Here is a 50,793-nt window from a genome sequence, read left to right on the forward strand (position 1 = left end):
CTGGGGATCAGTGAGGAAAACCGCTATTGGGCCCTGGGGCTGGTCCTGGGGGTCTTTGCCATCACCGGCCATGCCTTGGGCAATTTCATTTTCTACAATCTGCCCCTGAGCATCCTGGCGGGGATCTTTCTGGCGCAGGCGTGGCGTCTGTACCACCGGCAGGGGGATACGGCGCCCCTGCTACCGCGCCTTGGTATCAATCATCCCAAGATTGTGCAGGGAGCCATGGTGCTGGTGGTATTGCTGGCGAGCTGGTTTCTGGCCCTGGATGCGGCAGTTTATGGGCTGTTCAGTGACAATGCTTGGCTGAATTCGCTGATTGTCAATCCCAACGCGCGGGCGGTCTTTTTGATGAAGGCGGCACGCTTTCTGGAGGTGGCCCGGCCCCAGGCCACCCAGCCTTGGGTCTATATGGGCAATGCCTACCTCAACCTCGCCAGCCGGGATAGCGCCATGCCCACGGCCCAGCGGCGGGTCTTGGTGGAGGCCGCCCTGCAGCAGTACCACGCTTCGCTGATAGGGATTCCGCGGCAGGCGGGGGTCTATAACGCCATCGGTTCCGTGTATCGGCAGTACGGCAGTACCTTGTTGGGGATGACGCCGCAGGCGGCGCAGGACCGCGCGGTACTGGCCTGGCGCAAGGGCCTGGCCCTGACTCCGGAGAGTGTTAACCTACGCAGCGAAATTACCACCACGGCCTTCTTTGACCATGGCAAGGTGCAGGAGGGCATCCGCTTTTTACAGGCGGGGCTGCAGCGGCCCCTCTTTCCCGAGCCGCGGGCGTTGCTGGAGTGGGTCATCGCCCGTAATCAGTGGCAGTTGGCGCACGACCCCAAGGCGGCGGAAGAGACCTTGATCGTGAGCCTCAAGGCCTCTCCCGATTTTGCGCCGAGCATCGAACTGCTGCGACAGATTGCCCAGGCGGAGCGCTCGTAGATACGGCGTTTACGTTGCGGCCAAGCAGAAAACGGCCTACAGTATTTGTTGAACTTTTCAACAAAGGTGTCCCTGCATGGCTACAGTGAATTTTAGCGTTCCCGATGATGTAAAAGTTGCTTTCAATGCAACTTTCCGTAAGGAAAACAAAAGCGCCATCATTGCTGCCTTGATGCGGGAGGCGGTGGATCGTGCGCAGCGTAAGGATCGCGCGCGGCAAGCGGCTGCCCGCATTTTGGAGCGTCGCGAATCCGCGCCGATGCTGAGTACGGCCGAGTGCCGGGCAGTGAGGGAAAGTGACCGTCCGTGAACTGGGTCATCGATGCCAGTGTCGCACTGAAGTGGTTTTTGCGTTTTCGGGCGGAGGAAGACCACGTCTCTCAGGCCATAGCCTTGTTGGAGCAGACGCTTTCCGGTGCTGGGGAAGTGATTCAACCGCCGCACTTTACTGCGGAAATGGCCGCGGTCCTGGCGCGGGTCAAACCCGATACGGCCATCATCTTTTTGACACCCTGTACCATGCGCTGGCTTTGCTGCATCCCGAAGCGATGCTGGTAACTGCCGACCGACGATATTTTATGAAGGCGCAAAGAGAAGGAAGCATAATGTTATTGGAGAACTTCACCGCGTAATGAAAATTCCCACGCTCTCCTCACCCACGCGAATCCTTTGGCTGCCGCTCCTTGGCCTGAATTCCCCCGTAATCAGTGGCAGTTGGCGCACGACCCCAAGGCGGCGGAAGAGACCTTGATCGCGAGCCTCAAGGCTTCGCCCGACTTTGCGCCGAGCATCGAACTGCTGCGACAGATTGCCCAGGCGGAGCGCTCTTGAGCGGTTACTTCATCTCTTTGCGATAGACGGCCTTGCGGTTACCGATGCGTACAACGAGGATGCGGCGGGCGAACTGCTGGTCGAGCTTGTCCAGCTCGCGCTCGGCGGCAGGATCGAGCTCAATCCCCCAGGCCATAGCGTTTCATCACTTCTTCGAGCGATACGGTTTGGGTTTTGCCTGCGCGAATATCCATCAAGCGTTGCTCCGCTAGGTATAAATCTTCGAGCTCATCTAGATGCTCAAGGATGGCTTCGCGGGCATAGAATGTCTTGGTGCGCCCGGTGGCCTTCGCCAGCGCTTCCAATCGGCTTTCTACTTCGGCGGGCAGTCGGATAGCAAGCATGTTTTGGCTCCTGTTCTGAAAGCGATATACAAGTATATCAAGACTGGCACGGAACGACAGCGATACATGAGCCGTTAGAACTTTGGTTCCAGTTTGCGCCATGTTGATTTTCCTTTCGGAATGTGTTCCGTGGAGCTTACCTATTGATGATAACTGATTGATTCTTAATCTTAGAGATTGATATTGAATTGGTCAATTTTGCCTATAGAATGGATACCACGGCGATTCTCCGCAAGGGCAGGGGCGTACACTGACCGTCAGCTACCAGCGCTGGCCTTTCTGCTGCTCCCAGGTCCAGGCGTGGGCGATGATGGTATCGAGATCGGCATATTGCGGTTGCCAGCCAAGGAGCTGGCGTGCCTGGGTGCTGTCGGCCACCAGGATGGCCGGGTCGCCGGGTCGGCGCGCCTGTTCCTGGACGCGGATTTCTTTGCCGGTGACCCGCCGTGCGCTGTCGATGACCTCTTGCACCGAGAAGCCCTGGCCGTTGCCCAGGTTGAGGGCGAGGCTTTCGCCATCCTGTAGCAGATGCTCCAGAGCCAGGAGATGGGCACTGCACAGGTCCCAGACGTGGATGTAATCGCGGATGCAGGTGCCATCGCGGGTCTGGTAGTCGTTGCCGAAGACGGAAATCTGCGTCCGCCGGCTACTGGCGGCCTGGAGTACCAGGGGAATCAGATGACTTTCGGGGTCGTGGCGCTCGCCCAGTTCGCCGCTGGGATCGGCACCGGCGGCATTGAAGTAGCGCAGGCAAACCGAACGCAGCCCGTAGCTGTGCCCGAGATCGGCCAGCATCTCTTCCACCATGCGCTTGGAGCGCCCGTAGGGATTGATGGGCTGGGCGGGATGCCGTTCATCGATGGGGATGTATTGCGGTTCACCAAAAATGGCCGCAGTAGACGAGAAAATGAACTTGTCTACCCCATGGCGACGCATGGCATCGAGCAGGTTGAGGGTGTTGACGACGTTGTTACGGTAGTAGCGGTCGGGGACCTGTACGGACTCGCCAACCTGACTGAGGGCGGCAAAATGGAGTACGGCAGCGAAGGCGTGTTTGGCAAAGAGGCGGTCGAGCAGGGCGCTGTCCGCCAGGTCACCCGTGACCAGATCGCCATAGCGGGCGGCGTCGGCAAAGCCGGTGCTGAGGTTGTCGAGCACGGTGACAGGATACCCGGCTTCCGCGAGCAGCTTGACCATGTGCGAGCCGATATAGCCGGCACCGCCGACGACGAGCATGGGGGGCTTCATATAATGACTGAGCTTTCAGCAGCGCGTGGAACCTGCAGGCAAACTGGCGTCCCCAGGGGGGTTCGAACCCCCGTTACCGCCGTGAAAGGGCGGTGTCCTAGGCCGCTAGACGATGGGGACCAGGAGCGCGAACTTTACCCGGAATGGGCGGGCAGTGCAATAGCCTTTGTGAATGCTGAGCAATCATCCCCGTCTTGCATACCGACCGATCGGTCAGTAGACTTGTGAAGATCTGGGGAGGGCCCATGAGCGAATCCGAGAACACTTCCGTGGTGGCCATTACGGTGGCGGTGATGTTGGCGGTGGTCATGCAGGTGCTCGATCTGACCATCGTCAACGTGGCCCTTACGTATATGCGCGGCTCCCTGCAGGCCAACAGCGATCAGATTACCTGGGTGCTCACCAGCTACATGATCGCTAACGTCATCCTCTTGCCCCTTACCGGCCTGCTGGTGGAGCGCTATGGGCAGCGCACCGTGATGCTGTGGAGCGTGGCTGGCTTTGTGGTCGCCTCGGCGCTCTGCGGGCAAGCGCACAGCCTGCCGGAAATCGTGCTGTGGCGCTTGTTGCAGGGTACCTTTGGCGCGTCGCTGGCGCCGGTGGGGCAGACGATCATGCTGCATACCTACCCCGCGCGAAAACGCGGTCAGGCCATGGCCATCCTCGGCATGGGCATCATGCTGGGTCCGATTCTGGGGCCGACCCTGGGCGGCTGGCTCACCGATACCTTGAGCTGGCGCTGGGTCTTTTACGTCAACATCCCCTTCGGCATTCTCGCATTTTTACTGCTCCAGACGGTGCCGAACATCGGGCGTAGCGATCATCCACGTCCGGTGGACTGGCTGGGTTTTGCGCTCATGGCCATCGGTTTTGGGGCGTTGCAAGGTGTGCTCAGCCTGGGTAACGAAGACGACTGGTTCAGTTCGCACACCATCATCATCCTGAGTCTGGTTTCCGCCCTGGGATTACTGTTCTTCGTGTGGCGCTCGCTGTCGGTGGAGCATCCGGTGGTGAACTTGCGCCTGTTGAAGGACGCCAATCTGTCGCTGGGCAGCGCGGGCATCGGAATTTTTGGCCTGGCCTTGTTTGGGGCGATGGTCATCCTGCCGATCATGCTCGAGGATTTCCTGCATTATGAGGCCTTCACCACCGGTCTCGTCATGGCGCCACAGGGAATTGGTGCTATGCTGGCGATGGTCGTCGCCGGGCGCCTTCTGGCGCGCAATGTGAATCCGCGTGACATTGTTCTTGTCGGCATCTTCTTCGGTGCCATCGGCAGTTGGTTTACCACCAAGTACAATCTCGACATCAGCATGGGCTGGGTGATTTGGCCATCATTCGTTCGTGGCTTGGGCCTGGGCCTGGTCAGTATTCCCCTCTTTACCCTGGCCTTTTCGACGATCGACAGAAAGGATCAGGCCGAGGGCTCGGGTATCTTCAATCTGATGCGCACCCTGGGCGGCAGTATTGGCATCGCCATTGTGTCGACGGTAATGACCCAAGGCAAGCAGATAGGATGGAATCAGATGGCTGGGCATATCAACCCTTTCAACCCGGCATTTCATCGCTTCATTGCGGCGATGGGTATGGGCGAAAGTCCGCGTGCGTGGCAGGTGCTGGGGAATGTGGTGGTGTTGCCGCAGGCAGGGATGCGCGGCGTGCTGGATGCATTCATTCTGACCTTTTATAGCTTTCTCGTCTTGATTCCGCTGGTGCTCCTATTGCGCCGCCCGCCCGAGCCGGTCGATCCGGGCGAGAGCGGCGAGGCTTTAGGTCACTGAGTCATTGCTCTTCGGCAGTGTTTTCGAGACCAGCGGCTTGCGGCAGCCAGAGGGTGCGGGCGAAACCCCAATCCAACAGCTTGAGCCCCGCCCAGGAGGCCTTCCAGAAGCCACGGCTTTCATCGGTAAAGGAGGGGACGCCAAGGACGACGGCAATCAGGGTCATGTTTCCCTGGGTGCCCGTCACTACCAGGCAATGACCGGCGGCATCGGTGTAGCCGCTCTTCATGCCGGTAACGAAGGGTACGCGCCCCACCAGTAGGTTGGGATTGGGACTGGTGATGCCGGCGTAGGTGAAGTTTTTATGGCCGAAAAAGGGCAGGTATTGCGGGAAGCGCTGCAGGATGTTGCGGGTGAGGACGGCCTGGTCGTAGGCGCTGGAGAAATTGTTGGGGTGGGGCAGACCGTCGGGATTGTTGTAGGTGGTGGAGAGCATGCCGAGCTTCTGCGCGCTGCGGTTCATCTGTTGCACAAAAGTGGGCACGTTCCCGCCGACCAGGACGGCGGCCTCCACCGCGGCATCGTTGCCCGAGGGTACCGTCATGCCGAGGATGAGCTGGGCCAGACTGAAGGGCAGGCCAGCGCGGAGAAACATCGACGAGCCACCGGTTTGCAACGCCGCTGGGCAGGGAGTGTATTGGCCGTGTAGGTGTAGGTGTCCCGAATCGATGTCCTGAAACAGTAAATACAGGGTCATCAACTTGCTCAGGCTGGCGATGGCGTAGGGCTTGTACGCGTTTTTGGCGGCGAGGATTTGCCCCGTTTCGGCATTCATGAGGATGTAGGAACGCGCATCGATGGGCGGCAGGGCGGAGATTCCCTCGGCCCGTGCGCTATTGCCAAGGCTGAGCCAGCAGAACATGGCAAAAAGCAAAAAATACAAATGGTTGCGAATCTGTTTCTGTACCGGGACCATGGTGGTACCACTCCATGCTAAAGTTATGGTTTAGAGTTTAGGCGTTTTTCTCTATTTTTCAATAGGTTTTTTAGGAGACGGATATGCAGGTTCTGGTCGGCGCTGCGGCCGCCGTCAGTTTGGCTGCCAGCAGTCTATGGGGACACCCAGGCCTTTGGGCCATTGCTGGCGCGATTGTCTTTGTCGCGTTCTACGTGCGCGCGGTGATCGGCTTTGGTTCCGGTCTGATTTCCGTGGCGTTGCTGACCCTGTTCTTTCCGATCAAGGAAGTCGTGCCGGTGGTGCTGCTGCTTGATCTCTTGGGTTCGGTGCTGTTGGGTGCCTATGACTTTCGCGAAATTCGCTGGCCGGAACTGGGCTGGCTGGTGCCAGGGAGCCTGCTGGGGCTTCTCGTGGGCGCCTTCATTCTGGCCGACAGCGACGCCCAGGATCTGACGCGCTTTCTGGGAGTCTTCATTCTGGGCTATGTGGCCTATGCGACGCTGCTCAAACCGGAACGACTGCCGCGTTTGTCCTTACCCTGGGGCGTGCCGCTGGGTACCTTTGGCGGGATCATCGGCAGCCTTTATGGTGGCGGTGGACCGCCCATCGTTGCCTATCTGCAGATGCGCCACCTCGACAAGCGCGCCTTTCGCGCGACCTTTCAGGGTATTGCCCTGACGGACAATATCGTGCGGGGCCTCATGTATTTTTTCCTGGCTCTGCTCACCGGGCCGCTGGCCTTGGGGTTTCTGGCCCTAGCGCCAGCAACTCTGCTTGGGCTCTGGGCCGGGAATCATCTGCACTTTAGAATTAATCAAAAGCTGTTTTTGCGGGCGACGCTGGTTGTATTGGCCATCGTCGGCATCAAATATCTTGTGTGATCGAAAAAGGAGCGAGCCATGATTTCAGCGGAAGAGCTGCGCCGCCGCGCGCAGGGGGCGATGTCTCTGCATATTGCCTTCATTGGGGTGGTGAATGGATTGTTTTCTGCCTTGCATAGCTTGCAGAGGGCAACGCCGGCAGAGTTGGCCCAGGCAACGAACTTGGACGTGGGATATTTGCAGCGCTGGTGCGATGCGGCGTATGCCTTTTCCTGGCTGGAGCGGGAGGGCGACGGCTTCCGTTTGAGCGAGGATGGCGACAGTATGCGCCCTGAGCGACCGGATAGCCGAATGGCGGCCGCCGTGGGAGCGGTTCTGGGTGCCCATATGGCTGAGCGGGCAGCGGGTTTGATGCGCACCGGTGAGCGTCCTGGCGAGAAGGTGCTCGCCGAGCGCGAAACGATTCTGCCGTGGTTTGGAAGTATGTTGGAGCACAATTTCCGGCGCACTTTTGAAGAAAAAATCGTGTCCAGCGTTCCGATATTTGCGGAAATGAATGCGCGCCAGGGGCTCGCGGTGGACCTGGGCTGCGGAAATGGCTGGTATCTGCGGGCCTTACTGGGTAAATGTGCGCAGCTGCGCGGTCTGGGGCTCGATGGCTTTGCCGAAAATGTGCGTCAGGCGACTGCCCTGGCTGCTGCAGAGGGGTTGGGCGAGCGTCTTCGCTTTGCGGAAGGCGATATTCATCAGTTTCAACTTCCCGAGCCCGCGGATCTCATCGCCATGAATCGGGCGCTGCACCATGTCTGGGAAGAGCGGGGTGAACTGTTCGCACGTTTGCATGAAGAATTGCGGCCAGGGGGGGCAGTGGTGATCTGGGAGCCGGCCTGGCCTGACGATAGCCTGCTCCTGCGCGAACCGGCGTACCGCGGCATGGCCTTCCAGAATCTGACCGAGCACATACAAGGGAATCACTTCCTGCGGCCGGACGAGATCTCGCAAGCCCTTTCTGCCGCAGGTCTTGCCGCCAGCATCCAGCCGGTGGGCAGTGATGTCGTCGTGGTGGGGCGGCGGCCCTGATCGCATTGCATTTGCGCAGCGCAGCGGCTATCATTCGCCTTAATCGTTGGGGCGGTAGCTCAGCTGGGAGAGCGTCGCGTTCGCAATGCGAAGGTCGGGAGTTCGATCCTCCTCCGCTCCACCAAAATTCAGCGCCCAACTGGTCTCAGTTGGGCGTTTTTATTGCTAGGCGGTGCGATGAGATCGAACCATTTTTGGGTTTGACATGACGATGGACTTCGGCAGCATCGATGTCCTGCGCAGTCACCACCCTGCCTGGCGGCTGCTGCGCTCTGACCATGCGCCGCTGGTGGCGAGCTTTCTGCACCGCGTATTCGTGGCGCCCAATGTGCGGGTGATGGCCGCCGCCGACCTGTCCGAGGCGCTGGAAGACGAGTTGTACGCCTTGCGTCTGCAACTCGGCGAAACCGCCTTTCCCAAGCCCGCACTCGACTATCTGAACGACTGGGCGTCGCCGGACAAGGGCTGGCTGCGCAAGTTTTACAAGTCTGGTACGGACGAGGCGCAGTTCGACCTCACGCCTGCGACCGAAAAGGCTATCGCATGGCTGGAGCAGCTTTCTGAGCGGCAGTTCGTTGGCACCGAATCGCGTCTGCTCACGTTATTCGACCTGCTGAAGCAGATGAGCGAGGGCTCCGAAGCCGATCCAGCCAAGCGCCTTGCTGACCTGCACAAAAAGCGCGATGAGATCGACGCCGAGATCGCACGGGTCATGGCGGGAGATGTACCGCTGTTGGACGATACGGCGTTGAAGGATCGCTTTCAGCAGTTCATGCAGGGCGCGCGCGAGTTGCTCACGGATTTTCGCGAGGTGGAGTACAACTTCCGCCAGCTAGACCGGCGCGTGCGTGAGCGCATCGCGCTATGGGAAGGCAGCAAGGGTGCGCTGCTCGAAGAAATTATGGGAGAGCGCGATGCGATTGCCGACTCCGATCAGGGCAAGAGCTTCCGCGCCTTTTGGGAGTTCCTGCTCTCTAGCCACCGCCAAGAGGAGTTGACCGTCTGCTGGAACGGGTGCTTCAGCTTCCTGCAGTGGCGGCCGTGCAGCCCGATGCCCGTACCCGCCGTGTGCATTATGACTGGCTGGAGGCCGGCGAACACACCCAACGCACGGTGGCGGCCTTGTCGCAACAGTTGCGTCGCTTTCTGGACGATCAAGCCTGGTTAGAGAATCGCCGCATCATGGATATTCTGCACGGCATCGAGAGCAAGACCCTGGCGCTACGAGATGCGCCGCCGACAGGCAACGTGATGGAAGTAGCCGAGGCGCAGGCCGACATTGAACTGACAATGGAGCGCCCCTTGTTCACGCCGACCGTGAAGCCGGTAATCACCAACCTGGTCTTGGAGGCCGGAGACGAGGGCATCGACCCATCAGCATTGTTCGAACAGGTAGTGGTGGACAAGGCGAGGCTGACTCGTCATATCCGCCATGCCTTGCAGGATAGGGCACAGATCAGCCTGCGCGAACTGGTGGCCGACCAGCCCCTGCAGCACGGCTTGGCCGAGCTGGTGGCCTATTTGCAACTGGGTAGCGATGCCTTCAACGCAGTGGTGGACGAGGACGCGCCGGAAGCCATTCAGTGGCAGGCAGAGGATGACCGTGGCGCACCCGTGCGTCGTGCGGCTCGCCTGCCGCGGGTGATTTTCCTGCGCTAACGGAGAACGAAGCAGGGTATTCAATGGAAATAGAACAAGACTTCACCAGTGCCCCGGCCGCGCCTGAGATGGATTTGTCGACCTTGCTGATCGGACTGTTGAAAGGCGTGCAGTACCGCGAGCAGTCAGAACGCCAGTGGACGGCACTGCTGCACCTGCAGGCTCGCGTGCGGGATTACGTGGCGGTGCTCAATCTGGAACTGGTGCTGGATGAGGCCGAGGGGTACGCCTTTTTGAAAAGCCGTCCGGAATCAGCGGCGGATGATCCGACGCCACGTTTGCCGCGTCTTGTCGCGCGTCGCCCCTTATCGTTTCCGGTGAGTCTGTTGCTGGCTCTGTTGCGTAAGAAGCTAGCCGAATTCGATGCCGGCGGCGGTGACACACGTCTGGTGCTGTCGCGTGACGAGATCGTTGAGCTGGTACGGGTTTTCCTACCGGATGGACCCAACGAGGCCAAGCTGATCGACCAGATCGAAAGCACCATCAACAAGGTGGTGGAACTGGGCTTTTTGCGCAAGCTCAAACCGGCCAGTGGGAGCTTGGCAGGACAAGGCAATTACGAGGTCCGGCGCATCTTGAAGGCCTTTGTGGACGCCCAGTGGCTGGCCGAGTTTGATGCCCGCTTGGCAATCTATCAATCTGCCCTGTTGGGTGCGGCATCGGCACCGGAGGCGCACGATGATTGAGCAGCAGAGCATGGAGCTGGGCCTGGTGGCAGACGATGCGCTGTCGGGCTTTCGCCTCTCCCGGCTAGAGGTTTTCAACTGGGGTACCTTCGACGGCCGGGTTTGGACGCTGCAACTGGACGGCAAGAACGGGCTGCTCACCGGCGATATCGGTTCCGGCAAGTCAACGCTGGTCGATGCCATCACCACCCTGCTGGTGCCGGCTCATCGCATCGCCTACAACAAGGCGGCCGGCGCGGACAGCCGGGAACGGACTCTGCGATCCTATGTGTTGGGACATTATAAATCCGAACGCAATGAGGTCACCGGAGTGTCCAGGCCAGTCTCCCTGCGCGACCATAGCAGCTACTCTGTCATTCTTGGCGTATTTCACAACGCGGGTTACGACCAGACAGTGAGTCTGGCGCAGGTGTTCTGGATGAAGGAGGCGCAAGGGCAGCCCGCCCGCTTCTTCCTCGGAGCTGAGCGTGATCTGTCGATTGCGGAGGATTTCGCCAACTTCGGTACCGACATCGCGGCGCTGCGCAAGCGACTGCGCGGCAATGGTGCCGAACTGCACGACAGCTTTCCGCCCTATGCCGCGTGGTTCAGGCGCCGCTTTGGTATCGAGAATGATCAGGCGCTGGAGTTGTTCCACCAGACAGTGTCGATGAAGTCGGTTGGCAACCTGACCGACTTTGTCCGCAATCATATGCTGGAGCCGTTCGAGGTGGCATCGCGCATCCAGGCGCTGATCGCACACTTTGACGATCTCAACCGCGCCCATCAGGCCGTGCTCAAGGCACAACAACAGGTGGAATTGTTGACGCCGCTGGTGGCCGACTGCAAACGGCATGGCGAACTGGTGAGCGAGGTGGATCATCTGCGGCATTGTCGCGACGGACTGCGTGCGTACTTCGCCAGCCTCAAACTGGGGTTGCTGGACAAGCGCCTGGGTCTGCTGGATGAAGAATGGAACAAGTTCGATGGGCAGTTGCGACGCCTGGACGGCACGCGCGAGGAGCAGGGGCGACAGGTCGATGAATTAAAGCAGGCCATCAATGATAACGGTGGCGATCGTCTGGAGCGGCTCGCTGCTGAGATCCGCCAGAAAGAACGCCTACGCGATGCACGCCAAGCCAAGTATGGGCGTTTTCGCGAACTGGCAGCCGTTTTGGGGGAGTCAGCCCCCCGCGACGAGGCCGGCTTTGCCGCGCAGCGGGCGCAATTCAATGCGTGGCGGGAAGAGGTCCAAAACCGCGATGCCGACTTCCAGAACGCGCTGACCGAGCATAGTGTGAGTTTGCGCCAGGGGAAGCTTGAGCACGACCAACTGACAGTAGAAATCGCCAGTCTCAAACGCCGGCGCAGTAACATCGACGACCAGCAGATTCAGGTCCGCTCCGCCCTGTGCACCGCACTGGGTCTAGATGTGGACGGCATGCCCTTCGCCGGGGAGTTGATTCAGGTCCGCGAAGAGGAGCGCGACTGGGAGGGTGCGGCGGAAAGACTGCTGCACGGCTTCGGCCTGTCGCTGTTGGTGCCGGATACCCACTACAAGGCGGTGGCGGAGTGGGTGGACAGTAGCCATCTGCGCGGGCGCCTGGTCTATTTCCACGTTCGACCCCGTAAAGCCTCCGAGTTGCCGGAACTACACCGTGAATCATTGGTGCGGAAACTCGCCATCAAGCCTGATTCGCCGTACTACGACTGGCTCGAGCGCGAGCTCGCCCATCGCTTTGACGTGGCTTGTTGCGCCACGCAGGAACAGTTCCGCCGGGAAACGCGGGCCATCACCCGTGCCGGGCAGATCAAAGACCCGACTGGTCGGCACGAGAAGGACGACAGGCACCGCATCGGTGATCGCAGCCGCTATGTGCTTGGCTGGAGCAACAGCGCTAAGATTGCCGCGTTGGAAGCCAAGCGTGGCCAGCTCGAAACCCATCTTGGCGAGCTGGGCAGCCAGATCAGTAAGATCGATGCTGAGCGCAAGGTACTACGGACCCGGCTTGATGCCCTGACCCGCCTGGAAGAGTTCACGAGCTTCGAAGAACTCGACTGGGCCAGCGTGGCGACGGACATCGCCGCACTCGAAGATGAGCGCCAGAAACTGGAGCAGGCATCGGATGTCCTCAAGCAATTGCATGAGCGTCTGCGGGAACTGCAGCAGGCGTTCAAGGGCACCGAAGAGGCATTGCAATCCGTGCGCGACCGCCGCGCCAAGATAGAGCAGCGCCGCTCGGACGCCCAGGAACAGCGTCAGCAGACGGCCTTGCTGATGCAGAACGCTGCCGTTGCTGCTGAGTTGTCGAATGCCCTTGAGGCCATGCGAGCCGAAGCCCTGGGCGAACATCAGCTGACCGTAGAATCCTGCGACAACCGCGAGCAGGAGCTGCGCGCCTGGTTGCAAGCGCGGATCGATGCCGAGGATGGCAAGGTAAAACGCCTCGCCGAGAAGATCATCAAGGCGATGGCGTCGTTCAAGGAGACCTTCAAGCTGGAAACGGCCGATATGGATGCTAGCCTGGAAGCCGCCTTCGAGTTCGAGAACCTGTTGACGCAGCTCAATCGTGATGACTTACCGCGTTTCGTGCATCGTTTCAAGGAGTTGCTGAACGTCAACACCATCAATGAGATTGCCAACTTCAATGCCCAGTTGGCACGCGAGCGTGAGACCATCAAGGATCGCATTGCCCAGATCAATAAGTCGCTCTCGGAAATTGACTACAATCCTGGGCGTTACATCGTGTTGGAGTCGCAGGCCAGCCCGGATGCCGAGATCCGCGATTTTCAGCAGGATCTGCGCGCCTGTACCGAGGGTGCGGTTACCGGGTCCGACAACACCCAATATTCCGAAGTTAAGTTCCTTCAGGTCAAAGCCATCATCGACCGATTCCGTGGCCGGGATGGATTGTCGGATCAGGATCGGCGCTGGACCGCGAAGGTCACGGACGTGCGCAATTGGTTTCTGTTTGCAGCGAGCGAGCGCTGGCGCGAAGACAACACAGAACACGAGCACTATTCGGACTCAGGTGGTAAATCGGGCGGCCAGAAGGAGAAACTGGCTTACACCATTCTCGCCGCCAGTCTGGCCTACCAGTTTGGGTTGGAATGGGGGGCAGTGCGTTCGCGCTCCTTCCGCTTTGTGGTCATCGACGAGGCGTTCGGGCGTGGCTCGGACGAATCGGCTCAGTACGGCTTGAAACTGTTCCGGCAACTTAACCTGCAACTGCTGATCGTCACGCCCCTGCAGAAGATCCACATCATCGAGCCCTTTGTGGCTAGCGTGGGATTCGTGCACAACGAGGGTGGCCGGGCCTCCAAGTTGCGCAACCTGTCCATCGAGGAGTATCGGACGCAGAAGGCCAAGGGTGCTGCGACGATAGCTGCAGCGGTGCCGCAGACCGCGTAGGAGATTTCGCCGTGACGTGGACGACGCCAAAGGAATTGAAAGCGCAGTTGGCGCGGCTCTGGGATCGCGGCGAACTGCTGCGGGATGTCGTGACGGGCAGCACCCGTTTCCCCTTGCGCCTGACCATCAAGGGTCCCGCGTCAGCCGAGATCACCGAGCGCTTTGATGCCGTGCGCAGCTGGGCGGCGGAATTGGCCAGCATCAGTCCATTGCGTTTGGAGTGGCGTGAGATTCGCCATCGGGTGCAGGGCTTGCAGAGCCTCCCGTCGCGGGTCTGGATTTACTCGCTGGAGGATGCGCTGGGTTGGCTCGGCAAGCACCGCGAGTGGGAGCGGTTTTCCGCCCTGCTGGCGATGACCCGGCTGCAAAATCCTTCCTTGCTGCCCTGGCTGGAAAAGCGGCCCTTGCAGGCCCTCGAACTGGCGGATGAATGGCCTCGTTTGCTGGCCGTGGTGGGTTGGGTCGGTAAGCATCCACGGCCGGCGGTCTATCTGCGCCAAGTGGACTTGCCCGGCGTGCATAGCAAGTTCATCGAGACGCACCGTGCCGTATTGGCCGAGATGCTCGACTTGGCCTTGCCGGCGGATAGCGTGGATAGCACCAAGACCGGTGTTGCGCAGTTTGCCGCCCGCTACGGCTTTCTGGATAAACCCCTGCGGCTACGCTTCCGCATCCTCGATCCCGGGATTCACGCGGTCGCCGGTACGACATGCCCTGACATCACGCTCGACGCCGACAGTTTCAGCCAACTGGCCATCGCGGTGCGACGGGTATTCATCACCGAGAATGAAACCAACTTCCTCGCCTTCCCAAACATACCAGGAGCGATCGTCATCTTTGGTTCCGGATACGGTTGGGACGCACTCGGGGAGGCCCGGTGGCTGGGGCGCTGTGCCATCCATTACTGGGGCGATATCGACACCCACGGCTTCGCCATCCTTGATCAACTGCGGAGTCACTTCAGCCACGTCGATTCGTTCCTCATGGATCGCGCCACCCTCGATGCCCACGTTTCCTTCTGGGGACGGGAGGACAAGCCATTCCGCTGCGATTTGCAGCGGCTGACACTCGAGGAGTCTAGCCTGTACGACGACCTACGCGACAACCGTATCCGTGAAGGACTGCGGCTGGAACAGGAACATCTGAACTTTGGCTGGGTGCGCGAGCGGATGGATCAGTTGCTGCGACAGGACTGAGTAAAGACTGTATTGCGTTATAGTCCATCAAGGAGCCAGATGATGCAGTACTCATCACAAGTCAAACCAAGACGCAGGAAACCTTGACGCTGCTGAAGAATTCTCGCGCTGGGCAATGCGGAAATCGATCTTGGCAAGGCAAGCCATCAGCCAAGCAAAGGGTTACATCTATGTGATTGGCAACGCGCGGCGGGATATGCAGGGGGCGTTGGCGCATCGCCTGTTTGGGACTTGACGACTGAAGGCACGCAGGTAAGCGCAGCGGTGCTCATTGGCCCCGCCGTAGCTCGTGTTACTGTCTGGCTTCGGATTCCAGACTGCGCAAGCTTTCTTCCGTTCCCGCTGCAGCGGTGAGGTCGGCGACATTTTCCTTGGTAAAAAATCCCTCGAAGCCGTGAAAGCGCTGCACATACTCGATGATGAGAGAGGTGTGCGTCGAGGCACGAGAAAAAATCTGCTTCAGGCCCTCCTGCTCGGAGCCGATCACCTGCAGCAGGAATTCCTGCCCGCACTCCGCCAGGCTGGATACCACGTAATCGATGTTGGTCTTGCCTTGGGTTTTGCCATCCCGCACGGCAACGGCAATATGATGCAAACGCGGGCCAAAATTGCGCACAAAAGATTCCGTAGGAGAGGGAATTTGCAATAGGTGATTACAAAAATAGGGATGATTGGCAGCCGTGAAGACCTTTGCCGGTGTATGCAGAACGTCATCATAATGCAGGCTTTTGGTGACGTTGGTGGATGAGTTTTGATCTGGAATATCGTAGGATCCCCAATAGTAGTAACTGGATAATCCAAGGTACTCGAGAATAGCAACTTCTCGATTCTGGCTATATATGCGGGTAGCCAAATGATCGATTGGCAAGAGGAGTTCGCTGATTTTTACCCGTTCCCGCAACTCTTGTGCTTGCTCAAACGCCGCCTGCATGTCCGGATCGATGCGCGAATTTCCTAGGGCGTAGACGCGAATATCGTTGTCCGGGCGCTCCCAATACCCGATGATATTGTGGGTGTAGGGCGAAGGCTTGACAATCGCCATGTTTCCCGGGAGCTCCATCTGCCGAATTTGCTCCTGGTTGAAAAAACGGATTTCACGACTCTTTTGAATTTCGACTACTTCATGCAAATTTTCCACCTGAAAAATCTCTCCCATATAGCGCGCATTTGGTTTCTTCGCGCCAATGGGATACACCTCGTTCAGGCTGCGAAAGATGCCGCGCAAATCGGGGTCCTTGACCTCTCGCACCAATACATCTGGATAATTCATGTCGATGCGCAGGATGTGGGTCAGATGCTGGTCGGTGTCGAGCGTGACCAGATAGTTGTAGGGCGTCATCAAACAGAGTTCGCGGATGTACGCAGCGGAATGTCCGGGCTCGAGGGTCATCATCAACGCATCGATGCGACGGATGTTTTCGGTCAGTCCGAGCCTGTCTCGCTCTTCCAGGAGGCGTGGCAGCCATTCTTCAAAGAAAGGAGAGTTGGCTTTGTCGCCCTGTCGAGGATGCGCAGTATAACTGTTCACGATTTGCTCCTTGGATTGACTCCGTTTCTTCACCGTGCGCGACCCGAGGGAAACGAACCCCCACTTTAGAAGTTAGAGGGTCAAAAACAGGCATTTGTTCCCTTTTTCGCGCCATGGCTTACAGAAATAAGCGGATAACTAACAATGAGGTATGCCATATTTCTAAAACGCCGTTCCCTAATAGGGCTGTTCGTTCCCGACATCAGTATGGCACCAGGGTGGCGCGGGGATCAACGGCTTAGATCCTCCAGGTGCTGACGTCAGGCGCGCTTACGACCCGGCAATCGTTTCCGCAAGAGAAAACCCTAAGCCATTGTTTTATCTGGCGCGCCCAGAGGGAATCGAACCCCCAACCTACGGCTTAGAAGGCCGTTGCTCTATCCGGTTGAGCTATGGGCGCCTACCCTTATTGTAAGCTAGGTAAGGCGCATCTCGCTAGGCATTTTCGTCCTTCCTTTGCTACCATCCGCCCGGAGGGGAGGCGCCTCATTTCTGGGGCCGCGCCGGAATTGAGAGGGATGGGCATTGCGTGTTATGAAACCTTACATCTGGGCGCGTCTGCTGCTTGGCGCTGCGATTCTTTCCGTGACCTCGTGCGCGCAGTCGATTCCCCAGACACCTGCGCCCCAGCCCGTGGTGCCAGCGCCTCCCGCTACCTCAGCGACCAAGGCCACGGTCTCGCCCAGCGATCGCTATCTGGATCGTATGGCGATCATCGATGCCCGCAAGGATTTTCGCCAAAGCCCGAATCCTGGTTATGTGCTCGACGCCCACTCGGTCATCCGTTTTCCCAGCCTGGGCCCCACTGGTGTGATTATCATTGGGGATAGCATCCTGACTGGGTGGTCCGGCTATTTTGCGCATGTATTTCCCAATGCTTTTCTCGATGGCCGGGTCGGCCGACAATTTTCCTCGGCCATACCCATCTGGCGAACGCTACAGGAAAATGGGATGACCCACAAAGTGGGTTATGTGGTGGTCGAATTGGGGACCAACGGCGAGGTTTTGCCGCAGGACATGCAGACCTTTTTGCAGCTGGTTGGCGACCGTCAGGTGTTGCTCGTTATGCCGGAAATGCCCCGACCATGGGAGCACGAGGTGCAAGACCTTTACCTCCAGACCGCGGCTACCCACTCTAATGTCCATCTGGTGCGCTGGGACTTGCTCAGTCGCAACCATCCCAGCTACTTCTGGACTGATCGGGTACACCCAACCTGGATGGGTATCCAGGTGATGGTGCACGCCATCGCCACCGATCTGCAACAGGTGATCGCTACCAAGCACAACTGAATTTTTCTTTCTGGGAAACAAGCGTGCTGCTATATATTGATTATCTCAAATTTCTGGCCATTTTTGCGGTCATCGCCTTCCATATTCATGACACCATCAGTTTTAACTATCCCTGGTTCTCCGGTGGTTATCTGGGAGTTGATGTTTTCCTTCTGTTATCAGGGTTTCTGATCGAAAAATCCCTTGGCCGTGGGCGCCAGAGTTCATTGGCGCAGCGTAGCAAGGATTTCTTTGCGCGACGGTTTTCCCGTATTCTCGTTCCTATGCTGGTGGTGACCGCCATCCTGGCGGTACTGCTTTGGTCGACCCATCTGCTCACCGGATGGGCGCCTGTCTGGTACTCGGCGATCCTCGGCTACAACTTTTATCTGGTCCTCCATCATATCCCCTATTTTCAGGTGTACAGTTACCCTCATCCGTTTTTGGGGATGTGGTTCATTTCTCTATTGGGTCAGTTATATCTGCTGCACTTTTTATTGCGTACTTCATTGCTAGGGAAGTGGTGGTACCGGACCGTTCTGGCGTTACTATTTTGTATAAGTTTGGGCTCTGCCTGGTGGCTGATGAGCCAGGGTAGTCTGAATGCCGCCTATGTGCTTCCCAGCCATGCTTTTCCCTATCTTGCCGGCGCGTTATTGACCGAACTGGGCTGGGCCCGGCCCCGGGAGACAGGAAGGAGCAGCTTCGATGGCTTGGGTATCCTCGCCATCCTGCTGCTGCTGGCGCTTTTTGTTTTGGCCCCCTACGAAAATTTTGTGTATTTTTCCCTTGCTACAACCGCCCTTGGCGTGGTCTTCCTGCTGGCCGCCGCGCGCGCGGCCTGGTTGCCACGACTGCAACTGCTGGTCTTGGGTAAACTCGGGGAGATGTCCTATTCTCTGTACCTGTGGAATGTTCCGGTCGTTGCTTTGGTCCACTACTACTTCCCACAGACTTCCATCGCCAGTCAGGCGTTGTTTTCGCTTTCTCTGCTGCTGTTGCTGTCGGTGCTGTCCTACCTGCTGCTGGAACTGCCATTGCAGGCGGCCTTTCAAAAGCAGGTGCGACATGAAGTAGGCAGCCGAGCTTTCGTGTCGGTGCTCGTCTTGCTGGCGCTGGCCAGTGTGGGCTGGTGGCAGGCCAGTCGACTGGGACAGGAGGCGGTACGTCTGCAAGCGCAAGCGCAGCACGATGCTCTCTATCGGCAATATCTGGAGAAACGGGTGGCCAGTATGGGACGGGATCTGCAAGCACTGACGGGCGCCAAGACCCTCTCGGCTGCCGAGGCCAAAGCACACGCAGATTCCCGGGCCAACAAGGTCCTGGAAAGCAATACCGATCTGATGCAGTGGCAGCCTCATCCCGGTCTGGGCTTTCTGTATAATGGGCAAGAACTGCGCAGTAATCCGGCCTATCCCGAAAAGCAGGTATTGTTCATAACCGACTCTATTCTGTTGGGTTGGTCTGGGTATGTGATTCACATGGTTCCAAACGGGATTCTAGATGGTCAGGTGGGCCGCTCGTTTTTCCGGGCACAGCCGGTGCTACAGAAAATGTTTCAGGACCCAGCCTATGCCAAGGTTGCCTATGTTGTAGTAGAGCTGGGCAGCAATGGCTATGTTCAGTGGTCTGATCTGGAAAATTTCGTGCAGGCAGTGGGGAATCGTAAGATCCTGTTGATTGTCCCGTCCGTACCGCGCCCGTGGGAAAACGAGGTGCGCAGTATGTACGATCGCGCTGCTGCCAAGTATCCGAATATCACCTTGCTGCATTGGGACCGTATCAGTGACGGTCATCCAGGCTATTTTGTGGCCGATCAGGTCCATCTCGATTGGGATGGTGCGCAGGCCCTGATGCAGGCGGTGCTCCGCACCCTCTATCAAATGGGGTATCGCAATCCGCCGCCGCCAAAAGCGATCTTCGCCAACGCCGTGCCAGCCAGCAAGCCAGCGCCCAGCGCGAAACCGTCTGCTGCGACCGCGCCGACCCCGGTTTCCGCTGCGGCCATTTCTGCTGTGACGGAGGGTGCCTCTGCCAACGCTACGCTGGGTGCTGCTGGATTGTCGGCTACAGGCCCGGTTGCCGAAGCATTACGAAAACAGACTGCGGTACAGATGGGCGAACCCTTTGGTAAAACGACCAGCGGACAGAACCATTGGGAAGAGAATCAGCAATGGCAGGGAGCTCAGGAGAGCGGCGCTGAGATACTGCAGAATCCCGGCCAAACAGAAAGTAATGCCTCTCGGCAGCAGGTTGGGGAAGAGGACGCTGGCAAACAGCGCCGGCAATTCCCCACCGATCAGGCCCAGAGTCCCGACGTTGGGGGACAATAGCAAAAGATTGCCATATCGAGTTCTGCACATGACCTTTGCCAGGCCTGACAGATTGTGGCGGGCGGCGCGCCGCAGGCCCCATTTTTTGACGTGCAGTATGACTCCGCGGTACACTCCGCGCGTCGGAGAGATGGCCGAGAGGCTGAAGGCGCTCCCCTGCTAAGGGAGTATGGGGCTAAACACTCCATCGAGGGTTCGAATCCCTCTCTCTCCGCCACTTCCCCACCCTAAAAATTCCTGAAAATCGGCCACTTTCTTCCTGCTGCCCAGCTTGAAGCTCGTTATCCCCGTGCTTCCCAAGATTGGCTGGGGCTCGCCTTACCGTGCTTAAAGATGCTTCTGAATCAAGCGTTTTCTCTTGTCCGACGTGGGCGTTTTAAGCCCTGTAGTCAGTCATGCGCAAGTGTCGCTTAGGCCAGGCTAAGCGGTTTGTGTTTTGGAATGATTCTTAGTGATCATTATTCGCATTCTCTGACACAGTTGCTGAATTGATATTGTCAGCAAAGCGACAGGACACGAACACGGCAACTAGGGCGACCAAATCCAAGGAACCAGTAACGGCCGCTGCGGTTGGTGCTCCGTACAGGCTAAGAAGAGCGTACAGGCGAGCCCAGCCAAACCAATCAGGAATCCGAATAGTTGGCCAAGCGTAAGGAGTCGCCGACCCGAATCCAATCTGAAGAGATCGCTTCTGCGGATGACGCGGGTTCCTGATAAAAGCGGCTACGCATGGGCTGGTTCTGGGTTGGGTAAAGCTGAAGAACCGTCGCAACTCCTTCAAAAAAGGCGTGCAATTTTTTCTGCTTCATGATCCCATCTCCCCGGTAAATAAGCCTACACTACTTTTATCACTATAGCGCATCTGCAGCTCTGGAAATCCCCTAGGGCAGTTCCATACTTCACCAAATGCCAGCAGGGTTTCCGGGTGCGCGCAACCTGCCTTCTTTGCGCCCTTAAGGCTCTTACGAAAAGTTCCCAATCGCTCTCCGTAAGAGGTCGATGTGTTACGGCGTTCTCGCTCTCGCACTCTGTTGTGACACGAGTTGGCGAGGGCTGCAAATCCGTGTACCTCACGCTTCCACCAAGCGCCGCACCTTTGGGGGATTCTGCCGGATTTGCCAAAGATCATATTGTGCTTGCTGGTTCAGCCAGGATTCGGCACTCCCGCCGAAGGCCGCAGATAGACGGAAGGCCATTGCAGGGCTAATGCCGGTGTGCCCGTTCAACAATTCAGACAGCGCCTTGCGGGTAACGCCCAACGCCTCGGCGGATTCCGTGACGGAAAGCCCCAAAGGGTCTATGCATAATTCCCGGATGATTTCGCCAGGGTGCGGGGGGTTGTGCATCATCTCAGTGCCCTCTCAGTGATAATCCAGATAGTCTACGTCCATGGCATCCGATCCCGCGAAGCGAAAGATCAGCCGCCAGTTACCTGATACAGACACCGCCCAGAACCCCGCCAGATCGCCCTTGAGCGCGTGCAACCGTGCTCCGGGTAGGTCCATATCCGCAGGACTCAGGGCGGCATTCAATCGCGCTAGCAGCACCCGCAACCGCTTCTCCTGCTCGGCTTGGATACCTGCCTTGCTGCCAGTCTCGTAGAACTGGCGCAATCCCTTATGCCGGAAGCTCTGGATCATGTCTGTAACTCATTAGGTGACAGTATAGATCACAGAGAGCGCGGATCAAGTCACCTGCCGCAGCGGAATTACCCCGCCACCTGCCAAAAACGTCGCCCAATCGCTCATTCCCTGCAGCGCGGAAAACTTTTGAAAGACGCAAAAAAAGCGCCGCATGGGCGGCGCTTTCAAGCACGGGAGACTCCTGCATCAGGCAGCGGGACTGCTGTTCCCTCCCAGTAGCTGCTCGCGCTTGTCACGGATGTCCTTAGCTAAGGCCATGTACATGGCGGGCACCACAAAGAGCGAGAAGAGCGCACCAATGGCCAGCCCGGTACAAATCACCAGACCCATCTGGTAACGCGAGACCGCGCCGGGCCCCGTCGCAAATACCAGGGGCAGCACGCCGAGGACCATCGCCGCCGTCGTCATCAGGATGGGGCGCAGACGGATACTGGAGGCCTTTTCGACCGCCGCGCGTTTGTCGAGACCTTCGTGCAACTGAATACTGTTGGCAAATTGCACGATGAGGATGCCCTGCTTGGCGATCAAACCGATCAGGGTGATCAGACCCACCTCGGTGTAGATGTTGATGGAGCCGAAGCCCAAGCTGATGAAAATGAGTGCACCGCTGATCGACATCGGCACAGTGATCAGCACGATCAGTGGATCGCGGAAGCTCTCGAACTGTGCTGAAAGCAACAGATAGATCAACAGAATGGCTAGCAGGAAGGTGACCAGTAGTCCACTTTTCTCCTGTTCGTACTGCCGGGACTGGCTCGCGTAGTTCACCTGGTAGTCGCTCGGCATCACTTTTTCGGCCGCTTGGCGCAGGAAGCTGAGCGCCTGCCCCATGCTCACTCCGGGTTTGGGAATCGCCTGTATCGTCGCCGCATTGAGCTGGTCAAACTGTGGCAAAAACTGCGGTTCGGTGCGCATCTCGATGCTGACCACCGTCGACAGTGGCACCAGGGCGCCGCTGGCGGTGCTGATGTAGTAATGCTTCAGCATGCCCGGATCGGCACGAAAGCTGTCCGGAACCTGGGGGATGACCTTGTAACTGCGCCCGTCCATATCGAAGCGGTTGACGTAGTTACCACCGAGCAGCGGCTGCAGGTCTTGAGCGATGGCCTCCATGCTGATGCCGAGGTTGCCGGCAAGGTTGCGGTTGATTTTCAGCACCACTTCCGGGTTGTCGATGCGCAGATCCTTCGTGGCATAAAAGAACAATCCGCTTTGGTAGGCCGCGCCGACGACCTGTTCCGCCACCTTGTCGAGCTTGGTGTAACTGCCAGGACTCTGCAGAACGAATTGCACCGGCAGACCACCGGCCGAGCCCGGCAACGACGGTGGCAGGAAGGAGGCTGTCTGCAAGCCGGTAACCGACTGCAACGCTTGCTGCACCTTGGGTTGTAGCTCCATCGCCGTAGTGCTGCGTTGACTCCAGGGCGTCAAGCGCATACCTGCGACCAAGCTGTTGCTGGCGGCACCGCTGCCTATTGATATGCCGGTAACCATGAAGGTTGCCGCCTTCTCAGGATACTGGTCGTATACGTGGAGTACCTGTTTCCCGTATTTCACCAGTTCTTTTGGCGTGATTGTGGGACCGCCGGTATCGGCGCTGAAGATGATCCCCTGATCTTCCTGCGGTGCCAATTCCGATTTGGATGTGGTGAACAAGAAATAGACACTGGCGAAAACCACCGCGGCAAAGAGCAGTGTCACCGGAACATAATTCAGGCTGCCACGGAGGAGGCGATCGTATAAGCGGGAAAGGCCACTGAAGCGCTGGTCGATAAAATGCTCAAAGCCGTGCTCCTTGGTAGGCCGCAGCACTTTACTCGCCAGCATCGGCGAGAGGGTGAGAGCGACAATCATCGAAATGAACACCGCCGCGACCAGGGTAAAGGCAAACTCGCCAAAGAGACTCCCGGTAAGCCCGCCCATGAAGGCAATCGGTGCGAAGACCGCGATCAGCGTCGTGGACATGACGACGATGGGAGAGCCGAGCTCGCGACCCGTGAGCATTGCCGCCTCGAAAGGAGATTTTCCTTCATCGATGTGGCGGTGGACATTTTCGACCACGATGATGGCATCATCCACCACCAGTCCAATAGCCAGCACGAAGGCGAGCAGGGTAATGAGGTTGATGGAGTAGCCGAGACCCCACATGATCAAACCTGCGCCAACGATCGCCAGCGGAATGGCGACGGCGGGAATGACCGCTGCGCGCCAGGAACCCAGGGTGAGGAAGATCACCAGCAGCACCACCGCCAGGGTAATGCCGATGGTCAGCATCACCTCATCCAGAGAGGCCTTGATGAAGACGCTGGCATCATAGGGGATGGCCTCATGCAGACCCGGTGGTAGCCCTTTGTCGATGTTCTTCAGTGCCGCCTTGACACCACTCGCTACATCCAGAGAATTCGCCGATGGCGATTCCTGGATGCCGATGAAGGCGGCAGGGCGACCGTCGAAGAAGGCATAGGAGGTATAGTCCTGCGCGCCCAATTCGACCTTGGCGACATCCTTGAGACGAATCAAGGTGTCACCGGACTGGGTAATGACCAGGTTTTTAAATTCCTGCACGTTATGCAGATTGGTGGTGGCAACTATGGTGTTCTGCACCGTCTTGCCCCGCGTCTGCCCGACGGCAGAGATAAAGTCATTTGCCTGCAGGGCCGTCGACACCTGTGCGGCGCTGATCCCCAAGGCCGCCATCTTCTGCGGGTTGAGCCAGATACGCATGGCGTAGGTGTTGCCGTTACCGGCGCCGGGCGGCAGGATCTGCGCCTGGCCGACTCCCGACACGGTAGCCAGCTGCGGCTGTACCACGCGCAGCAGGTAGTCGGTGATCTGCTGCTGGTTCAGTGAATTGCTGTAAAAGGCCACATACATCAGGTCGGTGCTGCTGCCGACGGTAACGTTGATGACCGGTAACTGGCTGCCCGTCGGTAACTGATCCGTCACCTGCTGTACCTTGGCCTGAATATTGGCCAAGGCAGAGCTCGGATCGGTGCCGAGCTGCATATAGACGGTAATGGTCGACGTGCCCTCGGAACTGTTCGAGGTGAGATAATCAATATGTGGCGCACTGGCGATCACCTTTTCTAGACGCGTGGTCACAAAACCCTGCACAGTGGATGGGCTGGCGCCAGGGTAGGCCGTGGTGATGGTGACCACGGTGTTGGTCAAAGCCGGATATTGCCGCACCGTCATCATCAGAAAGGCGTGCAGGCCTAGCAGAAAGATCACCAGATTCAGTGCCGTGGCCATTATCGGCCGGCGAACGAAAATTTCCGTAAATCGCATAGGAGGGCCTCAGTGTGCCGCGGCGACGCTAACCAGCGCACCATTCGTCAATTTGACCTGTCCGGCGGTGACAACCAGCTCGCCGGCCTTCAGGCCCTTGCTGATCGCGACCTGACCATCGCGCTCTTCGCCCGTTTGTACCACGCGCTGCACGGCAATCTGGCTTTTCTTGCCATCTACCGTTTTATTTTCGACGACATAGACAAAGTTGCCATAGGTGTTGTAGGTGATGGCTGCCACCGGTACTGTCAATACCTTCTGGGTTACGTTGCGAACCACCGTGACATTGCCAAACATCCCCGGGCGCAGCACATCTTTGGGGTTGTTCAGGGTTGCCTGAATCTCGATCTGCCGCGTCTGCGCGTTGATGGCGGAACCCAGTGCCGTGATCTTGCCGGTGAATGCCTGGTCGCCGGTGGTGTCCGAGCGAAATTGTACTGGCGTCCCGACCTGCAGATCCGGGAGATCACTCTGCGGCAAGGTAAAGTCGACGTAGAGCGGATCCCAGCTCTGCAAATCGGCAATGGCGGTACCTGGCGTCACATACTGACCCACATTCACCTTGCGAATTCCGATATGACCGCTGAAGGGTGCGGTGATGGCAAGCTTGTGCAAGGTCGCTTCGTCATTCTGCACGGTGGCCTGATCGACGGCATAGGTCGCCTGTGCCTGATCAAGTTGCGCCTGGCTCGCCGCCTTGTCGGCAATCAAGGTTTGCGTGCGCTTGAGATTGACCTCCGCCAGACGCAGATTGGCGCGGTCTACCTGCAGTTGCGCCAGCTGGTTACTGTTGTCGATCTGCACCAGAAGCTGTCCCGCCTGTACCACGGAGCCGGAATGAAAATGGATGGCAGTGACGTTGCCAGCAATCTGTGTGCTCAACTCTGTGCCTTGTATGGCATTGAGAGAGGCAACGGCCCGCAGTTCGGGGTGCCACTCCCGTTCCCGCACCTTTTCTGCGGAAACGGAAAATACCGGTTTGGGCGCGTTGGCCATGGCCTTGGCAATCATTTGATTGACATAGGCCTTGAAGCCGAAGATGCCACCAAAAAGAAGGACCAGTCCGATGATGACGATAGCGTATGCTTTTTTCATTGGGGATCTCCGGAAGGTTTTACCGGGGGGATGGAAACTTTCTGCAGCTTGGGTGCCCCTTTGCCGGGCTCATGCCACCAGCCGCCACCAATGGCGACGAGCAAAGCGGCGGTGTCCTGATACCGTTGCGACTCTGCCTGTACCACCGCAATTCGGGCGCTGTTGTACTGGATCTCGCTGGTCAACAGGGTGAGGTAGTCACTAGCGCCGCTGCGATAGCTCACCTCGCTCAGATGCAAGGATTTTCGCGCAGCATCGAGTGCTGCCTGCTGCGCGCGCAGGGTTTCGGCATCGCGCTGCAGAGCGCGCAAGGCATTGGCTACCTGGCCAAAGGCACCGAGAACCGTCGTCCGATACTCCTGAAAGGTGACTTCGTAGGCGGCCTTGGCCTCGGACTCCTGTGCGCGCAGCTTGCCACCCTCAAAAATGGGTTGCGAGAGGCTGCCCAGCAGACTCCAGATACCGCTCACTGGATCGAAAAAGAGACCCGGGTGGGCAGCGGTGGAGCCAATGGAGGCGCTGAGTTGCACGGTCGGAAAGAACTGCGCCTTCGTTTCACCGATGGTGGCATTGGCGGCCTTCATCTGTGCCAGTGCTGCCTGAATGTCCGGTCGTTGCTTGAGCAGGATCGAGGGCAGGCTTACCGGGATCTTTTCCGGCAGGGTCAGCTGATCCAGTTGCAGTTCAGGAATCCTGGCCTCGCCGGGAAATTCGCCAAGCAAGGTCGCCAACTGATGATCATAGACGGTGAGCTGCTGTTGCAGAGGCGGCAGTTTCGCCTCCTGGCTGGCGAGCTGACTGGCCTGGGTGACGACGGTGTTGTCGTCGATCGCGCCAGCCTGGTATTGCAGCTGGGTCAACTGCAGTAGTTTTTTCTCGCGCGCGATGATTTCCTGAGTCGCGGCAATCTGTGCCCGGGTGGCTGCGGCATCGATGGCGGTGGTGACAATGTTGCCGCTCAGGGTCAAGCGCGCAGCCTCTAGTTCCCAGCGCTGATAGTCGACCAGGGCCTTACTGTTTTTGTAGACCAGGCGATTTACACCAAAGATATCGGGATAATACGAGACCCCAAGACTGCCGGTGACGAGAGAATAGCGGAACCCGCCCTGGCCGCCACCAAAGGCCGCCGACGATGCTTTGGTACGTGTGGCTTGCAGGCTGCCGGTGACTTGGGGATAGAAGATACTGGCGTTCACTCGTTCTACTGCTTGCGCCTGCCGCAACTGCGCCTGTGCCTGCGCAACCGTTGGGCTGTTCTTCAGGCCCGTCTGCACCAGTTCGTTGATTTTCTGGGAGTGAAAAAGCTTCCACCACTCTTCGTCGAGCGCCTTACCATAGACGAATTCCTGCGCGGACCCGGCTGAACCTGCGGCGGATACCGTACTTTTGGGATTGCCCTTAGCGTCATAGGGAATGTGATCGCCGGGGGTATGTGGCACGCGCAGCTTCGGCTCAAAGCTGCAGGCGGAAAGCCCCAGAGCCAAAGGCACCAGCAGTGCTAGGAACCGGTAAGAGGGCAGGGAAGAAGACATGGGCGGGGACTCCAGGGGTTTGACCGACCGTTCGGTATAATGCGTATTACCTATGATTTTGTCAATCCAAAGCAAATGATGTCAAAATGTAAAGGGCCTTGATTTTACAGCGCGTGCGACGCATATTCACGTACACCAAACTTGATGGTTTTTCGGAGCGTTCACCATGATTCGTCGTACCCTTCTCATCGGCCTTGCGGCCTCCAGTTTTGTGCTGCTTTCCCCTGTAGCGATGGCGGAGCCGACGGTGCCGCAGGTCATCCAGTCCATCCAGGGGGGTCAGTACGCCCAGGCGCAGCAGCAGCTTTCCGAGGTCCTTGCCGCGCATCCCAATTCTGCACAGGCGCAGTATCTGGAATCACGTTTGCTGGCGAAAGAGGGCAAATGGGCGGCGGCTGCCGCTGCCTTGCAGCGCGCCAAGAGCTTCGACCCCAGCCTGTCTTTTGTGCAGCCCAAGGTATTGACTGGTTTTGAAAAGCAGTTGCAGCAAAAGGTTGGGAAAGCAGCCCCTGCTGCAGCGGCTAGCGAGAAGTCGCATTCCCGACTGGGCGCGGCCATCGTCTGGTTTCTGGGCTTGATTGCCGTCATCGCCGGGATCTCCTGGTTCCTGCGCCGCCGTCGGCAACAACAGGCCATGGCCTACCGCCAGATACAGCCCGGCTTTGGCAATATGGGCGGATTTCCCGGACAGGGGGCTTACGGTCCGCAGGGGCCCTACGGTCCTGCCGGGGCGCCGCAGGGTGGCGGCATTGGTTCCGGTCTGGCCTCGGGTATTGCCACCGGCGTGGGTATTGGCGCGGGTATGGCAGCGGGTAATGCCCTCGCTGGTAGTCTCTTCGGCCATCGCGATGGTGAAAATGGCAGCAACGATGCTGGTCAGAACGATCAGTTCGGCATGACCGACGCCTCCTGGGGCGGAGACGATCCTTCTGCGGGGGATTTCGGGATGGGTGGAGACGACGACAGCTGGCTGTGATGATTGGCGCTTGGCAGGCCTCGTCTTGCCAAGCATCACCCCCGACCAGTACCATTCAGCCTTTGCCGGTCTGCGCTGATATGGCTGGAGAGCAGTGATGTTTCACGGAAGTATGGTGGCGTTGATCACGCCAATGGATCCTGGTGGGGCCGTGGATGACCGCGCTTTGCGGGATCTGGTCGAATGGCACATTGCCGAAGGCACGCACGCGATCGTTGCCGTCGGCACGACCGGCGAGTCGGCAACGCTGACGGTGAAGGAGCATGTGGCCGTCATTCGCGCTGTGGTCGAGCAGGTGCGGGGTCGCATTCCCGTGATTGCCGGTACCGGGGCCAATGCCACAGCTGAGGCCATCGAGCTCACCCGTGCTGCCATGGAAGCGCAGGCAGACGCCGCACTCCTGGTCAGCCCCTACTACAACAAGCCGACGCAAGAGGGCCTCTTCCAGCATTACAGCGCTATTGCCGATGCCTGTCATTTTCCCATCATTCTGTACAATGTGCCCGGTCGTACCTCCGGCGATATCCTGCCGGAGACAGTGGCGCGGCTTGCCGAACGTCCCTGTATCGTCGGGGTGAAAGAGGCCAGTGGCAAGGTCGATCGCGTCGCGGAAATCCTGCATCTCTGTGGCACCCGTGATGCCAGCATCGAGGTCTACAGTGGTGACGACGGCGCAGCACTTGCAGCGATGGCGATAGGCGCGCGTGGCGTGATCTCTGTCACTGCCAATGTCGTGCCGCGGGCCATGGCGCAAATGGCGAGCGCCGCCTTGGATGGAGATTTTGCCCGGGCGCGACGAATCAATGATGCGTTGGTACCGCTGCATCGCGATCTCTTTGCAGAATCCAATCCGATACCGGCAAAATGGTTGCTTGCGGACCAGCAGCGCGTAGGTCCCACGATTCGCTTGCCGCTCACCCCGCTCAGCGAATCCTTGCACGCCCGTCTGCGTGCCGCGCTGGAGTATGCCAGTAACGCCCCTCTTTCTCCCGCCTCATGAGTACGCTTGCACCCATGCGTAAACCGATTGCTCGAAGCCTTGTTGCCGCCACCTTGCTCAGCCTGGGTCTGAGTGGCTGTTCCTACATTCCCTTTTTGAAGACCAATAATGGTCCCGAGTATACCGATGCCAAATTATTGAAGCCACTGGCGGTGCCTCCAGATCTGCTGGCCTCGGCACCAGAACCGGGAGTTACCATACCTGGCGGTGGACTGACAGCGGCGGAGGCCGTGCAACAGTCTGGTATGCAAAGCGCGACCACCAGTAATGGCTACGAAGTCTTTCAACCGCGTCTGGCGCCCGGTGAAAGCGCGGTTGCCGAGCCCACGGTTCCAGGCGAGCAGGCTACGCTAGTCGGGCAGAGCAAGAATCTGGCCCTGCGCACCCAGGCCAAGCCTGCACAGATCTGGTCAGCCGTCCGTGCCGAGCTGGGCAAGCGTAAGATCGGCATCAAGAGTTTCTCACCAGAGAAGAACGAACTGGTGACCGATTGGGAGTATCAACGTGGCGGCCTCACCTCGATCTTTGGCAATAGCGTCGGTGCCAACCGGCGGATGCAATATACCTTCCGGCTGCAAGCACAGGGAGATGGTGCGCAGCTTTTGACCCTTACGCAGCAACGCCAATGGATCAGCCCCACTTCCGAGTCCCTGGACTGGCAGGCACACGATCCGGATTTAGATGCTAACCGGCATCTGCTGGAGGCGGTGCAAAAGCGTCTCGCGCAATCGGTGGTGATGGCGGAGCTGCCCGCGATCAAGGTGACTCGGTATCGTGACGACCTCGGTCCATATCTGGTTTTGAATCAGCCGCCGGCCAAGGCGCAGCCTGCCGTCCAGTCGGCACTGAACAGTCTGGGTTATCCCATCCATGCCGAGGCTCTCGGCGTCTGGTCGGTGCAAGTTCGCGGCGGTTCTGAACAGAAGAAATCGCAGGGTATGTTGGGCAGAATGTTCAGCAATGCCTGGCACAGCATCCAGGGTATCTGGGGCGGCGGCAAGCCTTCCAAGCCCCTGTCTGTGCAGGTTAAGTTGCTGGCTATGAAGGACGACAGCGGTAGCGTGTTAGAGACCTCTTCCAAAGCACAGGGCGAAGAAGAGAGTAAGGCAGCCGTTAGCGTCCTGGACAAGCTGCAGTCGGCTCTGAGTCCAGAGAAAGGAAATGCTTCATGATCGAGCGCTACACTCGCCCGGAAATGGGCGTTCTCTGGACGCAGAAGGCCAAGTACGATGCTTGGCTGCAGGTTGAACTGGCCGCCTGTCGCGCTTTGGCGGCAAGGGGCGAGATCCCGGCAGAGGCCCTGGCAGAAATCGAGGGTAGGGCACAGTTCGATGTCGAGCGTATCGACGTCATCGAAAAAGAGGTCAAGCACGATGTGATCGCGTTCCTGACCTCGGTCGCCGAGTTTGTTGGTCCTTCCAGCCGCTTCATCCACAAGGGACTCACCTCTTCTGACGTGGTGGATACCGGCTTCGCCCTGCAGTTGCGCGCTGCCGGCAAGCTCTTGCTGGCTGGCCTGCAGCGTCTCGATCAGGCACTGGTACGGCTGGCGTGGAAGTATAAAGACACGGTGATGATTGGCCGCTCCCATGGGATTCACGCCGAGCCGGTTACCTTTGGACTCAAAGTGGCAGTGTGGCGGGCGGAGGCACAACGCAATCTGCAGCGCCTGGAACGCGCCATTGCCGCAGTGTCGGTGGGGATGTTGTCAGGGGCGGTGGGTACCTTTGCCAATATCTCCCCAGACATCGAAGAAGCCGTCTGCAAAGAGCTCGATCTGCAACCCGAGGCGGCCAGTACACAGGTGATTTCCCGCGATCGTCATGCCGAATTTTTCAACACCTTGGCCCTGATTGGCGGCTCTGTCGAGAAGATCGCCGTCGAGATTCGGCATCTCCAGCGCACCGAGGTCCTGGAGGCGGAGGAGCCCTTTACCGCGGGGCAAAAGGGCAGTTCGGCAATGCCGCACAAGCGCAACCCGATCCTCTCCGAAAACCTCACTGGCCTGGCGCGACTTCTGCGTGGCTACGCCGGGATGGCATTGGAAGACATCGCTCTCTGGCATGAGCGGGATATTTCGCACTCCAGTGTGGAGCGCGTCATTGGTCCGGATGCCTGCATCGTTCTCGATTTCATGCTGCATCGCGCCAGTGGCCTGCTCGAGGGCTTGGTCGTCTACCCCGAGCGGATGCGCGAGAACCTCGAAAAAATGCATGGCCTGATTTTTTCCCAGCGCGTTTTGCTGGCACTGACGGAGAAGGGGATGCTGCGGGAGGATGCCTACCGCGTGGTGCAACGCAATGCCATGCGGGTCTGGCAGGAGGGCCAAGACTTTCAGGCCCTTCTGGCGGCCGACCCGGAGATTCAGCGCTATCTCAGCGCTGCTGCGCTTGGCGAGCTTTTTGATCTTGCCTACCACAGCAAAGAGATCGATAGGGTCTTCGCGCGGGTGTTTCCGGAAGGTCGACCCGCATGAGCGATCGTCAAAAACTGTACGAGGGCAAGGCCAAGATCGTCTACGCGGGCGAGAATCCCGACGAGTTGATCCTCCATTTCAAGGACGATACCTCCGCCTTCGATGGGGAAAAGCTTGCCCAGCTGGCGCGCAAGGGCGAGGTGAACAATGCCTTCAACGCCTTCATCATGGAATATCTGCAGCAGGCCGGGGTACCCACCCATTTCCTGCGTCGTACTGGCGTGCGTGAGTCGGTGGTACAACGCCTGGAAATGATCCCGGTGGAGTGTGTCATCCGCAATCGCGCCGCAGGTTCCCTTTGTCGTCGCCTCGGGATCGAGGAAGGACGCATTCTGGAGCCGCCGGTGCTGGAATTTTTCCTCAAGAGCGATGCCCTGCACGACCCCATGATCAATCACTCGCATATTCGCAGCTTTGGCTGGGCAAGCGAGGACGAGATCGCGGCGATGACCCGTTGGACGGAACGGGTGAACGTCCTACTGCTTGAGCTTTTCGCTCGTGCCGGACTGATTCTGGTGGATTTTAAGCTCGAATTCGGGCGTTATCACGGTGAGCTGCGGCTGGGTGATGAGTTCAGCCCCGATGGTTGCCGTCTTTGGGATGCCCAAAGTCTGGAAAAAATGGACAAGGACCGCTTCCGTCGCGATCTTGGTGGGGTGGTCGAGGCCTATATCGAAGTGGCACGTCGCATTGGTGTCCCTCTCGCCTAGGCGTTACAGAATAATCCAATTCCTCAGGTCTGTCGGGAGATTGCCGTGACCTTCGCCATCCATCGCGGGGCTCGGGCCCTGTCTGTTTTTCGTGCCCAACGCATCCTGCAGCGGCTTCATGCCGAGGGAATCGTCGTTTGTGGTCTTGCTGCGCGCTATGTGCATCTGCTCGATTGGGAGCAAGCACCCAGTAACGAAGAGCAAGAACGTGCCGAGGCTTTGTTGGGTTATGGCGAGCCCTGGATAGGTAAGGGTGGTGCGATGGAGATTGCTGTGGTGCCCCGCCTGGGGACGGTGTCTCCCTGGTCGAGCAAGGCTACGGAAATCGCCCAGGTTTGTGGCCTGCGCAATCTGCGACGCATCGAACGCGGCATCGCTTACTATGTGGACCATGATCAAAGCCTGCTGCCGCCAGAACGGGAGGGGCTGCTAGCGCTTCTGCACGACCCCCTGACCGAGTCGGTGCTGGACGACTGGCAGGCCGCCGATCTCGTTTTTGCGCATCCGCAACCGCGTCCCCTGCGCCGCGTTCCTTTCCTGCGGGAGGGCCTGCCGGCCCTTCTCGCCATCAACGAGGAACTGGGGCTTGCCCTCTCGGCTGCGGAAATCGATTACTTGGCGCAGCTCTTTCGCGACTTGCAACGCGATCCGAGTGATGCCGAACTGATGATGTTTGCCCAGGCGAATTCGGAGCACTGCCGGCACAAGGTCTTCAATGCGCAATTCCGGCTGGATGGTCAGGAACGAAGTCAGACCCTGTTCGGCATGATCCGTTCTACGCATAGAGCCCATCCGCAAGGCACACTCTCGGCGTATCATGACAACGCCGCTGTGATCGAAGCCTATGCGCCAAGCCACTATTTTTGCGCCGGCAGTGATGGGAACTACCAAAGTCACAACGAAAATTTGGGTATTCTGATCAAGGTCGAGACCCATAATCATCCGACCGCCATCTCTCCCTTTCCCGGTGCGGCGACGGGTAGTGGTGGAGAAATCCGGGACGAGGGCGCGACGGGCCGCGGTGGTAAAGCAAAGATGGGGCTCTGTGGCTTTTCCGTATCGCACCTGCGTATCCCCGGCTACGAGCAGCGCTGGGAAGGAGAGTTTTACGGACGTCCCCAGCGCATCCGCTCCGCCCTGGAAATCATGCTCGAAGGACCGATCGGCGCGGCGGCCTTCAATAACGAGTTCGGGCGTGCCAGTGTGGCTGGCTATTTTCGCGTTTTTGAAGGCGAGCAAGGCGGACGCCACTGGGGCTATCACAAGCCGATCATGCTCGCCGGTGGCATCGGTCAGATTCGACCGACTTTGATTCAGAAACTGCCCTTGCCCGTCGGCGCCAAGGTACTGGTGCTTGGCGGCCCCGCCATGCTCATTGGCCTGGGGGGCGGTGCGGCTTCCAGTGTGGCGAGTGGCAAGGGGGAAGAAAACCTGGATTTTGCCTCGGTACAGCGTGGCAACCCGGAGATGCAACGGCGCGCCCAGGAGGTGATCGAGCGTTGTATTGCCTTGGGAGAAGAATCGCCCATTCTTTCCATTCATGACGTTGGCGCGGGCGGCCTGTCCAATGCCTTGCCCGAACTCCTACACGATGGTGGGCGGGGTAGCACCTTGCAACTGCGCGCCGTGCCCAATGACGACGCGGCGATGTCGCCCATGGAGATCTGGTGCAACGAGGCGCAAGAGCGCTACGTTTTGGCGGTGGCAGCCGATCGCCTGGCGGAGTTCCTTGCCCTCTGCGAGCGGGAGCGCTGCCCGGTCGCCGTGCTTGGTGCAGCGGAAGATGGTGACTATCTGCGAGTGGAAGATGGGCTACTCGGGGATTTGCCTGTGGAGATGTCCCTCGGTGCCCTGCTGGGTTGCCCGCCGCGTATGCTGCGGGATGCGCATAGCGTGCCGGTACGCGCGCAAGCTCTCAAGATCCCGGACAGGGAGTTGCGCGATTTTGCCTACGCCGTGCTCCGCCACCCCTCGGTTGCCAGTAAGGAATTTCTCGTCACCATTGGTGATCGCAGTGTCGGTGGCCTGATCGCCCGCGATCAGATGGTCGGTCCCTGGCAGATGCCGGTAGCCGATTGTGCCGTCTCTACCGCTGACTTTTGGCAATTTCACGGTGAGGCGATGGCCTTGGGTGAGCGCGGGCCGGTGGCGGTGCTCGATGCGCCGGCAAGCGGTCGTCTGGCCCTAGCGGAAGCGTTGACCAATCTCTTTGCCGCCGATGTGCAGGAATTGGGGCAGATCAAGCTCTCCGCCAACTGGATGGCGGCAGTCAATGTCGCCGGTGAAGACGCTCGTTTGTTCGAAACCGTGCGCGGTGTGGCCGAAGAACTCTGCCCGGCACTGGAGTTGAGCATTCCCGTTGGCAAAGATTCCCTATCGATGCAGACGGTCTGGCAGGAGGGCGATGTCGAGAAATCGGTGACCGGGCCACTGAGTCTGATCATTACAGCGGTTGCGCCGGTGGCGAATGTTGCCGCCACCTGGACCCCACAGTTGCAGGGTCTCGCAGACACAGATCTCTGGCTGCTAGATCTCGGACGTGGTCGGCTGGGTGCGTCCATTCTGGCGCAGGTGCTGGGACAGATGGGTGCGGAACCCGCCGATCTCGATGAGCCCCTGCTGTTGCGGGCGGCCTTTGCATTGCTGCGCGAGTTGCGAAAGGAAGGTGTCGTTCTGGCGTATCACGACCGTTCCGATGGTGGGCTCTGGGCCAGTGTCTGTGAGATGTCCTTCGCTGGCCGGCGTGGCGTAGACATTGTCATCCCTGTAGGGGTCGAGCGCATGGGCTTTCTCTTTGCCGAAGAGCCCGGCTTCTTGCTCCAGATCCGTCGTGAAGACGCGAATGTCCTACAGAGTCTTGCCGCTGCGGCAGGGCTGGAATCACGCTTGCATCGCCTTGGGCCAGTGACGGTGGATTGGCGGCTGCGTATCCTGCAGAATGGTGCTCCCTTGCTGGATGAGCTGGGTAGCGAATTGCTGGCAGCCTGGGCGGAAACCAGTAATCGCCTGCAGTCCTTGCGTGATGATCCCGATTGCGCAGCCGAGGCCTATGCGCACAGCACGGCTCTGCTCCCCAGCCTGTTCAGTAATTGGCGGGAAGATCAGCGTCCCAGCTTCCCCACGCCAGAGATCGGCGCGGCAAAGCCGCGCGTGGCGATCCTGCGCGAGGAGGGGGTCAACGGCCAGGTGGAGATGGCTGCGGCCTTTGCGCGCAGCGGCTTCACCGCCGTCGACGTCCACATGAGCGATTTGCTGGCCGGTCGTGACGATATCCGCAATTATCCGGTATTTGCCGCCTGCGGTGGCTTTTCCTATGGTGACGTATTGGGGGCCGGTGCTGGCTGGGCCAAATCGATCCTCTACCACGAAGCTCTGCGCTTGCAGTTTGCCGCCTACTTTGCCGATTCGACCCGCTTGGCGCTGGGGGTCTGCAATGGCTGCCAGATGTTGGCAGAGTTGCGCGAGTTGATTCCCGGGACGGAATATTGGCCGAGCTTTCGGCGCAATCGTTCGGAGCAGTTCGAGGCGCGTCTGGCCATGGTGGAAGTGCTGGCTTCTCCCTCACCCCTCTTCGCGGGATTGGCGGGTCTACAAGCGCCAATCGTCGTCGCGCACGGGGAGGGGCGTGCGGTATTCCACGACCCAGAGCAGGTCTCTCAGGCGCCGGTGACGATGCGCTACATCGATGCCAACGGGCAGGTGGCTACCCGCTATCCGGTCAATCCCAATGGATCGCCGCAGGGAGTTACTGGCTTATGTTCCAGCACCGGACGGGTAAGCATTCTCATGCCGCACCCGGAACGGGTAGTGCGAACGGTGCAAATGAGCTGGCACCCCGCCGATTGGCAGGCCGAGACCCCTTGGCTGGAGATCTTCCGCAATGCCTACCGCAGCGTATCCTGATGACTCGCTGCGGCAGACTGTCTCCTAGAACAGGTTTTTGATCGTTTCGATCAGCTTGCTGCTCTCACTGCTACTGGTGCTCGCTGTCGCGGAAGTGACGCTGGCCACCGGCGGGTATCCCGTCAGGTAGTCTGCCACACCGATCGGGCTGGCGAAGCTGTCGGTCGGGCCGGAAACCGTGCTTGGCCGGGGAAAAGGCAGATCCGGAGTTTTGCTGAGCGCCGTCTTCATGTAGTGAATCCAGATCGGCAATGCCTCCCGCGCCCCGGCGGCCCAGCGTCCCATGCTGTGGTTATCGTCATAGCCCACCCAGACACTGGTGGTAATCTGCGGGCTGAAGCCGTTGAACCAGGCATTGTTTTCGTTGTTGGTCGTACCCGTTTTGCCGGCGATATCGTGGCGTCCCAGGCTTTGCGCAGCCACGCCAGTGCCGATCTTGATCACCTGCTGCATCATTTCCGTCATCAGGTAGGCGACGCCAGCAGGGATCGCCGGCGCGCTCGGTGGTGCTTCGTAGCCCATTGGACAACCGAGTAACGATACCTGGGTACCGTTACTCTTGACGATTTTGCGGATCAGATAGGGTTTGACCAGGTACCCGCCATTGGAGAATACCGCGTAGCCGCGTGCCATCTGAATCGGAGCGAAATCCCCGGACCCCAGCACCATCGAGGGTACCGACGGAATCTGTTTTGCGGGAAAGCCAAAACGCTGCACGTATTGCACCGCGTAAGGGATGCCAATGTCCATCAGGATCCGCACGCTCGGAACATTATGCGAGTACGCCAGGTTCGACCATACTGGAATCGGGGTGTTGGAGAACTGATTGCTGTAGTTGGTCGGGCTATAGACCTGGCCGGAGGGTAGGGTGATGGACAGTGGAGTATCCGGGATCAGGGTCTGCGGCGTCATGTAGCTGCTTTTGCCGGAGGCGAGCAGCGCCGGTGCGTCCATGGCTGCGGCATAGACGAAGGGCTTGAAGCCCGAACCCGGTTGCCGGTAGGCAAACACCGCGCGGTTGAAATGGCTCAGCTCGTAGCTGAAGCCGCCACTCATCGCCAGGATCGCCCCGGTATGACTATCGAGGCTGACGATGGCGCCCTGTACCCTGGGAATCTGGGTCAATTGCCATCCCGCATCTGGGCCGGCGGAGGACCAAACGTTCGCACCCCATTCCTGTCCGGCACCGGCGGTTACCGCCGTTACGTAGGGTCGCAGCCAGACCAGGTCACCGTGCTGCAGGACCGCATCCACCGCCCGCGGCTTTGTCCCGCCCGGGCGGGAGCGTGCCCAGGCGACGTCGCGCAGGGTGAGAGTAATGGTTTTTTTGCCCTCCAGAGACAGCTCTGCGCTTTTGGCCGAGCTGGCGATGACCACAGCCCATTTTAGATTGGCGGGATCGTGCGGGGGAAGTTCCTCTGGGCGCTTGCCGGCCAGGGCCGCCTGGTAGTCTGCGCCGTGCAGGCGAGTGATGGGACCGCGAAAGGCTTTCGGGTCCAGACTGGTGAGGCCCATGTCGTAATTTTCCAGGCCAATTTGCAGCGCCCGGTTGGCTGCCTGTTGATCTTGCGGATCGATACTGGTGTAGACCTTGAGCCCCGAACGGTAGGTGAAATCCGTGCCGAACTGCTGGCTGAGCCAGTTGGCGATCCAGTCCGTCACATACGGCGCAGTGTTGGAGGCCGACTCATGGTAGCGGGATAGAATGGGTTCCTGCTCGGCGGCATCCATCTCCGCGCGAGTGATATAGCCGCGCGCATGCATGCGGCGCAACACATAATCGCGACGCTTGCTGGCCAGCTTGGGATTGACCACGGGGTTCAGGTAGGAGGGTGCGGGCGGCAGTCCGGCAATGGTTGCCATCTCGCCCAGGGTAAGCTGATCGACGCGCTTCCCAAAATAGGTCTCGGCTGCCGCTTCCACCCCATAGGCGCCCTGACCGAGGTAGATTTTGTTCAGGTACAGTTCGAGGATCTGGGCATGGGTGAAGTGCTGCGCCAGCTTGTAGGCAAGTAGAATTTCCGCAACCTTGCGAGTGATGGTCTTTTGCGGGGTCAGATAAAAATTGCGGGCGACTTGCTCGGGGATGGTGCTGGCCCCTTGCACCGGCGCCAGATGTGTCAGATCGACAAAGGCGGCGCGCAGGATTCCTGGTATGCTGACTGGGTAGTAGAGCGGATTGCTGCTGTAAAAGTGGGAGTTTTCGGCGGCAATGAAGGCGTCTTGCAGTTTTGTGGGGATCTGGCTCAGGGGCAGGGCATAGCGCATCTGTGGGCCGACCACCTGCAACAGGCTGCCATTGGCGGCATAGATTCGCAGTGGCTCATCTGGATGCCATTCCTTCAGCTCGTGCACGGGCGGTAGGGTGGCCCAGATACGATAGGTGAAGATTGCCGCACCGATGAAGAGGTTGGCAAAAATCAACAGCACGATCAGAAATACCCAGCGACCCACGTGACGCTTTCTGCGTGGCGCAGGTTTGCTCGCCCCAGAAGAATTTCCTTTGCCCATGTACCTTCCCTGTTTTCCTTGCTGACAGGCCCTGTCGATTGCGACAGGGCCTTTGGCCTTCTATGATACCACGATGATTTTTACGAGTCGCTTCGCACCGAGCCCTACGGGTCACATTCACCTGGGTAATGCCCGCACCGCGTTGTTTGCCTTCTGGGCGGCACGCCAGAGTGGCGGCCGCTTCATTGTCCGCATGGAAGATACCGATCAGGCCCGCTCGCCGGCCGAACTGGCCAGGGCCCTGCTCGAGGATCTCCGTTGGTTGGGGCTGGGCTGGGACGAAGGTCCGGACTGCGGCGGCCCGCATGGACCATATGCGCAGATGGAGCGCTTACCAGTATACGACGATCTGCTGCAGAGGCTTGTCGATACTGGGCATGCCTATCCCTGTTTCTGCACGGCGGACGAGCTGAGTGCCGAGCGGGATGCGCAGCGGGCGGCGGGGAAGGCACCGCGCTACTCAGGTCGCTGTCGGGCGCTTTCCGCTGCGGAGGTACAGCGGCGTCTGGAAGGGGGGGGGGAGGCTACGCTGCGTTTCGCCGTGCCGCGCTCGGGTACTCTGTCCGTGGATGACCTTGTCTGGGGAGAGCGAAGCTATGACTTGGCGGACCTGGGCGATTTTGTTCTACGGCGCAGTGATGGCAGTCCGTCCTTTTTCTTTGCCAACGCCGTCGATGATGCCCTGATGGAGGTGAATCTGGTGTTGCGTGGCGAGGATCATCTCAGCAACACGCCGCGGCAGATTCTGATCCTGCAGGCACTCGGGCTGCCGGTGCCACAATATGGACATCTGCCACTGCTGCAGGGTAGTGATGGCCAACCACTGTCGAAGCGCAATGGCGCAGCCAGCCTGCGCGAGCTGCGCAGCGCGGGTTATCTGCCCGCGGCCCTACGTAATTATCTCGGCCAGCTTGGCCACCACTACCCCGCGACCCGCTGGCGCAGCGATGCGGAGCTGATTGCGGAGTTTTCTCTGGCGCGAATCGGCCGCGCACCTGCCCATTTCGATCGGGAGCAACTGCAGTATTGGCAGGAACAGGCGTTGCAGCACCTAGGGCTCGACGAGCTCGTCGCCTGGCTGCGCCCACACCTGACTCTGGTCCCGGATGCGCAGATCAGCGGCTTTGTCGCTGCCATCCGTGGTAATATGCATTTGCCTGCGGATGCCGTCGCCTGGGCAGAAGTCTGTTTTCACCCGCTTGGGCACAGCGAGAAGGTGCGGGCAGAACTGGCGGAAACTGGTGCAGAATTCTGGCAACAGGCGCAGACGTGCTACGACGAGCAGCCCGATGACTTCCGTGCCTGGACCCGCCAGCTCGCGCAACAGAGTGGACGCAAGGGACGTGCCCTGTTCCATCCCCTGCGCCTTGCCCTCACCGGCCGGGAGCAAGGCCCGGAGCTGGCACAGCTATTGTCCTTCATCCCCCACGAGGAAGTGCTGCGTCGCCTGGCACCTATTTTCCCCTGAATGCAAACGGATTTGAGAACGTCATGCCCAAAGCACTCCCTGTTCTATACCTCCACGACAGTCTGCAGCGAGAAAAGGTCGTTTTCACGCCCTTGCAGCCTGGCACGGCGAGCCTCTATGTCTGTGGGATGACCGTTTACGATTATTGCCACTTGGGTCATGCCCGCGCCATGGTCACCTTCGATGCCTGGTCACGCATCCTCCGCTACTGGGGCCTGGAAACTCGCTACGTGCGCAACATTACGGATGTCGACGACAAGATCATTCAACGGGCGGCAGAGCGGCAGGAGCCAATCACTTCGCTCACCGAGCGGTTCATCGCGGCGATGCACGAAGATGAGGCGGCACTGGGGTGCCTGCCACCGGATCTTGAGCCACGTGCCACGCAGCATATCCCGGGCATGCAGGCCCTGATTGCCACCCTCGTCGACAAGGGCCACGCTTATGTTGCCGACAATGGCGACGTCTATTACGCGGTACGCAGCTTTCCCGGGTACGGCAAACTCTCGGGGCGCAGCCTCGACGAACTGCAGGTAGGTGCCCGCATCGAGCCCGATGAACGGAAGCGGGATCCTCTGGACTTTGCGTTGTGGAAGGCAGCCAAACCGGGGGAGCCGGCCTGGGCATCGCCGTGGGGCGAAGGGCGCCCAGGCTGGCATATCGAATGTTCGGCGATGTCTACCGAGGCCTTGGGCTGTGCCTTCGACATCCATGGTGGTGGCCTCGATCTGCAATTTCCGCATCATGAAAACGAGATCGCGCAGTCGCAGGGTGCCGGCTGTGCCTTCGCGCACTACTGGCTGCACAACGGGCATATTCGCGTGCGCGACGAAAAGATGTCGAAATCATTGGGAAATTTCGTGACGGTACGCGATCTGATCCCCATTTATGGCGGCGAAGCCCTGCGCTTTTTTATTCTTAGCAGCCATTACCGTAGTCCACTGCAGTACAGTGACGATGCCCTGGCCGCGGCACAAAATTCCCTCGTACGACTGTATACGACGCTGCGGGGGTTGGCACCCCACGAGCTGGTGGCGGAGCTCGGCGGAGATTGGGAGGCGCGCTTCGTCGCTGCTTTGGCCGATGATGCCAATACCCTGGGGCCCTGGCCGTACTTTTCGAGCTGGCGCGTGAAATCAATCGGCTGCGCGAGCAGGGCAGCGAACTGGCATCGCCCCTGGGTACGCTTCTGCGTCATCTCGGCGGAATTCTCGGCCTCCTGCAGCAGGATCCCGAGCGCTTCTTTCAGGGCGAGGACGAAGACGCCGACTGGATCGAGGCCAAACTCGCAAAGCGGCAGACTGCGCGGGCGCAACGGGATTTTGCCCGTGCCGATGCCATCCGTGCAGAGCTGGAGGCGGCGGGAATCGTCATCGAGGACAGCGCGAATGGCAGTACCTGGCGGCGGCGCTGAGGACATGAAAGTCTTGTTGGTATGCCTGGGAAACATCTGCCGCTCGCCGATGGCGGAGGGGGTCTTTCGTCAGCTCGCAGAGCAGCGCGGTCTGGATTGGCAGATCGACTCGGCGGGGACGGCGGATTACCACGTCGGTGAGGCACCGGATCGACGCGCGCAACGGGCCAGCGCTGAGGTCGGTATCGCCATCGAAAATCTCCGGGGCCGCCAGGTAGAGAAGGCCGACTTTACCCGCTTCGACTGGATACTGGCCCTGGACCGCGCGAACCTGCGGGCGCTCCAGTCCCTTGCCCCAGCCGGGCATTCTGCTAGGCTTGGACTACTCCTCGATCCCTTTCTCGAGGGCCGGGAGCCGGCGGAGGTTGCTGACCCCTACTGGGGGGAAATGGAGGATTTTCGCACTTGCCGAGTGCAGATTCAGCAAGCCGCGGAGAGGTTTTTTGAGCGGACGGGCCAGTCGCAGAAAAATCCTGGCTGATCAGCGAAGGTTTTGCTGCCGACGCTGCAGCCCCATGCTGTTCGCCACTGTCTCTGCCGGGCAGCGCTTTCGTGAAATGCATTTGCCCGGTAGATAGCACTGGTGGGGGTCAGTCGCCTCCGAGAAGATCACCCTGACCTTTGAGCAGGGCATTGTCGCCCGCCGACCGGTCCTCCGCAGCGCCTGCCGCCTCGCCAACCACCTCCAGCGCTGCGGGTGCAGCAACCTCCAGTTCGGAAATTTCGTTCATATCCTCAGTTGTTACGGGCGCTGCGTCCTCCACCCCACCTTCTAGTATAGGCACTTCTGTCAGGACAGAGTCGTTGGTGTCGGTACGGAGTTCTTGTTCCCCACCTGCAGTTTCGGAATCCGCGTCAACGGATTCTGCCAATGGCAAGTTGTTGCTGGGCACAGGATCGAATGCTCCGACCTCGTGGGCTAGTTCCAACCGCTCGGCGGGCGCTTCCGCATATACTTGGTTTGTGACGGCACTGGCGGGGACCAGTAACTGGTGCCAGTCGTCGGCTGCGGGTACCGGACCAGGGTAGCGAAGCTCCTCGTCGATCATGCCACCCTCCGCGGGGGGCAGGATCATTGGGCTGGACTCTGTTTCTTCTGCGAGTTCGTCGTTGTCTATCGCATTGGCCTCGCCGCCGTGCTGGCGTCGCGCCCGCGCCCGCCGGCCGCCACGGCGCCGGCGGCGGCCTCCGGCGCGACCGCCGTCGTCCGGGCTCTCGCTACCGTTGGCGACCTTTTCGCCATTATCGATACTTTCGGCCGCGCCGGTATAGGCGGCGAAGGTCTCGGCATCCATCGGTACGTAACGGGAGACCAGGGCCCGGACGAGACGCGCAAGAATTCCTTCTTCGTGCGGCGCAGGAGCCGGCTTGGCCTTGGCTGTCGGCAGGCGCGGTGGTGGCAGTTCGTCCGGCGGCGGTGGCGCGGTGAGGGGGGTGATCGCCGCACTGCTGTTTGCCGTCGCCTTGCTCGGACGTTGTGGCACCGCACTGACGCGGCTCTCGACGGGGCGCTCGGGGCTGGCCTCGCCCTTGATGCGCTGGACCTCATAGTGCGGTGTCACCAGAGCCGGGTTGGGGATAATGTTGAGCCGCACCCCACTACGCGCCTCGAGTTCGAGGATCGCCTGCCGCTTTTCATTGAGCAGATAGACGGCGACATCGATCGGTACCTGGCACTCCACTTCGCTGCAATTACGCTTGAGGGCTTCCTCGTGCAGCAGGCGCAACACGTGCATGGCGGTGCCCTCGCAGCCGCGGATCTGGCCGGTGCCGCGGCAACGTGGGCAGGGTTCGTAGGTGGCCTCATCCAGGCTTGCACCCAGCCGTTGGCGTGACATCTCCAGCAGTCCAAAGCGGGAGATGCGGCCCACCTGCACCCGCGCCCGATCGATTTTCAGGGCCTCGCGGATGCGGGTTTCGACCTCGCGCTGATGTTTGGGCGATTCCATGTCGATGAAATCAACGACGATCAGCCCTCCCAGGTCGCGCAGGCGAATCTGCCGGGCGATTTCATCCGCTGCCTCCAGATTGGTCTGGAAGGCGGTTTCGGCAATATCCTGCCCCTTCGTGGACTTGCCGGAGTTGATGTCGATGGCGACCAGCGCTTCGGTGTGGTCGATGACAATGGCGCCACCCGATTCCAGGCGTACCTCGCGGCTAAAGGCCGACTCGATCTGCTGTTCGATCTGGTAACGGCTGAAAAGTGGAATATCGTTTTCGTAGAATTTGAGGCGGGAAAGCATGCGCGGCATCATTCCGCGCATGAATTGCTGTGCCGCCTCAAAGGCCGACACCTCGTCGATCAGGACTTCGCCGATGTCCTCGGAAAAGTGATCGCGCAGGGCGCGCACCACCACATTGCCTTCCTGGTAGATGAGGAAGGGGGCAGGCTGCTCGGCAGCCGCCGCCAGAATCGCCTGCCAGATCTGCTTGAGATATTCTAGATCGCGTTGCAGCGCCTCGAAATCCTGGCCAATCCCGGCCGTGCGGGCAATCACCCCCATGTCTTCCGGAATGTCCAGCATTTGCAGGTGCTGACGGATCTGGGCCCGGTCGTCCCCCTCGATGCGCCGCGATACACCACCCGCTCGGGGATTATTGGGCATCAATACCAGATAACGGCCAGCTAGGCTGACGAAGGTAGTCAATGCCGCGCCCTTGCTTGAGCGCTCCTCTTTGTCGACCTGGACGATGACTTCTTGACCTTCGCGCACCAGTTCCTGGATGCGCTTGCGGCCGGATTCCTGTTTTTGAAAATATTCGCGGGAGATTTCTTTGAGGGGCAGAAAGCCGTGCCGTTCGGCGCCATAATCAACAAAAGCGGCCTCGAGGCTGGGCTCGATGCGGGTGATTTTCCCTTTATATACATTGCTTTTTTTCTGCTCACGGAAGGCGTGTTCCAGATGCAGATCGAGCAGTTTCTGTCCATCTACGAGCGCCACCCGCAGCTCTTCGGCATGGGTGGCATTGATCAACATTCTTTTCATTACTGTCTTCTCCGGCGCTCAAACCCACAACGGGGAGCGCAACGTATTGCATGAACTGGGCGGCACATACGGTCGCAGCCGGTGATTGTACCTGTATCTTCGACCGGTGCACTCTCACTGCAGCGCGGTCTACGTCGCAATATATGACAGATGAGAATAGAATCGCAAACCTTGGCGATGGAGTTGGCAGATGGCAGAAAGCGGGGTCCACTACCTGGAGATCGGAGAAGCAGAGGCGGGGCAGCGGCTGGACAATTTTTTGTTGCGCGTGATGAAAGGGGTGCCGCGCTCGCATGTCTACAAAATCCTGCGCAGTGGCGAGGTGCGGGTGAACAAGGGGCGGGCCAAGGCGCAATATCATCTGGCGCCGGGTGACCAGGTGCGCGTCCCACCGCTGCGCCAGGCCGACCCCAGTCCTGCGCCCCAGGTTTCGTCCAGGCTCGCCGATGATCTACGCCAGCGCATCCTCTACGAGGATGATCGGCTGCTCGTTCTGGACAAACCCAGTGGCCTGGCCGTACATGGCGGTTCGGGGATCGCCTGGGGAGTCATCGAGGCACTGCGCAGTCTGCGTCCGGAACTGCGCGAGTTGGAACTGGTGCATCGTCTGGATCGGGAGACCTCCGGTTGCCTGCTGCTGGCCAAGCGCCGCTCGGCGCTGCGCCAACTGCATGCTGATCTGCGCGAGTCTGCCTTTCAGAAACGCTATCTGGGTCTGGCATGGGGGAAATGGGTGGGGGGGGAGCGCCGCGTCGATCTGCCTCTGCGCAAAAATACCCTGCGCTCGGGCGAACGGATGGTGCGGGTAGATCAGCAGGAAGGTAAGGCCGCCGCCACGCGCTTCACCCCTCTGCAAAGGTTGTCCGACTGTACTCTGGTGGAGGCCGAGCTCGAGACCGGCCGTACGCACCAGATCCGCGTGCATTTGCAAGCCCTGGGTCACCCCTTGCTGGGGGACGAAAAATATGGCGATGCGAATGCCAACGCCCACTTTCGCGAGCGCGGGCTGCGGCGGCTTTTTCTGCATGCCAGCCTGTTGGCGTTTCCCCATCCACGGGATGAACGCATGATTCGCGTCGAGGCGCCATTACCGGCAGAACTTGCGACGCTGCTGGATTCCATGGCCGGCTTGCAGGGCTCGTAAGCCAGTTCAGCTCTTTTGTCGTAAAAGCTGGTCAACGCCGAGCGCGGCCGCTTCGACAGCGCCGGCAACATAGCCCGGAAACTGGGGCGACCATTCGCTGGCAATGCCAGTGAGTCGTCCCCGCCAAGGACCTTCTGCCGCCGAAGAAGGTGGGGCCGAACCATGCTGAGCGACCTCACTCTGGTCCGCCTCAGTCGCCGTCCAGGAATCGGCGGCCCAGTCCTTGAGGAAGTCCGCCCTCGGCGTCGCTGCCCGCTCTCCGAACAATCGTGTGAACTGCGCTCGGCAGTGCAACCGGAGAGTTTCCTCGGGGATTCCCTTGCGAAGCGCAGCGGGCAAGGCGAAAAACCCGAACAAGGCGGCACTGCCACCCGGCATGGACGCATCGTGCATTTCACCGAGTGGCCCACAAGCGCTACGCGCCTCTCCGGACAAAGCCTGCGCGCGCCAGAACGGCTCGTCGTAGATGGCAAGATACTTGGCATGAGGCGCCATCCAGGTGGCGGTGGCTCTCCAGGCCTGCAGCAGCGGCCCCGGCAACTCGGGGAGGAATTCGATCGTGGTCGCCGCCAGGCGCGGCGGTACCGCCAGAAGTAGAGATTCCACGCGGAAAGTGAGGGCCTGTTGCGCCGCCTCGACGTCCAGTTCGACATGTTGGCCCTCGCTGCGTATGCGCCGCACGCGATGATTCAGCAAAAGCTTGTGCGCTGGCAATGGCCGCCGCAAAGCGTCGATCAATGCGCTCATGCCTCCGATCAGCCGCATCGACGGCGGTACATAGGTGTAGCCTGGCATCCGCTCTGCTGTGCCGTGGGGCGTGCGCTCGACGAGCATGCTTCCCTTTTCATATTGCGCGAAACGTTCCAGACCCAGACTCTGGATCAGGCGGTCGAGTTGTGCCTGGTAGTCGGGCCAGAACCATGTCGGGCCGAGGTCGAAGCGATCCAGTGCTGAACTTTCGGTAATGCTGGGCGTCGTGGCGATCCGTCCGCCCCAACCCTCGCGCGCTTCCAGGACCACATAATCGTGTATGCCCTTTTGCTCCAGTAGATAGGCTGCATAGAGTCCCGCCAGCCCTCCACCGACGATGGCGATACGCACAGCCAGCATCATTTGGCCTCGCTCGATGTTCCGCGAAAGATTCCGTGATCTGCATTCGCAGGCGGGTTAGGGCAACTGCTACAGTCAAAGGAAGGCATGCCCACCAAAATACTGCATAGTTTGAGGCAATGCGAGCAGTCGTTTCTTATCTTGGCTACCACCCAAGCACGTAACAAGGTCCGGCCGGGCGAGGAATGCCGATTCATAGCGCATTTCCACACTGGCGCCACCGCCGCCGGTTGCCGCGTCTCCACAAGCGTTTCGTGGTGGCGGTAAAGGCAATCGAAGGCGAAAGCAGATCAAAGCAGGCCCAGAAATAGGCTTCCTCGCTATCGAGCGCTTGCTGATGATAGATTTTGGGTACAAAGGCGCTCATTGCCCATCCCTGTCACACGCCATCAGGCTCCTGCATCCACGCTGGAATATCCCGCTGGCCATGCAGTACACGCCAGACATCGATGTGGTCCGGGCGCTCAACATAAAACACGAGGTGCGGGTAGCGTGTCAGCGGCCAAGTGCGCAGGCCCGGCAGGTTGAGTTCGTGGGCGTAGCGGGGTGATCCAGTGGCGGGGTGACGAGCGATGTGGCCGTAGGTCTTCTCCAGTGCGTCGATGAAGCCGAGCGCCACGGCTTCACCCGCCGCACTCAGATAGTAGGCGACCGCCTCGTCCACATCCCGGTTGGCCTGTTCACGCGGGATGACTGGCTTGGCCTTCACGCCTTGGCAGCGGGTTTGGCAGCCTTGCGCACCCGATCTCGCATCCCGTCGAAATAACTGGCATCGGCGGGGGCCGCCGGGGCGGATGCTGCTCCGGCCAATAGCAGGTTACGCAATTGCAGGCGTTCTTGATCCTTGCGGATGAGTTCCCGCACGTACTCGCTGCTGGTGCCGTAGCCGCGCTGGCTGACCTGTTCGTCCACGAAGGACTTCAGAGTGTCCGGTAGGGAGATGTTCATCGTGCTCATGGCGTAAGTGTGGAATCTTTGGCAAAATTTGGCAAGATTCGTGTTCCACCCTACCGAAAGAAGGCCTCCATGCCCAACCCGAATAACTGTCTGCGCTACTGAGATCTGGCCAACCGCATCCGCATCGATGACACCATCGCCCTGTGGCGTGGAGCCTGCCGAGCTCGCCAGTCTGAATTTCGAGACCCAGTGCATGAGCGCCAAGCGGGCCGCGCTGGTCACGGCCCTGCGCACGGAGCGCCTCAAATACGAAGACCTGGGCATCGTCACCTCGCGTGATCAGATGATGTTGCCGCTGAAATTGGTGATCCTGGTTTCGTGACGGTACTGGCCACACCAGACGTTGGACAGCAGCCGCTGGCGGATGTCGGTAGGGATGGACTCCCAGCGCTGGCGGACGGGGGTGAAAGTCGGCAGTGATTCAATCGCCACGGATCACTCCTCGAACAATTCGGAGTGCGTGCCCGTCCGCACAAAGATGATGGCGTTGCCATCCAGGCGGTAAATGAGCAGGAAGTCGCCGCCGATGTGGCATTTGCGGTGGTCGGCCCAATCACCCTTCAGCGGGTGATCCAGCTATTCAGGCCCTAGCGGGGCATCGTTGCCAATGAGCAGCAACATGGCCTCCTTCAGCCGCTTCAGGTCGTGGCGACCCGAACGCGAGAGGCGTTCCCAGTCTTTAAGGAAAGTCTTGGTGTAATCGCTCGCCCTGGGCAGCGGCGCCCGCCTACTGCTGGCGGGCTTTTTCGAGGTCATCGATCAGGGCATCAGCAGACTCAAAACGGGCGGTGCGCGCCTTGGCCATGGCGCGGGCCTCTTCCATCGCCGCGCGGGTCTGGGCGTTGGGCACCTTCAACTCCAGCGGGAAGGCCTGGTCATTCACTACGCGCTTGAGCAGGATGCGCACGGCATCAGACACCGACAGCCCCATGGCTGCCAGAGCCTCACTGGCTTGCGTCTTGATTTCGTCGTCCACCCGGACGTGCAGCATCGTGGAATGGGCCATGATCGATTCCTCCATTTTCGCAAGTATGTATCTCGATTGCGATACAGTCAAGCAGGCGCTGGTGATGCTGTGACTGCGTTCGATGCCTGACCGGTGGCCTTGGTTGACGATGAAGAGATGCGCGTAACTTCTTGATGTTGCGAAAGCCGAAACTGCGCCAACCCGCAGGCCAAACAGATAATAGAGACGCCTCTGGCCGAGAAAAAGGTGCCCTTGTCTGAACCCGCCTTGCGGATTCAGCGGCGTATGCTGGACGCGGGAACGAAGCATATCTTTGCCAGTCCCAAGAAACCGGCTCAGGCGATCAGTGAGCTTGCCGTCATCCACGCTCTGCGCCGTCTACGGGGTGATATCACGGTACATGGAATGCGATCCGCCTTCCGTGACTGGTGTTCCGAAGAGACCAGCGCCAGCAATGAGACCATCAAGACGAGCTTGGCGCATGCAGTCAGGAACGCGACAGAGGCGGCCTATTTCCGTAGCGATCTGATCGAGAAGCGCCGGGCACTGATGAACCAGTAGGCAAAGGACCTTGTGGGGCCGGAGACGAAACCGCTGCGACAAGTGGTTTGATACTATTGCTTGTATCCGGCTATGCCGTATAATTCCTTCTCATGATGATGCTGGTTGAGACCCCGCTTTTCTCCAGCCTTTGGCCGGATTACTGGACAGAGGCAGAGCGCGGGGAGTTCTGTTCATTCCTAGCGCGGGAACCGGACGCGGGAGATGTAATCCCCGGATCAGGTGGATGCAGAAAAATCCGCTGGACGCGGGCAGGGATTGGCAAGCGTGGCGGCGTCCGGGTGATTTACTACCTGCGGCGGCAAGACGGGCTGATCTGGCTACTGCTGATCTATGCCAAGAGCGCCAAGGGTAACGTACCCCCTCACATACTGCGGGAGATCCGCAAGGAGATCGATGATGCTGACTGAAAAGGAATTGCTGGAGCGCGACGCCAGGCGGGACATTGGGGCGGAACTGCTGGAGTCCGTTCGCCAGATGAAGGCAGGCAAGCGCGGCGCTGTTCATGCGGTTGACGTGCCCCAGGTAGTACAGGCGCGTATCCGTGCCGGGCTATCCCAATCCCAATTTGCAGCACTCATGGGGGTGTCTGTCCGTACCCTTCAGGATTGGGAGCAGGGACGGCGTAACCCTTCCGGCGCGGCCTGCACATTGCTGCGGATCGCTGCAAAGCATCCTGAAGTGATCCGGGAGATGCAGACGGTTTGAGTTGTACCGCCATGCCCTAGGGTAGCTCCCGAAAGGCTACAACCTTCACCGGAGATGTTTTGATACTATCACTAGATGCAACGCAGGCGCTTAGAGATACGCGACGCGAGCGCGACGACGCCGTGGTGGACCTGATGATGAAACGCTGCTGAAAGATTGGGATACTGTCAGACAGAACGCGATCTGAAAGTGGCACGAGAGGGCAACGTCCAAAACAGGACGCAAGGCCACCAACCGTTAATTTGTCCTATCCATTTAGCCAATCAAAACCCTCTGAACTGGCGGAAAAAACAAACCCCTTGCAGAACAAGGGGTTGTATATCAAAATTGGTGGAGGCGGCG

The 50,793-nt window shown here is 59.4% G+C and carries 43 protein-coding genes, 4 tRNA genes and 1 pseudogene (1 of these 48 running past the window's edge); 27 read left to right on the plus strand and 21 right to left on the minus strand.

From position 1 onward, the window contains the following. From AC2VNM_RS02985 to AC2VNM_RS02995, 3 genes are all read left to right on the plus strand, one after another. A protein-coding gene (locus AC2VNM_RS02985; RefSeq protein ID WP_486912858.1) for an O-antigen ligase family protein crosses the window boundary here: on the plus strand, positions 1 to 936 show its 3' portion. 1,104 nt of this gene lie to the left of the window's left edge; the window shows 936 of its 2,040 coding nt (coding positions 1,105–2,040); its start codon lies off the left edge, out of view; it ends in the stop codon at positions 934 to 936. Positions 937 to 1,012: 76 nt separating this feature from the next. After that, positions 1,013 to 1,246, plus strand: a complete 234-nt coding sequence (locus AC2VNM_RS02990; RefSeq protein WP_486912859.1) for a hypothetical protein — start codon at positions 1,013 to 1,015, stop codon at positions 1,244 to 1,246. Further along, positions 1,243 to 1,494 (plus strand): PIN domain-containing protein, encoded by a 252-nt coding sequence (locus tag AC2VNM_RS02995; protein ID WP_486912860.1) that lies wholly within the window; start codon positions 1,243 to 1,245, stop codon positions 1,492 to 1,494. The genes AC2VNM_RS02990 and AC2VNM_RS02995 overlap by 4 nt, the downstream gene beginning before the upstream one ends. Before the next feature lie 277 nt (positions 1,495 to 1,771). On the opposite strand, the gene AC2VNM_RS03000 is transcribed toward AC2VNM_RS02995, so the two are convergent. From AC2VNM_RS03000 to AC2VNM_RS03015, 4 genes are all read right to left on the minus strand, one after another. After that, positions 1,772 to 1,903: a hypothetical protein gene (locus tag AC2VNM_RS03000; protein WP_486912861.1), complete on the minus strand. Its 132-nt coding sequence runs from the start codon at positions 1,901 to 1,903 to the stop codon at positions 1,772 to 1,774. Beyond that, the gene (gene relB, locus AC2VNM_RS03005) at positions 1,887 to 2,213 is read right to left on the minus strand and encodes a type II toxin-antitoxin system RelB family antitoxin (RefSeq protein WP_486912862.1); all 327 of its coding nucleotides are present in this window, start codon (positions 2,211 to 2,213) and stop codon (positions 1,887 to 1,889) included. The genes AC2VNM_RS03000 and relB overlap by 17 nt, the downstream gene beginning before the upstream one ends. Before the next feature lie 159 nt (positions 2,214 to 2,372). Continuing rightward, on the minus strand, positions 2,373 to 3,347 hold the full coding sequence (gene galE / locus AC2VNM_RS03010; protein ID WP_486912863.1) for a UDP-glucose 4-epimerase GalE: 975 nt from the start codon (positions 3,345 to 3,347) through the stop codon (positions 2,373 to 2,375). 56 nt (positions 3,348 to 3,403) lie between these two features. After that, positions 3,404 to 3,479: transfer RNA gene (locus tag AC2VNM_RS03015), tRNA-Glu, on the minus strand. A gap of 125 nt (positions 3,480 to 3,604) precedes the next feature. Between AC2VNM_RS03015 and AC2VNM_RS03020 the strand changes: the two genes are divergently transcribed. After that, positions 3,605 to 5,140 carry a DHA2 family efflux MFS transporter permease subunit gene (locus AC2VNM_RS03020; RefSeq protein ID WP_483165660.1) on the plus strand — a complete coding sequence of 512 codons (1,536 nt, stop codon included), beginning with the start codon at positions 3,605 to 3,607 and terminating at the stop codon, positions 5,138 to 5,140. A 1-nt stretch (position 5,141) separates the two neighbouring features. Here the strand turns inward: AC2VNM_RS03020 and AC2VNM_RS03025 are convergent, their stop codons facing one another. Beyond that, complete coding sequence (locus AC2VNM_RS03025) at positions 5,142 to 6,056, minus strand: D-alanyl-D-alanine carboxypeptidase family protein (protein WP_483190172.1); 915 nt, start codon at positions 6,054 to 6,056, stop codon at positions 5,142 to 5,144. An 83-nt stretch (positions 6,057 to 6,139) separates the two neighbouring features. Here AC2VNM_RS03025 and AC2VNM_RS03030 point away from each other — a divergent pair, with 83 nt between their 5' ends. The 7 genes and pseudogenes from AC2VNM_RS03030 (at position 6,140) to AC2VNM_RS03060 (ending at position 14,871) form a co-directional block, all read left to right on the plus strand. Next, positions 6,140 to 6,919 carry a sulfite exporter TauE/SafE family protein gene (locus tag AC2VNM_RS03030; RefSeq protein ID WP_486912864.1) on the plus strand — a complete coding sequence of 260 codons (780 nt, stop codon included), beginning with the start codon at positions 6,140 to 6,142 and terminating at the stop codon, positions 6,917 to 6,919. Between the two features lie 18 nt (positions 6,920 to 6,937). Beyond that, positions 6,938 to 7,939 carry a class I SAM-dependent methyltransferase gene (locus tag AC2VNM_RS03035; protein ID WP_486912865.1) on the plus strand — a complete coding sequence of 334 codons (1,002 nt, stop codon included), beginning with the start codon at positions 6,938 to 6,940 and terminating at the stop codon, positions 7,937 to 7,939. A gap of 48 nt (positions 7,940 to 7,987) precedes the next feature. After that, positions 7,988 to 8,063, plus strand: a tRNA-Ala gene (locus tag AC2VNM_RS03040). Positions 8,064 to 8,150: 87 nt separating this feature from the next. Next, positions 8,151 to 9,598 (plus strand): annotated as a pseudogene (locus tag AC2VNM_RS03045) (DUF3375 domain-containing protein). 23 nt (positions 9,599 to 9,621) lie between these two features. Next, positions 9,622 to 10,284, plus strand: a complete 663-nt coding sequence (locus AC2VNM_RS03050; RefSeq protein WP_486912866.1) for a DUF4194 domain-containing protein — start codon at positions 9,622 to 9,624, stop codon at positions 10,282 to 10,284. After that, positions 10,277 to 13,675 carry an ATP-binding protein gene (locus AC2VNM_RS03055; protein WP_486912867.1) on the plus strand — a complete coding sequence of 1,133 codons (3,399 nt, stop codon included), beginning with the start codon at positions 10,277 to 10,279 and terminating at the stop codon, positions 13,673 to 13,675. Before AC2VNM_RS03050 ends, AC2VNM_RS03055 begins: the two co-directional genes overlap by 8 nt. Before the next feature lie 11 nt (positions 13,676 to 13,686). Further along, positions 13,687 to 14,871 carry a DUF3322 domain-containing protein gene (locus AC2VNM_RS03060; protein WP_486912868.1) on the plus strand — a complete coding sequence of 395 codons (1,185 nt, stop codon included), beginning with the start codon at positions 13,687 to 13,689 and terminating at the stop codon, positions 14,869 to 14,871. 292 nt (positions 14,872 to 15,163) lie between these two features. Here the strand turns inward: AC2VNM_RS03060 and AC2VNM_RS03065 are convergent, their stop codons facing one another. Both AC2VNM_RS03065 and AC2VNM_RS03070 read right to left on the minus strand, forming a co-directional pair. Then, positions 15,164 to 16,399 carry a hypothetical protein gene (locus AC2VNM_RS03065; protein ID WP_483165652.1) on the minus strand — a complete coding sequence of 412 codons (1,236 nt, stop codon included), beginning with the start codon at positions 16,397 to 16,399 and terminating at the stop codon, positions 15,164 to 15,166. A 323-nt stretch (positions 16,400 to 16,722) separates the two neighbouring features. After that, positions 16,723 to 16,799 (minus strand) — tRNA-Arg (locus AC2VNM_RS03070). Positions 16,800 to 16,933: 134 nt separating this feature from the next. Here AC2VNM_RS03070 and AC2VNM_RS03075 point away from each other — a divergent pair. The 3 genes from AC2VNM_RS03075 to AC2VNM_RS03085 all read left to right on the plus strand — a co-directional run bounded on the left by AC2VNM_RS03075 (position 16,934) and on the right by AC2VNM_RS03085 (position 20,218). Beyond that, the gene (locus tag AC2VNM_RS03075; protein WP_486912869.1) at positions 16,934 to 17,689 is read left to right on the plus strand and encodes an SGNH/GDSL hydrolase family protein; all 756 of its coding nucleotides are present in this window, start codon (positions 16,934 to 16,936) and stop codon (positions 17,687 to 17,689) included. A gap of 23 nt (positions 17,690 to 17,712) precedes the next feature. Continuing rightward, positions 17,713 to 20,001: an acyltransferase family protein gene (locus AC2VNM_RS03080; RefSeq protein WP_486912870.1), complete on the plus strand. Its 2,289-nt coding sequence runs from the start codon at positions 17,713 to 17,715 to the stop codon at positions 19,999 to 20,001. A 124-nt stretch (positions 20,002 to 20,125) separates the two neighbouring features. Further along, positions 20,126 to 20,218 (plus strand) — tRNA-Ser (locus AC2VNM_RS03085). A gap of 406 nt (positions 20,219 to 20,624) precedes the next feature. On the opposite strand, the gene AC2VNM_RS03090 is transcribed toward AC2VNM_RS03085, so the two are convergent. The 6 genes from AC2VNM_RS03090 to AC2VNM_RS03115 all read right to left on the minus strand — a co-directional run bounded on the left by AC2VNM_RS03090 (position 20,625) and on the right by AC2VNM_RS03115 (position 27,559). After that, positions 20,625 to 20,810, minus strand: coding sequence for a hypothetical protein (locus AC2VNM_RS03090; RefSeq protein WP_483165649.1), 186 nt, complete (start codon positions 20,808 to 20,810; stop codon positions 20,625 to 20,627). Positions 20,811 to 21,071: 261 nt separating this feature from the next. After that, complete coding sequence (locus tag AC2VNM_RS03095; RefSeq protein WP_483165648.1) at positions 21,072 to 21,350, minus strand: HigA family addiction module antitoxin; 279 nt, start codon at positions 21,348 to 21,350, stop codon at positions 21,072 to 21,074. A gap of 12 nt (positions 21,351 to 21,362) precedes the next feature. Continuing rightward, on the minus strand, positions 21,363 to 21,641 hold the full coding sequence (locus tag AC2VNM_RS03100) for a type II toxin-antitoxin system RelE/ParE family toxin (protein WP_486912871.1): 279 nt from the start codon (positions 21,639 to 21,641) through the stop codon (positions 21,363 to 21,365). Positions 21,642 to 21,830: 189 nt separating this feature from the next. Then, complete coding sequence (locus AC2VNM_RS03105) at positions 21,831 to 24,932, minus strand: efflux RND transporter permease subunit (protein WP_483165646.1); 3,102 nt, start codon at positions 24,930 to 24,932, stop codon at positions 21,831 to 21,833. A gap of 9 nt (positions 24,933 to 24,941) precedes the next feature. Further along, positions 24,942 to 26,027 (minus strand): efflux RND transporter periplasmic adaptor subunit, encoded by a 1,086-nt coding sequence (locus tag AC2VNM_RS03110; RefSeq protein ID WP_483165645.1) that lies wholly within the window; start codon positions 26,025 to 26,027, stop codon positions 24,942 to 24,944. Further along, positions 26,024 to 27,559: an efflux transporter outer membrane subunit gene (locus AC2VNM_RS03115; RefSeq protein ID WP_483165644.1), complete on the minus strand. Its 1,536-nt coding sequence runs from the start codon at positions 27,557 to 27,559 to the stop codon at positions 26,024 to 26,026. Before AC2VNM_RS03115 ends, AC2VNM_RS03110 begins: the two co-directional genes overlap by 4 nt. Positions 27,560 to 27,725: 166 nt before the next feature. Between AC2VNM_RS03115 and AC2VNM_RS03120 the strand changes: the two genes are divergently transcribed. From AC2VNM_RS03120 to purL, 6 genes are all read left to right on the plus strand, one after another. Continuing rightward, positions 27,726 to 28,535 carry a tetratricopeptide repeat protein gene (locus tag AC2VNM_RS03120; RefSeq protein ID WP_486912872.1) on the plus strand — a complete coding sequence of 270 codons (810 nt, stop codon included), beginning with the start codon at positions 27,726 to 27,728 and terminating at the stop codon, positions 28,533 to 28,535. Between the two features lie 97 nt (positions 28,536 to 28,632). Continuing rightward, positions 28,633 to 29,535, plus strand: a complete 903-nt coding sequence (gene dapA / locus AC2VNM_RS03125; RefSeq protein WP_483165642.1) for a 4-hydroxy-tetrahydrodipicolinate synthase — start codon at positions 28,633 to 28,635, stop codon at positions 29,533 to 29,535. A gap of 14 nt (positions 29,536 to 29,549) precedes the next feature. Then, complete coding sequence (locus AC2VNM_RS03130; RefSeq protein WP_483165641.1) at positions 29,550 to 30,707, plus strand: outer membrane protein assembly factor BamC; 1,158 nt, start codon at positions 29,550 to 29,552, stop codon at positions 30,705 to 30,707. Continuing rightward, entirely contained in the window at positions 30,704 to 32,011 is a 1,308-nt protein-coding gene (gene purB / locus AC2VNM_RS03135) for an adenylosuccinate lyase (RefSeq protein WP_486912873.1), read from the plus strand. The genes AC2VNM_RS03130 and purB overlap by 4 nt, the downstream gene beginning before the upstream one ends. Next, complete coding sequence (gene purC, locus AC2VNM_RS03140; protein WP_483190152.1) at positions 32,008 to 32,721, plus strand: phosphoribosylaminoimidazolesuccinocarboxamide synthase; 714 nt, start codon at positions 32,008 to 32,010, stop codon at positions 32,719 to 32,721. The genes purB and purC overlap by 4 nt, the downstream gene beginning before the upstream one ends. A gap of 45 nt (positions 32,722 to 32,766) precedes the next feature. Beyond that, a complete protein-coding gene (purL, locus tag AC2VNM_RS03145; protein WP_483190153.1) occupies positions 32,767 to 36,624 on the plus strand; it encodes a phosphoribosylformylglycinamidine synthase in 3,858 nt (1,285 codons plus the stop codon). A gap of 24 nt (positions 36,625 to 36,648) precedes the next feature. Here purL and AC2VNM_RS03150 read toward each other — a convergent pair whose 3' ends face one another. Beyond that, entirely contained in the window at positions 36,649 to 39,135 is a 2,487-nt protein-coding gene (locus AC2VNM_RS03150; RefSeq protein WP_483165637.1) for a penicillin-binding protein 1A, read from the minus strand. A gap of 73 nt (positions 39,136 to 39,208) precedes the next feature. Between AC2VNM_RS03150 and gltX the strand changes: the two genes are divergently transcribed. Next, positions 39,209 to 40,603, plus strand: coding sequence for a glutamate--tRNA ligase (gene gltX, locus AC2VNM_RS03155; protein ID WP_483165636.1), 1,395 nt, complete (start codon positions 39,209 to 39,211; stop codon positions 40,601 to 40,603). A gap of 23 nt (positions 40,604 to 40,626) precedes the next feature. Continuing rightward, a complete protein-coding gene (gene cysS, locus AC2VNM_RS03160; RefSeq protein WP_486912874.1) occupies positions 40,627 to 42,498 on the plus strand; it encodes a cysteine--tRNA ligase in 1,872 nt (623 codons plus the stop codon). Positions 42,499 to 42,607: 109 nt separating this feature from the next. On the opposite strand, the gene AC2VNM_RS03165 is transcribed toward cysS, so the two are convergent. After that, complete coding sequence (locus AC2VNM_RS03165) at positions 42,608 to 45,004, minus strand: Rne/Rng family ribonuclease (RefSeq protein WP_486912875.1); 2,397 nt, start codon at positions 45,002 to 45,004, stop codon at positions 42,608 to 42,610. Positions 45,005 to 45,194: 190 nt separating this feature from the next. Here AC2VNM_RS03165 and AC2VNM_RS03170 point away from each other — a divergent pair, with 190 nt between their 5' ends. Next, the gene (locus AC2VNM_RS03170) at positions 45,195 to 46,148 is read left to right on the plus strand and encodes an RluA family pseudouridine synthase (protein WP_483165632.1); all 954 of its coding nucleotides are present in this window, start codon (positions 45,195 to 45,197) and stop codon (positions 46,146 to 46,148) included. A gap of 6 nt (positions 46,149 to 46,154) precedes the next feature. On the opposite strand, the gene AC2VNM_RS03175 is transcribed toward AC2VNM_RS03170, so the two are convergent. The 3 genes from AC2VNM_RS03175 to AC2VNM_RS03185 form a co-directional block, all read right to left on the minus strand. Beyond that, on the minus strand, positions 46,155 to 47,261 hold the full coding sequence (locus tag AC2VNM_RS03175) for a flavin monoamine oxidase family protein (protein ID WP_486912876.1): 1,107 nt from the start codon (positions 47,259 to 47,261) through the stop codon (positions 46,155 to 46,157). Positions 47,262 to 47,637: 376 nt separating this feature from the next. Beyond that, a complete protein-coding gene (locus AC2VNM_RS03180; protein ID WP_483165629.1) occupies positions 47,638 to 47,967 on the minus strand; it encodes a type II toxin-antitoxin system RelE/ParE family toxin in 330 nt (109 codons plus the stop codon). Further along, positions 47,964 to 48,206: a type II toxin-antitoxin system ParD family antitoxin gene (locus AC2VNM_RS03185; protein WP_483165628.1), complete on the minus strand. Its 243-nt coding sequence runs from the start codon at positions 48,204 to 48,206 to the stop codon at positions 47,964 to 47,966. The genes AC2VNM_RS03180 and AC2VNM_RS03185 overlap by 4 nt, the downstream gene beginning before the upstream one ends. 136 nt (positions 48,207 to 48,342) lie before the next feature. Here AC2VNM_RS03185 and AC2VNM_RS03190 point away from each other — a divergent pair, with 136 nt between their 5' ends. After that, positions 48,343 to 48,537 (plus strand): hypothetical protein, encoded by a 195-nt coding sequence (locus tag AC2VNM_RS03190; RefSeq protein WP_483165627.1) that lies wholly within the window; start codon positions 48,343 to 48,345, stop codon positions 48,535 to 48,537. Here AC2VNM_RS03190 and AC2VNM_RS03195 read toward each other — a convergent pair. The 3 genes from AC2VNM_RS03195 to AC2VNM_RS03205 all read right to left on the minus strand — a co-directional run bounded on the left by AC2VNM_RS03195 (position 48,495) and on the right by AC2VNM_RS03205 (position 49,221). Then, positions 48,495 to 48,647 carry a hypothetical protein gene (locus AC2VNM_RS03195; protein ID WP_483190272.1) on the minus strand — a complete coding sequence of 51 codons (153 nt, stop codon included), beginning with the start codon at positions 48,645 to 48,647 and terminating at the stop codon, positions 48,495 to 48,497. The genes AC2VNM_RS03190 and AC2VNM_RS03195 overlap by 43 nt on opposite strands. Before the next feature lie 3 nt (positions 48,648 to 48,650). Then, positions 48,651 to 48,791 (minus strand): type II toxin-antitoxin system YafQ family toxin, encoded by a 141-nt coding sequence (locus tag AC2VNM_RS03200; RefSeq protein WP_483167219.1) that lies wholly within the window; start codon positions 48,789 to 48,791, stop codon positions 48,651 to 48,653. A 151-nt stretch (positions 48,792 to 48,942) separates the two neighbouring features. Next, positions 48,943 to 49,221: a type II toxin-antitoxin system RelB/DinJ family antitoxin gene (locus AC2VNM_RS03205; protein WP_068809742.1), complete on the minus strand. Its 279-nt coding sequence runs from the start codon at positions 49,219 to 49,221 to the stop codon at positions 48,943 to 48,945. Between the two features lie 213 nt (positions 49,222 to 49,434). Here AC2VNM_RS03205 and AC2VNM_RS03210 point away from each other — a divergent pair, with 213 nt between their 5' ends. From AC2VNM_RS03210 to AC2VNM_RS03220, 3 genes are all read left to right on the plus strand, one after another. Continuing rightward, positions 49,435 to 49,743, plus strand: a complete 309-nt coding sequence (locus AC2VNM_RS03210; RefSeq protein WP_483165626.1) for a hypothetical protein — start codon at positions 49,435 to 49,437, stop codon at positions 49,741 to 49,743. Between the two features lie 92 nt (positions 49,744 to 49,835). Then, on the plus strand, positions 49,836 to 50,153 hold the full coding sequence (locus AC2VNM_RS03215; protein ID WP_483165625.1) for a transcriptional regulator: 318 nt from the start codon (positions 49,836 to 49,838) through the stop codon (positions 50,151 to 50,153). Beyond that, the gene (locus AC2VNM_RS03220) at positions 50,140 to 50,451 is read left to right on the plus strand and encodes a helix-turn-helix domain-containing protein (protein ID WP_483165624.1); all 312 of its coding nucleotides are present in this window, start codon (positions 50,140 to 50,142) and stop codon (positions 50,449 to 50,451) included. The genes AC2VNM_RS03215 and AC2VNM_RS03220 overlap by 14 nt, the downstream gene beginning before the upstream one ends. Positions 50,452 to 50,793 lie beyond the last annotated feature (342 nt).

It is taken from the genome of Acidithiobacillus sp. TH-A67 (assembly GCF_057473545.1).

What these genes read in the sequence shown, in the direction of transcription:
- purC (WP_483190152.1), top strand. Translation starts at nt 32,008, where the DNA reads ATGAGCGATCGTCAAAAACTGTACGAGGGCAAGGCCAAGATCGTCTAC.
- AC2VNM_RS03105 (WP_483165646.1), bottom strand. Translation starts at nt 24,932, where the DNA reads ATGCGATTTACGGAAATTTTCGTTCGCCGGCCGATAATGGCCACGGCA.
- AC2VNM_RS03110 (WP_483165645.1), bottom strand. Translation starts at nt 26,027, where the DNA reads ATGAAAAAAGCATACGCTATCGTCATCATCGGACTGGTCCTTCTTTTT.
- AC2VNM_RS03020 (WP_483165660.1), top strand. Translation starts at nt 3,605, where the DNA reads ATGAGCGAATCCGAGAACACTTCCGTGGTGGCCATTACGGTGGCGGTG.
- AC2VNM_RS02990 (WP_486912859.1), top strand. Translation starts at nt 1,013, where the DNA reads ATGGCTACAGTGAATTTTAGCGTTCCCGATGATGTAAAAGTTGCTTTC.
- gltX (WP_483165636.1), top strand. Translation starts at nt 39,209, where the DNA reads ATGATTTTTACGAGTCGCTTCGCACCGAGCCCTACGGGTCACATTCAC.
- galE (WP_486912863.1), bottom strand. Translation starts at nt 3,347, where the DNA reads ATGCTCGTCGTCGGCGGTGCCGGCTATATCGGCTCGCACATGGTCAAG.
- AC2VNM_RS03165 (WP_486912875.1), bottom strand. Translation starts at nt 45,004, where the DNA reads ATGAAAAGAATGTTGATCAATGCCACCCATGCCGAAGAGCTGCGGGTG.
- AC2VNM_RS03030 (WP_486912864.1), top strand. Translation starts at nt 6,140, where the DNA reads ATGCAGGTTCTGGTCGGCGCTGCGGCCGCCGTCAGTTTGGCTGCCAGC.
- AC2VNM_RS03220 (WP_483165624.1), top strand. Translation starts at nt 50,140, where the DNA reads ATGATGCTGACTGAAAAGGAATTGCTGGAGCGCGACGCCAGGCGGGAC.
- AC2VNM_RS03130 (WP_483165641.1), top strand. Translation starts at nt 29,550, where the DNA reads ATGCGTAAACCGATTGCTCGAAGCCTTGTTGCCGCCACCTTGCTCAGC.
- AC2VNM_RS03000 (WP_486912861.1), bottom strand. Translation starts at nt 1,903, where the DNA reads ATGGCCTGGGGGATTGAGCTCGATCCTGCCGCCGAGCGCGAGCTGGAC.
- AC2VNM_RS03115 (WP_483165644.1), bottom strand. Translation starts at nt 27,559, where the DNA reads ATGTCTTCTTCCCTGCCCTCTTACCGGTTCCTAGCACTGCTGGTGCCT.
- AC2VNM_RS03025 (WP_483190172.1), bottom strand. Translation starts at nt 6,056, where the DNA reads ATGGTCCCGGTACAGAAACAGATTCGCAACCATTTGTATTTTTTGCTT.
- AC2VNM_RS03095 (WP_483165648.1), bottom strand. Translation starts at nt 21,350, where the DNA reads ATGATGCACAACCCCCCGCACCCTGGCGAAATCATCCGGGAATTATGC.
- AC2VNM_RS03215 (WP_483165625.1), top strand. Translation starts at nt 49,836, where the DNA reads ATGATGATGCTGGTTGAGACCCCGCTTTTCTCCAGCCTTTGGCCGGAT.
- AC2VNM_RS03205 (WP_068809742.1), bottom strand. Translation starts at nt 49,221, where the DNA reads ATGGCCCATTCCACGATGCTGCACGTCCGGGTGGACGACGAAATCAAG.
- AC2VNM_RS03035 (WP_486912865.1), top strand. Translation starts at nt 6,938, where the DNA reads ATGATTTCAGCGGAAGAGCTGCGCCGCCGCGCGCAGGGGGCGATGTCT.
- AC2VNM_RS03050 (WP_486912866.1), top strand. Translation starts at nt 9,622, where the DNA reads ATGGAAATAGAACAAGACTTCACCAGTGCCCCGGCCGCGCCTGAGATG.
- dapA (WP_483165642.1), top strand. Translation starts at nt 28,633, where the DNA reads ATGTTTCACGGAAGTATGGTGGCGTTGATCACGCCAATGGATCCTGGT.
- AC2VNM_RS03090 (WP_483165649.1), bottom strand. Translation starts at nt 20,810, where the DNA reads ATGAAGCAGAAAAAATTGCACGCCTTTTTTGAAGGAGTTGCGACGGTT.
- AC2VNM_RS03150 (WP_483165637.1), bottom strand. Translation starts at nt 39,135, where the DNA reads ATGGGCAAAGGAAATTCTTCTGGGGCGAGCAAACCTGCGCCACGCAGA.
- AC2VNM_RS03170 (WP_483165632.1), top strand. Translation starts at nt 45,195, where the DNA reads ATGGCAGAAAGCGGGGTCCACTACCTGGAGATCGGAGAAGCAGAGGCG.
- AC2VNM_RS03190 (WP_483165627.1), top strand. Translation starts at nt 48,343, where the DNA reads ATGACACCATCGCCCTGTGGCGTGGAGCCTGCCGAGCTCGCCAGTCTG.
- AC2VNM_RS03175 (WP_486912876.1), bottom strand. Translation starts at nt 47,261, where the DNA reads ATGATGCTGGCTGTGCGTATCGCCATCGTCGGTGGAGGGCTGGCGGGA.
- purB (WP_486912873.1), top strand. Translation starts at nt 30,704, where the DNA reads ATGATCGAGCGCTACACTCGCCCGGAAATGGGCGTTCTCTGGACGCAG.
- AC2VNM_RS03185 (WP_483165628.1), bottom strand. Translation starts at nt 48,206, where the DNA reads ATGAACATCTCCCTACCGGACACTCTGAAGTCCTTCGTGGACGAACAG.
- AC2VNM_RS03075 (WP_486912869.1), top strand. Translation starts at nt 16,934, where the DNA reads ATGAAACCTTACATCTGGGCGCGTCTGCTGCTTGGCGCTGCGATTCTT.
- cysS (WP_486912874.1), top strand. Translation starts at nt 40,627, where the DNA reads ATGCCCAAAGCACTCCCTGTTCTATACCTCCACGACAGTCTGCAGCGA.
- AC2VNM_RS03055 (WP_486912867.1), top strand. Translation starts at nt 10,277, where the DNA reads ATGATTGAGCAGCAGAGCATGGAGCTGGGCCTGGTGGCAGACGATGCG.
- AC2VNM_RS03120 (WP_486912872.1), top strand. Translation starts at nt 27,726, where the DNA reads ATGATTCGTCGTACCCTTCTCATCGGCCTTGCGGCCTCCAGTTTTGTG.
- relB (WP_486912862.1), bottom strand. Translation starts at nt 2,213, where the DNA reads ATGGCGCAAACTGGAACCAAAGTTCTAACGGCTCATGTATCGCTGTCG.
- AC2VNM_RS03100 (WP_486912871.1), bottom strand. Translation starts at nt 21,641, where the DNA reads ATGATCCAGAGCTTCCGGCATAAGGGATTGCGCCAGTTCTACGAGACT.